Here is a 57,671-nt window from a genome sequence, read left to right as displayed (position 1 = left end):
CACCGTTTCTCTGCTTTCGCGCTTTTGAAGACGCGCTGAAGCGGACACAGGGTTCCGTTGTCAATATTACGTCGGTCAACGGCATGTCGGTTTTTGGCCATCCAGCCTATAGTGCGGCGAAGGCCGGATTGATCCACCTGACGAAACTCATCGCCGTCGAATACGGGAAATTCGGTATCCGTTCCAACGCTGTCGCGCCGGGCACCGTGCGCACCCAGGCGTGGGAGGCGCGGGCCGCTGCCAATCCCCAGGTCTTCGAGGAGGCGAAGCGCTGGTATCCGCTGCAGCGCATCGTGAAACCCGAAGACGTGGCGAATGCGGTCGCCTTTCTGGCGGGACCGCAGGCGGCGGCCATCAGCGGCGTGTGCCTGCCGGTCGATTGCGGTCTCACGGCGGGGCAGGCGCCGCTGGCCCGCACTTTTTCGCAATCCGAACACTACTGACCGAGCCCTCTCATAGGGTCAAATGCGCAATAAAGGGGAGCATCATGGCGCTCGCAAACTATCGTCTCGAAAATTCATGGCATCCACTGGCGGAATCCGCATCCGGAGGCTTCACCTTCACGCTGATCAATCTTTCCCGAGAGCCGCTGAGGGATTTCCGTATCGTTTACACGTCGCTGACGCGGACGGTAGACAAGCCGGTTTGCGGCAATGCGGTTTATCTGCGCCGTAACGCCAATTTCCATGAATTCGCGCCGCCTGCCGGTTTCGTGCTGGAACCCGGCAAATCCTGGCGTTTCACCGTCGATGGGTTGCTGAGGCCCGCCCGGCATCGCACGGATGGTGCAAAATCCGCCTATATCAGCCTTGCCGACGGCACGCATCGCGCCGTTGATGTCGGGGACCTGATGTTGGACGGGCGTCACAGCGAGCCGGCGCCGGTGCTGCTTCCAGAAGGCAAGCTTGTTCTGCCTTTTGCCATCCAGCCCTGGCCTGCCGAAATCGATGCCGAGCCCGGCGACGGCTTTCCCGTCGCGCTCTTCCCGTCGGAAGATGCCAAGGCCGATGAAGTCCTTGCGGTGGAAACCGTGCTTTCGCTGTTCCGCAGGCTATTTACCGTCGGGCACGTGCCCTTCAGCCTCGCCCCTGTGCATGAGGGAAAGGCCCTGCACTTCAAACAGCATAGCGGACTGGAGGCGGAAGGTTATCGCCTTTCCTTTTCCTCTGACTTTGTTGTCGTGGAATACTCGGCCGCTGCCGGGCTGCAGTATGGCCTGACGGTTCTGGCGCAATTGCTGCATGGCGCGCGTCTCGATCCAAGGTTCCGTTTTCCCGCGTCCGGCACAATCAGCGATGCGCCGCGTTATAGCTGGCGCGGCTGCCACCTGGATGTCTCGCGGCAATTTTATCCGACGCAGGATGTCGTGCGGCTCATCGATATTCTTGCATGGCTGCGCATGAACCGCTTCCACTGGCATCTGACGGATGATGAGGCGTGGCGTCTTGAAATCAAGGCTTATCCGTTATTGACCACGGTCGGCGCCACACGCGGCCCGGATGCGCCGCTTCTGCCGCAGCTTGGCAACGGCGCGGAACCGGTCTCCGGTTATTATACCCAGGACGATGTGCGCATGGTCGTTGCCCATGCTGCGGCGCTGAATGTCGAAATCGTGCCGGAAGTCGATATTCCCGGCCATAGTACGGCTGCCCTCGTCGCCTATCCGGAACTGACGGACGGGCAGGAAGCCCCTGACAGCTATCGCTCCGTGCAGGGATATCCTAACAACGCGCTCAATCCGGCCATCGAACTCACTTACGAATTCCTCGGCAAGGTTTTCGACGAGATGGTGGAGCTGTTCCCGTCTCGGCTCATCCACATCGGCGGCGATGAGGTTGCGGACGGATCCTGGCTCGCCTCGCCACTCGCCAAGGAGCTGATGGAAAAGGAGGGACTGGATGGTACTTTCGGTATCCAGTCCTATTTTATGAAACGCATTCAGGCCATGTTGCACGAGCGCGGCCGTCAGCTGGCCGGCTGGGACGAGGTTTCGCACGGCGGCGGCGTCGACCCCGCGGGAACATTGCTGATGGCGTGGCAGAAGCCGGAGGTCGGCCTTGAACTCGCAAGGCAGGGTTACGATGTGGTGATGACCCCGGGGCAGGCCTATTATCTCGACATGGTTCAGGACGAAGCCTGGCAGGAGCCGGGTGCCAGCTGGGCCGGCACCGTTCCGCCTTCTCACACCTACTCTTATGAGGCGATCGGTGATTTTCCAGAGGAGTTGAAGGAGAGGATGAAGGGTGTTCAGGCCTGCATCTGGTCCGAACATTTCCTCAACCGCGCCTATTTCAACCATCTGGTCTTCCCGCGGCTACCGGCCATTGCCGAGGCGGCCTGGACACCGAAGGCGCAGAAGGACTGGTTGCGTTTTGCGGCCATCGTTCCCTTTAGTCCGGTGTATTGAGGGGAAGGCGACATGCGTATTGCCGTTGGTGGAATCCATACCGAGTGCAGCACCTACTCGCCGGTGTTGATGGGACAGGAGGATTTTCGCGTCTTTCGCGGCGCGGAGTTGCTGGAGGCCGAATATTTCAACTTTCTCGCCGAAGGCGGAGCGGAGGTGCTGCCGCTTCTGCACGCCCGGGCGGTGCCGGGCGGTCCGGTGTCGCGCCCGGCCTACGACGCTTTCAAGCGGGAATTCCTCGAGCGTCTGAAAGCCTCATTGCCCTTGGACGGACTTTATCTCGCCATGCATGGCGCGATGAATGTTGAAGGCATGGACGATGCGGAGGGCGACTGGATTTCAAGCGCCCGCACCGTGGTCGGACCGGATGTCGTCATCTCCGCGAGCTACGACCTGCACGGCAATGTCAGCCAGACGATCATCGATCAACTCGACATATTTGCCGGCTATCGAACTGCGCCGCATATCGATGTGCGGGAGACGATGGTGCGCGCCTGGACGATGTTGATCAGGGCCCTGGAGACAGGGACAAGACCCGGTATCGCATGGGCGAAAATCCCCGTTCTGCTGCCCGGCGAGAAGACTTCCACGGAAGACGAGCCGGCCAGGAGCCTTTATGCTTTCCTTCCTGATCATGACGCCCGCCCTGGCATCTGGGATGCGAATTTCATGATCGGCTACGTCTGGGCGGATGAACCGAGAGCGACCGCTTGCGCCGTGGTGACGGGAACGGATAAAGCGGCCGCACAGGCAATTGCGGCCGAGATCGCGCAATCCTACTGGGACGCCCGGCAGGATTTTCATTTCGGTCCCGTGACGGAGCCACTCGCGAAAATTCTGGATATTGCGGAAACGACGACCACCCGGCCGATCATTCTGGCGGACACGGGCGATAACCCCACTGGCGGCGGGGTGGGCGATCGCGCCGATGTTCTGGCGGCGCTGCTTGCGCGTGACTGGCAGGGGGCATTGCTGGGCGGCATTACTGACAGGCCTGCGGTGGAAGCCTGTTTTGCGGCGGGCGAAGGCGCGATCCTTTCCCTGAAGATCGGCGGAAGTCTTGATCCGAGGAGCCCGTCCGTCACCGTTGAAGCCGAGGTTGTGACACTGGACGATCCCGGTGCGGCAGATCAGCGGCAGGCTGTGATCGCCATCGGCGGAATCACGGTCATTCTGGCGGCTCGTCGCCGGCCCTATCACATGATTTCGGATTTCACCCGTCTTGGCTTCAATCCGAAGGACGTGCGGCTTCTGGTGGTGAAATCCGGTTACCTGTCGCCGGAGCTCGCGCCGATCGCCAATCCCAACCTCATGGCGTTGACGGAGGGGGTAATCAATCAGGATATTGAAAATCTTCCCAATCGCCGTCGGGAGGGCGATTTTTATCCCTGGAAGCCGCACTTCGATTATGTCCCGAATCCTGCCCTTTCGGTCCGCTGGCGATGACAACGGTCCGGTAGCTTCAATCCAGCGATCCGGCTTTGCCGGATCATCTCAGGCGAACATCCATGCCGTCGGCTCTTTCCATCGTCATCAACAATCCGTCGATCCGCATCGGGGCGCTCGCCATCCTGTTCTTCGGATTTTCGAATGCGGCGACCGCGCCCTATCAGGCGGTGATCGGCATTCGCGAAATCGGGCTCAGCAACACCGTCTATTCGCTGCTGATGCTGTTTGCCGCCGTCATCAATGTCAGCGCCAGTGTGCTGATGGGCATCGTCGCTGACAGGCTGGGTGAATATCGCAAGCCAATGCTCTATATTGCGCTGTTCGGTGTCAGCGGCTACCTGCTGGTGTATCTCGCCGGTAATGCCACTGCCTTTGTGGCCTCCAAACTCGTGCTTTTGCCAATTTTCGGCGCGATGAATTCGCTGATCTTTGCGCATGTGCGCGCCGACGCCCGCAATCTTTCGACGGGCGAGATGATCGCGGTGAATTCCATCATGCGGGCGACGATCTCGCTTTCCTGGGTGCTGGTGCCGGGGCTTGTGGGGGTGTTTCTGGTGAATTCCGGAAACATGCTGACCGCGTTCTTGTTCTCGGGCATATGCGCGCTCGTCTGTTTTCTGCTGGTGGCCTTCTGCCTGCCGCGCGCCGCCACGCCCGCCTCGGCCAATACCGAAGCGCGTTTTGGTCTGCGCGCCTCGCTTGGTGAAATCGGATCGCGTCGGGTGCTACTTCGGATCGTCGCCATCGCATTGATCTGCTCGATGCTGCATTTGAACGATTCCGTGCGCTCCCTCATCATTACCGGGCAGGCCAAGGGTACGGTGGCCGATATCGGCATCGTCGCCGGTATCGTCGCCGCGCTGGAAATCGTTTTCATCCTGCTGTGGGGCTGGATAGAAAAGAAGGTGCCCCAGACGCTGACGCTTGCCGCGGGCGCACTGCTTTACGCTGTTTACCTGATCCTGCAGGGGCTCGCATCGGCGCCGTGGCATATCTATGCCCAGACCGTCATCAGCGCACTGGGGGCGGCCGCGATCATCAGCATACCCATCACCTACCTGCAGGAACTGATCGCGGACCGGCCGGGCCTCGGCAGTTCGCTGATCGCCGTCAATATTTTTCTTGGAGCGGGTTTGGGCGCCCTGATTTTTGCCCTTGGCACGCTCGTCTCCAATTATTCGGGAACGTCGATCCTCGGGGCGATCGTCGGGATTGGCGGGGTTTATATGCTCTACGCCCTTGATGGGATCGGTCGCCGCAGGTAACCGCCATCGAATGAAAGAGGCTATGATGATTCTCGAGATTTGCGTGGACGATGTGGCCGGCCTGGAAGCCGCAGTGAGAGGCGGGGCAGACCGTATCGAACTTTGCGCGGCACTGTCCGGCGGCGGGGTCACCCCGTCTGTCGGCTTTATGCACCGCGCTGCGGCTTATGGGTTGCCCGTCAGCGTGATGATCAGGCCACGTGCCGGCGATTTCGTTTTCACGCGTGATGAAGCGGATGTGATGAAACGCGATATAGATGCGGCGCGCGCCGCGGGCCTTTCCGGCGTGGTGCTCGGTGCATCGCGCGAGGACGGCTCCCTCGATCTCCCGCTGCTCGAAGAGCTGCGTCGTCATGCCAACGGTCTGGATGTAACGCTTCACCGGGCTTTCGATGTCGTTCCCGCCATGGATGAAGCCCTCGAGGCCGCCGTTGCGCTGGGCTTTTCCAGAATTCTCACTTCCGGCGGCGCACGTTCAGCGCTGGAGGGGGTGGACACTCTGGCCCGCTTGTCGGAGGTCGCTGCCGGGCGGATCACCATCATGCCGGGTGCCGGCGTGCGTCCGCAAAGCGTGCAGACGCTGCTTGACCGGCTTCTAATCACCGAAATCCACGCATCCTGTTCCGCCGTTCCTCACTATGATCCGGAAAGCCGCGTGGCGAAGCTCGGTTTCACCGGGGCGGGGCGCAAAGTCACGGATGAGGCAGCGGTGCGTGAACTAAAGGCGATCCTTACCGCTCATCATAAAGCCGATGCAGCGTCCTAGCCGTCCCGGCGGCGCCATCGAGATTGAGGTGGACCGTACCGGGTGGCGGCAGGACGAGTGCCGCCTTGATCGCTTCGGCCATGGAGGCTGGCGAAATATCTTTCTCTTCCAGCACATGGGCAAGCCCAAGCCCGGCCAGCCGCTCCGCACGGGCGCTCTGTTCGGTTTCACCGCCGGCCGCGAAAGGGATGAGGAGCGAACGGCATTTTGCCTGAAGAATATCGCAGACGGTGTTGTAGCCGGCCTGTGATACCGAAAGGCGCGCGCCGGCGAGCAAGCTCGCGAAATCCTTGCGGAAGCGGAAAACGGAGATATTTTCCGGTGCCGCAGCCAATATCGCATCGAAATCCGCCTGTGGCATATTGGGACCGGTGACGAGACACCAGCTCTTGATACCGTCCAGCAGCAGCGCGGCCTCAAGGGCGGCCCGGACAAGGGCCGCACCGACAGCGCCGCCGCCGGCGGAGACCACAATATCGAATTTCTCGACCGGTTCCGGCGGTGGAAGCGGGGCCACCAGGCCGGTATAGACAATACGCTGACGTATCTCGCTGGCGAGGGGAAAGGTATCTTCCAGCCGGGCGAAATCCGGGTCGCCGTGCACGAGCACGGCGTCGAAATGTTTCTTTACCAGCGAGACGGTTTCTTCATCCCGGCCCGGCTTGGTTTTTTCCTGCAAAATATCTCGCAGTGACGCCATGACGAGCGGGCGCGGTTCGCTATCCTCGATCTCATCGAGAAGCGGAAGCAGTTCGAATCGCACCTGCCTGCGGCCGAAGGGAAAAGCCTCGATGATGACGATATCGGGTTTGGCGCCATGATAGGCACCGATCAGCATATCGGTCCTGAGCCTCTTGAAGTCGTCATCCACCGGTTTGCCGGAACTGTCGACCAGGCCGGTAAAACTGCCATCGCTGACGGCAATCGGCGGCAATTCGACATGACGGATGCCTTCACCCGGAAAACCCGGGACAGGCGTTCCGCCCGTCACCAGAACCACGTTGAAGCCATCCGCCTGAAGGGCATTGGCGATGCGGCTGGCGCGGGCTATATGGCCGATGCCAAGAAGATGCTGGACATAAAAGAAAACACAGGGCCGCTTTTCCATCTCGGTCATGGTGTCTTTTCCCATTCGGTCTCGAAGAGCGTCTTGAGTTCGGCAATGCTGGTGCGATGATCGAAGGCGGTGCGCACACGGTTTTCGGCGGCGCTGCCAAGTCGCTGGCGCAATTGCGGATCGGTAATAGCCAAGCGCAGGGCTTCTGCGAAGGCCGCTGGATTTTCCGGCTCTGTGAGCAGGCCGTTTTCACCACTGACGAAGAACTCCGGAATGCCCGATATGTTGGTGGAGATGCAGGTCATCGCCTGGCTCGCAGCCTCGACCAGCACGTTGGGAAGACCGTCGCGGTCGCCATCGCTGGTGATGCGGCAGGCAAGGGCAAAGAGGTCCGCTTGCCGGTAATTCTCCAGCACCTGCTTCTGGTCCATGGCTCCCGTCCAGACGACCCTGTCGGAGACGCCAAGTTCGTCCGCGAGTTTTTTCAGCGCAGCCAATTCGTCCCCGCCGCCGATATGGGTAAAGCGCCAATGGATATTGCGTGGCAGCGAGGCGAGCGCGCCCAACAGAATATCGATTCCCTTTTTCTTGACCGCACGGCCGACACTCAAAATCCTGACCGGATCCTCGGCATCTGAACCGTCTCTCGCCGGCCGCGGCGTGTCGAAATGCGGGAAACGCGTGAGATCGAGGCCATGATAACTCAGATGCACGTTCTGCCTCACCCCGGAAAGGGTCTGCAGATGCCGAAAGCCGCCGGCAGTGCAGGTCACGGCCCACCGGGCGCTTTGCAGCTTGGCGGCAAGGTCACGGTCGCTGGAGGTCCAGATGTCCTTGGCGTGGGCCGAAATCGTCCAGGGCGTGCCCGTGATGAGATGGGTATAGGCCGCGACTGAGGCGGGCGTATGAATGAAATGCACATGCAGCCACCCGGCATCCTCCGGCCATTCATTGGCCAGCACGGCCGCCTGACCGAAACGGCGAAAGCGGTTGCGGCTGAGATCATGGGGCAGGTCGCTGAGAAACTGGCGAAGCGCCTTGGTGAAGCCCGGCTTTTTGCGACATACCCACAGGGCTTTCAGCACACGCAGAGGTTCCTCATGCAGATACTCCGGCAGGTAGGTGACGGGCGCGCGGATCTCATCATGAACGGGATGGCGTTTCTTATCCGTCGGCCGGCGCATGGACATGAGTTCGAGCTTCAGCCCGGCCTTTTCAAGCCCCAGCAATTCCTGGGCGATAAAAGTCTCGGACAGGCGCGGATAGCCCTTGAGGAGCACCACGATTTTTTTTGCATCAGTCACGTTGCGCGCGTCTCTTCTGAACGTTGGTTGCCGAGGCCGGGTTACGCGCTGAGCGTGATCGGCGTCTTGTCGCCCTCGGGCGGCAGCCATTCGGCAATCCTGCGTGATATGTTTTCCAACCCGTCGAGCTTCAGCAGGCACGAATTGACGGATGGCGGCGCGCGGTGCGGCAGGGCTTTGAGGGCGGCCGCCATCTTGGCGGGGTTCTCGGCATCTTCCGGCAGGAGCATGTCGAAAAGACCCAGCTCCGATGCGCGGCTGGCGCGGATAAGCTGCTCCTCCCGCGGCACCGTGCGGGGCACGACGAGTGCGGGTTTGTCGAAGGACAATATTTCGCAGACGGTGTTATAGCCGCCCATGGAGACCACGGCCTGCGCACCAGCGACGAGATCTTCCATACGATTGTCGAATTCGATGATTTCGATGTGCGGTATATCGGCCACGCTGCTCATGAAGCGCTGGCGCTGATCCGCCGGCATATAAGGGCCGAGCACGACCAGCGCCTTGTGCGTCAGCTCCGGGTCATGTCGGTAGGCGTTGATGACGTCATCGATCAATTCACTGCCGTCGCCACCGCCGCCTGTGGTGATGAGAAGATAATCGCCTTCCGGCCGATGCGCCGCGGTCTCCGCCTGTGTCTTCGATCTCTGAAGAAAGCCCACGAAATCCATCTTGTCGCGCACCGCCTGCGGAACGTCGAGCCCTGTCAGCGGATCGTGGAAATCCGGCGGGCCATAGACCCAGACATGGTCATAGAACTGGCCGATCTTGGTCATGACGTTGTTGCGCTTCCACTCCGCCTCGAGCAGCTGCGGCGCATCCATGACATCACGCAGGCCGATGACGAGCTTGGTGCCCTGTCCCTTGAGATAAGCGAGTGTTTCCTCCACCTCGCCGCGAAGGCCCATGGGCTCCTTGTCGACGATGAAGATGTCAGGCTGGAAGCTTTCGGCGGTATGGTAGATGATGGACCGGCGCATCTTCAGCGTTTCCTGAAGATCGATATGCCTGTCCATCGAGGTGTATTCGCCATTGCGTAGCTTGATGACGCTCGGAATTTTCACGAAATCGACGCGGGCGCGATAATCGAAGGCACCGGCAATGGTAGCCCCTGAAATGATGAGGACGTTGAGACCGCGATAATCCTCCACCAGGGCATGCGCAATGGTGCGACACCGCCGCAGATGGCCGAGACCGAAGGAATCGTGGCTGTACATGAGAATGCGCGCGTCGTTCAAACGGGAGCTCATGGGCCACACCTCTTTTTGCCTTTCACGATGAAGGCGGCTTCGGAAGGGCAGTTTATCAAGGTGTATTCCATTTTATCTGAAGGGGTCCGCAGCATCACGTAGTCCGTCACCGAAGAAATTAAAGGCCAGAATGACGAGAACGACAGGGATCGTCGGAATGAGAAGCCAGGGATATAGCGCAATGACGCTGACGCTGCGCGCCTCCGTGAGCAGAATTCCCCAACTTGTGATCGGGGGGCGCAGGCCGAGGCCCAGGAAGCTGAGCGCTGTTTCGCCAAGGATCATGCCCGGTATCGTCAGGGTGGCCGAGGCGATAAGATGGGACATGAAGCCCGGAATAAGATGTCGGCCAATGATACGCGGTGTGCCCGCTCCCATCAATTGCGCAGCCAAAACATAGTCTTCCTCGCGCAACGCCAGTAGCTTTGAACGCACGGCGCGCGCTAGCCCGGTCCAGTCCAGCATGCCGAGAATGATGGTGATGCCGAGATAAACGAGGATCGGACTCCAGGTCACCGGCATGATGGCCGCGAGCGCCAGCCACAGCGGAATGCTGGGAATGGATTGCAGGACCTCGATGATGCGCTGGACAATCAGGTCAAACGTGCCGCCGCGATATCCCGCCAGGCCACCGATCACAATCCCGAGAACGAAGCTCATGGCGACGCCGAGGAGGCCGATGGTCAGTGAAATGCGCGCGCCGTAGATGATACGGGACAGCACGTCACGCCCGAGGCGGTCGGTGCCGAGAAGAAACATTTCACCGCCTTCTGCCGGGCAAACGAGATGGGTTCTGCCCTCGAACATGCCCCAGAAACGATAGGTGTCACCCTTGCAGAAGAAACGCAGCGGCTGGATATCGGTCGGCACGTCCCGGTAGACACGCCTCAGATTTTCCATGTCGAGCGTCATTTCACGGCCATACACGAAGGGGCCGACAAATTTCCCGTCATTGAAGAGGTGGATGGCCTGGGGCGGGGCGTATATGTGTTCGATATTGCGTGTGTGGAGATTATAGGGGGCGAGGAACTCGCAGATCAGAATAGAAAGGTAAAGCACCACCAGAAAGGCGCCGGACCACACCGCGATCTTGTGCTGGCGGAACTGCCACCACATGAGCTTCAACTGCGAAGCTTTGCTGAAGGCCGCCATGCCAGACGTGTTGGGTTCGATCAGCGACGGGTCGAAGGGCGCGGTCGAGACATAGTGCGGCAGGGCTTCGCCGGGATTCGGAATGGATGAAGTCATTTGACGTTACCACCTCCGAAGCGGATTCTCGGATCGAGTATGGCAAGGGCGATATCCGACACCAGAACGCCGATCACCGTCAGGAACGCAAGGAACATCAGGAACGAACCCGCCAGATACATGTCCTGGCTTTGCAACGCCCGGATGAGCATGGGGCCGGTGGTCTCGAGCGACAGGACGACGGCGGTAATTTCCGCGCCCGATATGATGGCAGGCAGGATTGAGCCGATATCCGAGATGAAAAAATTCAGGGCCATGCGCAGCGGATATTTGGTCAATACCCTGAAAGGGTGCAGGCCCTTGGCGCGGGCGGTGACCACATATTGCTTCTGTAATTCATCCAGAAGGTTGGCGCGCAGGCGGCGGATCATGCCGGCCGTGCCCGCCGTTCCGATGATGAGAACGGGAATCCAGATATGCTCAAGGATCGACTTGAACTTCGCCCAGCTCATCGCCTGGTTCAGATATTCCCGGTCCATCAGATGGCCTATGGAGATGCCGAACCATATGTTGGCGAAGTACATCAGAATCAATGCCAGCATGAAGTTGGGGATGGCGATGCCGAGCAGGCCGAGGAAGGTGAGCCCGTAATCGCCCCAGCTGTATTTATGTGTGGCGGAATAAATGCCGATTGGAAAAGCCAGCAGCCAGGTAACAATGATGGTGACGAAGGAAACCAGAACCGTCAGCCACAGGCGATCTCCCACCACGTCGCTCACGGGTAGCTGATATTCGAAGGAATAACCGAAATCGCCGACAAGCATGCCGGTCGCCCAGCGGAAATAGCGGATCGGGGCGGGCTGATCGAAGCCGTAACGGACGCGCAGTTCCTCGATTTCGGCAAGATTTGCCGTTTCGCCCATGGCGCGCAGCTCAGCGACATAGCTTTCGAAATAATCGCCCGGGGGCAGTTCGATGATGGTGAAAACCAGCATCGAGATCAGGATGAGCGTCGGGATCATGACGAGGACGCGCTTCAGAATATACCGCAGCATATCAGGCGTCTCCGTCGTACCAGAAGCTATCCGGCATGTAGACGCCGAGATAGGAAGTGGGTTCATAACCGAAAAGCGCCTTTTCCGGCACGTTCCGCATGCGCTTGACATGGACGACGGGCTGCAGCGCGCCGTTGACGATGCCGATGGAAAATACCTGCTGCGTATAGACGCCAAGCATTTCCAGCCAGATTGCCTGACGTTCTTCCTCGGTGACGCTTCGACGCCATTTTTTCAGAAGATCAAGCAAATGGGCCGCTTCCGGCAGATCGGGCTCTTTGCCTTCACGGCCGCCGGATAGATAGTGAATCCCCCAGACCGGCCATTGCAACTGGTCGTCACCGGTGGGGGCAAGGCCGGAAGGCAGCATGTCGGCCGTTGGCACGCCGTTGTCCATACCCATCCACACCGACATCAGTACTTCTCCGCCCATGGCGCGCTTGCGGAAAACATCGCGCTGGGTGGGGCGGACAGAAACGGCAATGCCGATATGTCGCCAGTGATCCGTCACCAGCTCCATCACGTCTGTTTCGAGCGTGCTTTCGCCTGTCGTCTCGACAATGATATAGGCGGGTCGACCATCAGGCAGGAGCCGAAGGCCGGCATTGTCGCGCTTGTCGAGACCCGCTTCATCGAGCAGCCTGTTGGCCGTTGCGCGATCGAAAGCGCTCCAGGCGTCCGCAAATTCCTGCCGGTAAAGCGGGCTTTCCGGCAGTACGGTATCTGCGCTTTCCTTCGCGAGCCCGTAAAAACAGACCATGTTGATTTCGTGCCGGTTGATCGCGAGCGAGAGCGCGCGGCGCACACGCACATCCTGGAAAGCGCTGCGCCAGACCGGGTCGGCGCAATTGAGATTTGGCAGCAGCGCGATGCGCGAGCCCTGGGAGCGCTTGTAGAGGTTAACTTTCAGGGGGAAGCGCTTTTCAGCATCCTTCAGGAAAGTGTAATCAGCGAAATCGAGGCCGAAATATTGCAGGTCGCTATCGCCCGACGCCGTCTTGGCCGAGATGATGTCCGACGAGGTGACGTTGAGCAGGAAGCGGTCGAGATAGGGCAGTTGCAGGCCGTTTTCATCGACGCGGTGATAATAGGGGTTGCGTTCGAACACGAACTGTTCGGCCGGCGGCGCGGTGGTGTTACGCCAGGCATCGAGCGTTGGCAGATCCGGATTTTCGGGGCGCACCTGCCGCGACATCTTGATATGCAGCCCGCTCCAGTCGTCTGTCTTGTTTTTCTTGATCAGCTTGGCGAGCTTTTCCGCCGTCTGATATTTGATGTGGAACTGTTTCATATAGGCGGCAGGCAAGAACAGCCGCGCCGGCGAGGCGGCCGCCAGTTTCGCCAGAAAATCCGGATTGGGGCCGTCCCAGGTGTATCGCACGGTCAGCCGGTCAACGACCTCGATCTGGGGCGGTTTGCCATTGACCAGAAGCTCGATCGGCGGACCGCCCTTGTGGATTTCCTTATTGAGGGCAACATCTTCCCAGAAATAGCGGAAATCCTCTGACGTGAAATCACTGCCATCGGACCACTTATGGCCTTCGCGCAGCCTGAAGGTGAAGATGCGTTCTTCCTGTACGTCGTAGCTTTCCAGAATATCCGGATGAAGCTCGAATTTTTCGTCGTAACCGACAAGGCGGGCATAGCTGCTGATCGGCATCAGGCGAATGTCGCGCTGGCCGCCAATGAGCATACGTACCGAGCCGCCATGTTTCCCCGGCTCTCGGTCAAGTGCCTTCATGTCGATGACGCGCGGGTTTTTCGGCAGGCGCTCGGCGATGTCGGGCAATTCGCCCTTTTCGCGCTTTTCCTTGAAATAGGTGGGGTCGGTATAGGAGGCCCGCGCATAAGCCGGCACAAAGACGGAGGCCAAGAGAGCGAGAGCGGTGCGACGCGTGATCAAGGGCGAAGCTCCCGCATGTCGGCATTGCCGTTCGCAAGTACGAAATGGCCTTCCCCAAGATCGGCCGATACCATCTCGCCGTCCCCCTCGTCGCGGAACTGTTTGCCCCAGTCGAATTTGCCCGTCGCGCTGATCTTGCCGATGGTGCGGAAATCGAGCGGACGGTCGAGATCGGGGAAAGGCACGGCGGCCAGCAGGGATTTCGTATAGGGATGCACCGGAGCGCGCATCAGGATTTCCCGTGGCGCCAGCTCCACGATGCGGCCCTCGCACATGACCGCCACGCGATCGGCCATATAATCCACCACCGCAAGATTATGCGAGATGAAGAGGTAGGTAAGCCCGAGATCCTGCTGCAAATCTTTCAGCAGATTGAGAATTTGCGCCTGCACGGAAACATCGAGAGCGGAGACGGGTTCGTCGCAGATCAGCAGTTCCGGGCCAAGCGCGAGGGCTCTTGCAATGCCGATACGTTGTCTTTGCCCGCCCGAAAAACTGTGCGGATAACGGTTCAGCGCGCTTTCCCCAAGCCCGATGGCCCTGACGAGATTGCGCACTTTTTCGGAGCGATATTTCGCATCACCCCGACCGTGGATTTCCAGCGGCTCGCTCAGGATGTTTCCCACGGTCATGCGCGGCGATAGCGACGATATCGGGTCCTGAAAGACCATCTGTATCTTCGACCGGAGCTCTTTCAGGTCATCGTCCCGGGCGTTGAGGACATCGATATCGCCCTGCGGACGGTGGAAGGTGACGGAACCCTGATCCGGACGAACGGCGCGCATGAGGATTTTGCTGACGGTTGTCTTGCCGCTGCCGCTTTCGCCGACCAGTCCCAGACATTCTCCACGACGGATCTCAAAGCTGACGCTGTTTACCGCTTTGGTTGCGCTGGCGTCACCTTTGCGGAACCAGCTCGATTTGCGCGTCGTGAACGTCTTGCTGATATTGTCCACGGTCAAAAGCGGACCAGGGGTTTTGTTGACCGTCGCGGTCTTCTTGCCCACCAGGCTTTCATGGTCGACGTTGATTTCGCGTAGCGCCTTCAGCCGCTCGCCCGGCTTCATGTCGAAATGCGGAACGGCTGCCATCAAACCCTTGAGATAGGGATGGGCTGGCGATTTGAAGATATCATCGACCGTGCCGGCTTCCATGATCTCGCCCTGATAGATCACGGCAACCTCATCTGCAATGTTCGCCACCACGCCGAGGTCATGGGTGATGAGCAGCATGCTCATATTCAGCCTGCTCTGCAGGTCACGCAGCAGCTTGAGGATTTGCGCCTGAATGGTCACATCAAGCGCCGTCGTGGGTTCGTCGGCGATCAGAAGCGCGGGACGACAGATCAGCGCCATGGCGATCATGGCGCGCTGGCGCATGCCGCCTGAAAGCTCGAAAGGATACATGTTCACGACCTTCTTCGGGTTCGAAAACCCGACGAGATCGAGTGTCTCATACATTTTTTCCGCACGTTCCGCCGGCGAAAGGATGCTGTGGATTCTGAGCGCCTCGTCAATCTGGTTGCCGATGGTGTGCAGCGGCGAAAACGAGGTCATGGGCTCCTGAAAGATCAGCCCGATGCGGTTGCCACGGATGGCGCGGATTTCGCGGCCGTCTTTGGGCAATTGCAAAAGATCGACGGGACCGCCCGCAGTGTTTTCCGGATCGGTGAACAGCACGCGGCCATTCACACGAGCGGTCTTGGGATGGATGCCCATGATCGTCTGGCCAATGACGGATTTTCCGGAGCCGGATTCACCGACCAATGCGGTTACTTTTCCCGGAAGAATGCGGAGGCTCGCCCCCCTGACTGCATCGATCGTTCCACCCATGAGAGAAAACGAGACCTGCAGATTTTCGATACGGAGCAAATCTGCGCCTGCGCTCATGCCAAAGGGTTCCTTGCCGCCTCTTTATCGTTGCCTTGTGACAATTGCTCGGGAGGGCTTAAAGCAACGTTATCGCAGGGTTTGTTGTCTGTCTATCCTTCTGAAACATCGAATTCTTTAGCAAATTTGAAGCCGGCTTCCGAAATGCTGCGACTTGCCCCACCGCGCTTGTTTCGTAATATGCTGACGGGAGCTTTCGAACGAGGATCCATGTCCGACAAGAAATATTACGACGCCAAGCTGAACGATGCGCGTCAGTTGCAGAATAACGGCCAATATGCTGAGGCGAACGCGCTTCTCTTATCGCTGGTTGCAGCAAAGGACGGGCATCTGATGGGAGAGCAGACGGTGCTCGGCCTGCCGCGCCGGCTGCATGCCGCACGGCTGCGTCTTGCCAAGGCCGAAGGCGATATGGTCGCGAAGATCGGATATCAGTATACGCTGGTGCCACCCCCGCAGGTGCTGGAAAAATATGCGCGATTTTCCGTGGAAGAACGCCGCACAATAAACCTCAAAAGCCGGGAGGATGTGCCGAGGCTCATTCATCAGATATGGATTGGTGAGAAATCGCCGCCCATGTCGGTCGAGGCCTGGGCTGCCCATGCGCTGAAGCACGGCTACGATTATCGCCTTTGGCGGGAAGCCGATCTTGAGCGGGAAGGGGTTTTTGCGAATAGCGTCTTTAACAGGATGCTGAGCGAGGGCGACTATCCGGGTGCTGTTGACGTCGCCCGCTACATCCTGCTCGAGCGGTTCGGCGGCATCTATCTCGACTGCGACTGGTATCCGGCGCGCGACGACGTGAGTTTCGATTCATTCCTTCCCCTTGCGGGTCTCACGGTGTTTGATGAAAAAACGCCGCGGAATACCGGACAGGGAAGTATGCTTCTCGCTAATTCCTTCATTGCCGCTCCAGCTGCGCATCCGGTCTTTCGCAAGATGCTGGCCGCCTTTCCCGACATTCTCGAAGAAATGCCGCGCGCGCCGGCGTGGTGGTCCACCGGGCCGTTGATTTTCACCGTCATTGCCCGGCAGGGAAGCATCAGCCTTGCACCGGCAGCGTTTGTCGCGGCATCCGTTCCGGACCGAACGCCGTTTGATACAGTTGATGAGATCAGGCGGGATCTGGCCAAGGATGCCGGCGGGCTGCTGATCGCCTGGAAATCATGGTGAGATTGCTTCGACGAGGTCTTTAGAGGAGCACCAGCGTGCTGCGCGGTGCCGTGCGGTCACCTCGAAAAGCCGCCGGAGGAAATGCCAGACGGTGTCATCATGCACGAGATGATGGGTAAGGATGCCGATTGTGCCGCCTTCCTCGGCAGCGCGCAGGATGCGGGCCGCCGTCTCGGCAAACAGGACATCGTGGTCACGGCCGCCGCGGCTGCCATGCCAATCGATCACATCCACATGCGTATTCAGACATGGCGGCGCTGTGTCCTTCTCCGGACCGAAAACGGAGAGGGCCCGATATCCAAGCCTTGTCAGTTCCCTCACTATATGGGCGTCGATGCGGTTCCACGGGGGCACCAGCATGGGCACGACACGCGGTCCATGCAGATCGTAGAGTTTTTCCAGCCCGGACTGCAGCTCGTCGAGAACGAGGGGAAGTTCCCGGTGGAGGCCAAGCTCCTGTTTCTTTTGTCCATCGCCGGCGTAATTGGTATGCGACCAGCCGTGAACCGCCACCTGGGCAATGTCCGAGGCATCCAGATGCTGCGCGAGCCTGCGGGTCGTCGTTTCGGGAATGACCGCGAGGGTGACCGGAACCGAGAAACTTTCGCAAAGATCAAGCAGGGTATCGAGTGCCCCCGTCGGGTCCACTGCATCGTCGTCCCTGAGCCACAGATCGGCCGAAATGCCGCGACGTCCGCATTCGTCCAGTGCTGCGACGAGTTTTTCGAGACTCATGATCTTCGTGCCTTTGATTGCATCAAAATATCGTTCAGCTTGGTTGCGGCATTTTCCAGAGACCGCTCATGCATGACGAACCGGCGGGCTGCTTTTGCCAGTTCCTGTCGCCGCCTGTCGTCGTAAAGCAGGGCCTTGATCGCATCGGCATAAGCGGCACTATCATTTTCAGGTGTCAGTAATCCGGTGGCGCCAGATTTTACGACTTCGGGAACGCCCGCCACTTTTTCGGCGATGACGGGCAGGCCGGCCGCCTGTGCTTCCAGATAGGCAAGGCCGTAGGCCTCGCCGTGACCCGGCCAGACATAAATGGCAGCTTTCGAGAGAAGCGCTGCGATCTCGTCTGCGGCTTTTTGCCCGTGCCAGACGAGGCGATTTTCAGGGAAGCCGCTGAACATGGCTTGCACCGCCTCGCGTTCCGGACCGTCGCCAACGATCTCAAGTGTCCAGTCTAGGTCTTGTGGTAGCAGGGCGAGAGCGTTCGACAGGGCGCGATAGCTCTCGAGTTTGTCGCCCGCCCTCATCATGGCGACGGTGATGAGCCGTGTCCGTTTCGGCTGGGGAACAACCTTGAGAAAGGGCGCGGGGTCGATGAAAGGCGGGAGCATCGCCCATTGAAGCCCAGGAGAGGCCTGTACGAGCCCTTCGCGATCCCGTTCGGTGAAGCAGATATTGACTGCGGCTTCGTTCAACGACGACAACAACCCGTCCTGCACTGCCTGCCAGCCCATGGCGTTGCGCTTTGGTGAATAGGATGCTTCGGCGGTGACGTAGGATATATTGAAACGGCTGGTGAGTTCCGGTCCGAGCAGGTCTGGAGCCTTGTAGTACGGGTGATAACAAAACCACAGGTCCGGTGCGCCGTGCAACCGCCAGCGCTCCGCAATAGTCTCTACTTCACGTTCGGCCCGGTCGGCGAGGGACGACCGCTCGGGATCATCCGGCTGTCTAAGGAAGCTTCGCAGCTCGGACGCGACAAAAACCTCATGGCTACCCATTGCCATCGCCTGCATCAACAGGCGGGCCATCAACCGGTCGCCGGAAGGAACGGGGTGGTTGGGTGCTTTGAGCGGCGAATAAAAGGCGATCTTCATGCGGATGGTTGTGCGTTGGTCGTGCCTCTGGCGTCAACCGGAATTTGAAGGTGTGGAGCCTTGACAGCCTCGCCATTCTTGGCCAACTGAAAGACATCTTTTGCACATGCGCGGAGCGTGACACGCTTTGACTTCTCCAGACATTTCCCAAGCCCTGCTTTCCAGCATTGAGAACAAGAGCGCCAAAGCGGGCGTAATCGGCCTCGGCTATGTGGGCCTGCCCCTTGCCATGACGATCGCCAGAGCTGGTTTCAAGGTTGTCGGTTTCGACATCGACCCCGGTAAAATTACTGCGATAGATGCGGGTCAGAGCTATATCGAGGCGGTTTCGGATGCCGTGCTCGCAGGAGCCAGGCAAAATGACGGCTTTGTTGCCACATGCGACTTCTCCAGACTGGCCGAGTGTGACGTGATCGCCATCTGCGTGCCGACGCCGCTGACGAAGTATCGCGAGCCAGACCTTTCCTATGTCGAGAAGACCTGTCACGACATTGCCGCGCATCTGCGCAAGGGGCAGCTTGTGGTGCTGGAATCCACCACCTATCCCGGCACGACCGATGGGATTGTGAAAACCATTCTGGAGAGCACCGGTCTCGTCTCAGGTATCGATTTCTTCATCGGCTTTTCCCCCGAGCGGGAAGATCCCGGCAACCGGGACTTTGAGACGTCGACCATTCCGAAGGTCGTTGCGGGTGACGGCGAGGCCGCTGGGCAGCTGATGGCGGCTTTTTACGGATCGGTGGTCAAGAAAATCGTTCCGGTCTCGACCAATGCGACGGCGGAGGCCGTGAAGATTACAGAGAATGTCTTCCGCGCCGTCAATATTGCGCTCGTCAACGAACTTAAGGTCGTCTACGAGGCCATGGGTATCGATATATGGGAAGTCATCGATGCGGCAAAAACCAAGCCGTTCGGTTTCATGCCATTTTATCCCGGCCCCGGTCTTGGCGGTCACTGCATACCGATCGACCCTTTCTATCTCACTTGGAAATCTCGCGAATATGAATTGCCAACGCGGTTCATCGAGCTTGCAGGTGAAATCAACACCGGCATGCCGCGCCACGTTGTGGGGCGGGTTGCGGAAGCGCTCGACATCCATTCCGGCAAGGCGCTCAGCCGCTCGAAGGTGCTGGTCGTCGGTCTCGCCTACAAGAAAAATGTGCCCGATATTCGTGAAAGCCCTTCATTGAAGCTCATCGAGCTTGTTCAGGAGCGCGGTGGCGAAGCGGCCTATTTTGATCCGCATGTGGCCGAAATCCCGAAGACACGGGAATACAGCCACCTGATGGGCATGAAGTCCGTCTCCTGGGACAGGCAGTCCATCAGCGCTTTCGATGCTGTTCTGGTTGCGACCGACCATGACAATGTGGACTATGCCGACCTTGCCGAATGGGCTCCGCTGATCATCGACACGCGAAACGCCTTCGCGCGCCGGGGCATTTCCGCAAGACACATCATCAAGGCCTGATAACGGACGGATCATGAGCAGACTGGACAGTTTCATTCGCCGGTTGACCGCGCAGCGTGACATTCTCAATCATGTCGCCGCCAATCTTGATATGCCGCATGAGGGTGCGCTCATGGAAATCGGCCTTGGAAACGGGCGAACTTTCAATCATCTGCGGGAACTGTTTCCGGGGCGCAGGATCATTGCGTTTGACAGGGCCATGGGTGCCCATGCTTCGTCCGTTCCGGCAGACGAAGACCTGGTGATCGGCGAGATATCGCAGACCGCTCCCGCATTCGTCGGTGCGGAAGCGGCAATGGTGCATGCCGATATCGGCACGGGCTATCCGGAAAAAGATGCGATCACATTGACATGGTTGCCCGATCTCGCCGCCGGCATGCTGGCGAAAGGCGGCGTCGCTGTCAGCGGTCTGCCTCTCGATCATCCCCTGCTGAAACCGTTGCCGGTTCCGGAGAGCGTGCCGACAGACCGTTATTTTCTCTATCGCAAGATATAAAAGATCGGTCCGGCCGCAAACTTCCGGGTCCTGTCACAAATAGCGTTCGCTCTCTTCCTCCGAGAGTAGAAACACCTTCATTTGTGAGTTTCGACCGCGAATGGAGACCTGTTCGCTTCTGAGATCGGCAATATCCTGTCCCGCCTGTATGATGGCCGGTTCGGAGACCACGATTGCGGCGCCAAATTCCTTGGCTTTGGATTCAAGCCTGCTTGCCACGTTGACGGTATCGCCAATGGCCGTCAGCGTTTTGGCAGCCCCATATCCCATGACCCCGACGATGCTCGGACCTGCGTGAATGCCAACCACCACCTCAAGACGCACGGCGAATTGTTTCTCCAGCCCTTCGTTCAGGATCGCAATATCCCGCAATATGATTGCTGCCGCCTTCATGGCATTGCGACAGGCGTGCTGGCTGTCGTCGCCTAGTCCAAAAAGCGCCATGGCGCCGTCACCGATAAATTTGTCGAGATGGCCCCCCGCCTGTTCGACGGCCTGGCCGACGATGGTGAAATAGCGGTTCAGGAGAAAGACGACATCGTAGGGCAGCTTCGCTTCCGACAAAGTCGTGAAATTGCGTAGATCGCAGAAGAGAATGGCGATCTCCTCTTCTCGGCCCGGCCGGGCCGGCTGGGCGTCCGCCGGCAGGTCACTGTGCTGGGGCGGTGAAACCAGAAGGGCAACGCCGAGATCATGGGTGGGACGCAGCTGGCAGCCGAGCCGCACATCCGAATCGGCATGGATGCGTCTTAATGTGGTTTGCTCGATGTCTCCGGGCGGAGGGAGCTGCCCCTTGCTTTCCATGACTCTCACCCGGCAGGTCGAACATCGTCCTTTACCGCCGCATACGGAATAATGCGGGATGCCTGCCAGACGGCTGGCTTCCAGAATGCTGAGTCCCGCCGGCACGCGCGCCTGCGCACCATGTTCGTAGCGGATTTCGATGGCCGTCAACCGCTGTCGCCAGCTTCTTACACCGCGCATCGCGAAGACCAGCATCACCGCGCCGGCAAAAATCGCCTCTGTCGTCCCGGTGATAAACCGGATTCGTGTTTCCATCTCCCGCTGCAGCGGAAGTTCGTCTCTCTGAACGATCGTGTCGCCCAGTCCCGGAGGAAGCGCATATTTGCGGTCGACTTCCTCGAGCCAACGGCCGGCATCGCTGAAGCCCAGCAGCGCCAGAAGCGGCAGCATCACAGCTATGGTCATGAAGATGCCGGCGATTTTCGGGTACCAGTCGCGATAACGCAGCCAGAAATAGAGGCCGATACATCCGTGTATCCAGATGACGATCAGGGCGAGACTTTGCCACGCGCCTCCCACGGGATTGTTGATCCAGAGCCGGCGGACGACGGTATAATAACCGATGTCGATGCCGTAGAGCATGTGCGACACGCGGATGTTCACTGCATGGCTCAGAATGAGGAAGGGGATCGACAGGCCGAAGATGACCTGAAGCGCTTCACGAAGCGGCATGCGCAACGTTCGACGCTGGTAAAGCGAGCGCAGGACCAGGCTGACATGCACCAGGACCGATCCGTAGAAAAGCAGGCTGCTAACAGGGTTGAGCCAGATGAGGCTGAACCATTTTCGAGCCCGTTCGGCGGTGTCGATGGAAATGAGCGCAAGGGAATGATTGAAAAGATGCGAAAAGACAAAGGCAAATATAATCAGGCCGGATAAAATCCGGGCGCGTCTCAAACTGGTTTCCGAAAAGAAACGGATCATGCAAATCCCATCGTGAGGTCGTTCGGCCCAGAATCATCAGTCGGTCGATCGTCGCGTCTTTAGTGCATGACATCTCGTGGCAATATCGTGGAGCAAACGAGCGGCGATGGTCAATTATGCGTGTTTAAGTACCCGAAGCCACCAATGACTGGTGAGGCCTCTTCAGATTTCCGGTCAAATAGTCACGCGAAGTCAAAAACACCATGACGGCGGCTATCAGATTTCGATGACCTGACCGTCCATGGCTGCGAATGCGCCGCTGAACAGGGCTTTCGCCTGTTTTTCGATCATGTCCAGCTCTTCGTCGCTGCGGCTTGGGGCATGATGGATGAAACCGACATTTTTCGCATCGGCCAACTGGGCGAGGCGGATCGCCTGCTGCCAGGACGAATGGCCATAGCCGCGATAAAGGCCCATCTCGTCATCGGTAAACATGGCGTCATAAAGGAAAAGATCGGTATCCCGGATGAGATCAAGCACAGTTTCGTCGATGCCGCCGGGCTCGTGTTCGGTATCGGTGATGATGGCGAGGGACTTTCCCTCCCAGTCCAGCCGGTATCCGACGGCGTTGCCAGGATGGTTCAGCATGCCGGTTCGGATCGAGAGGCCCGGATGAACGTCTAGGGTATCACCGGGCATGAAATCCCGCGTGTCGATTTTTGCGCAGCAAATTTCCAGCGGCACGGGAAACCAGGGCGGGCTCATGAAGTCCTTGAGCATTTCCCGTGTCGTCATGGTGCCCGCGAGATGACCCGACCAAATCGAGACGTCATTGCAGCTATTATAGAATGGCTTGAAATAGGGAAAACCGACAATGTGGTCGTAGTGGCAATGGGAGAAGAAAAGATCGACGTCGGTAACCCCTTCCGCCCGAAGCGCCATGCCTGCGGGATGAAGTCCCGACCCCGCATCGAACAAAAGAACATGGTCGCCGCATCGAACCTCGATGCAGATGGTATTCCCACCGTATTTTCGGAAGTTTTCACCTGAAACAGGAAGCGTTCCCCGCGCCCCCCAGATCTTCACCCGAAAATTTCTGTTACTTTCCCGACCCGCAGTGTCGGAATTGAACGCCATGACACACCCCAATGACAACGGAATCTTGCACGCTTTCCTCCCATGAAGCCCGTTGTCTCTATAGATCTTATTTCCCGCCCTTTTTGGGCGGATGCCTTTACCCCTTATTCAGTCAGCATTTCATTTATATTGCAATAGTACGACATTTATTTTTCCAATATCGACCGCCGGGGGAGCATAGAATTGCCGCTTATGTTCTGGCGTTTGTCCTGGCTTTGCTGAGTTCAGCCGTCGTCTGGGTGAGACGTTCGGCCAGAACGCGCATGACCTTGATAGTGATATCGGGGAAATCGGACATCAGCTTGAAGAATTGTTCCTTGCCGATCCGAAGAGCTTCCACATTGGTGGAGGCGCGGACGGTGGCGGTTCTGACGCTGTCGCAGAGAATTGCGATTTCCCCGACGATGGCGTTGCCCGTCATTTCCGCCACTTTCAAAGTACCAGAGGGAGAATCGACAAGAACATCAACCTTTCCGGTCAGCAGCACATAGGCCGCGTCGCCGACGTCACCCTGCCGGAACAGCACGTCGCCGGCGTGATAGGAAACGCGGTCCGATGCGAATGCGAGCAGTTTCAACTTGGAGGGTTCCATTTCGGAAAAAAACGGCACCCTTTTCAGCATCTGAATTTCGTCTTTGAACAGCATTGCCTTACCCTGTTATTGTTCCACCTCGGTCACATTCTTGGAATTATGTCGCGACCATCTCCTTGAATGTACCGTTTTCCTCGACCAGAGTCTCGTAACTTCCGTCAGCGGTGATCAGCCCCTGATGAACAACGATGACCCTCTCGAACATGCGCGAGAGGTGCGCATTCGACAGAACCCATATGATCGAGGGGTTATTGTTGTTCTGTTTCAGGAGTGTGATGACCCGTTCAACAATTTCTTCCTGCTGTCTCGGGTCGAGGCCCGGAAGCGGGCGGTTGAAGACGTAAATGTCGGATTTCCGGATCAGCGCCCGTGCCAGATTAAGCTTCTGGCGCTGTAGCGGGCCTAGTCGTTTGCCGCCTGCACCCAGATTGAAATCCAGACCCACCGCCAGCACCCGTTCGTAAACGCCCTGCTTGCGCATGACGTCAGCAACGATGCGGGTGATGCGCCTTGAAGCATCGGTGTAGCGGTGGCTTACCTTGCCAAAGAGGATATTATCCAGAAGACTGGTGGCGCTCATGTATTTGGTCGGATCGTAGATTTCGATCACGTTTTTCAGACTGTCGGGCAGCTTCTCATGGAACATGTGCCGGACCTCGACGATGCGGTTCATGATTTCCGGCGTCAGCAGGCCGAAACGCTGGCGGGGCTCGATATAGAAGAAGCTCAGCCGCAGCATCGCGCGTTTTTCGCTTTCATTGGCCTCGTCGAAATTCCGGCCCTGAAGGCGTTGCAGCATCTGCTGATAGACCGGAATATCGTCAGGCGTCATGAAGGTGAGCTGCTGGAAGAAGGGGTGATCCCCCGGCAGATCGGCGAAGATTTCCACGATGTTCTCGGCGATCGTGTAGCCCATTTCGAACAGGGTTTTGACCAGGCCGGTCTCGCGCATCAAAGAGCGGAAATAGTCGCTTTCGATGACCGTCCTGATTGACTGGGACGAGTCCCGCATGGTGCCGAAAAGCAGGTTTTCGCCGACCGTCGCCTCGCTATTGTAGCTCTCCAGCTCGAAAGGCGCGATCAGGCCGCTCAGATTTTCCTTTTCCAGCTCGGCGCGCAGGACATGTCGCAATTCAACGATCCGGGCGGCGAGATGCAGGTCTGTCAACGGGTCGATCGACGATCGCAGGGCGAATTCCAGAATATCCTGCGACAGTTCCACACTGTCGAGAACAGCTAGAATGGCCTGTATGAGATTTTCCGGTTTGCCGTCGCCTGCCGGACTCGAAGCATAATCGATCCATTCGCTGTTGATGTCGATCAGCGGATTGCCGGCCATCTTCGCTTCACGGATTTCCCATTTGCGATGGTCCAGCGCCGCGCCCTCATAGTTTTTCTCTGCAAGCGGCGCGTGTTTGAGACCGTATAGCAGGTTGTCCTTCAGGCTGGCATGGAAGAAATAGCTGTCCGAGGACACGTAGGAGATGCGCCGTCCCGTCAGCGATTCCGGCAATTCCAGAATGTCGACGTCGTTGATGCTGATCTTGCCTGAGCTCGGCCAGAGCGTGCGGCCTATCGCATCCGCCAGTGCCTCGCCTCCGGCACCACCGACGATGGCGATAACCTCACCCGGCTCCATCTTGAGGGATGCCTGTTCCAGAAGCCGGCTGCCGCTATCGTCTTCGAGCGTCAGATTGGCGACGACGAGCGGTGCGCTGATGGCTGCGACGGCACCGGGAGAAAGTTTCTGCACCTTCTCGTCGATCATGTTCGGCGCATCGAACTGTTCGAAGACCTGCTCGTACTTTACCTGCACATCCTGCCGGGCCTGATCCCAGTCGATCAGCTCCTTCAGCGGCCCTGGCAGTTCCTTATAGGCGTTGATGACGGCGACCAGCTGCCCCACATCGAGGCTGCCCTTCAGGGTCAGATATCCGCCCAGCGCATAAAAGAAGAAGGGGGTCAGCTGGGCAAGGAAGTTGTTGATGAATTTGACCAGAAACTTCCACTGGTAGAGATCGTAGCGAATCTTGAAGATGTCGCCGAGGCGATGCGAAGCATCCGCACGCTCGTAATTGGACGTGTCATAGGCATGAATCGTGCCGATGCCGTCGACCATTTCACCGATACGTCCGGCGAGCTGGCGTGCACTCAGCTGCCGCTGACGGCCGAGTTCGATGAGGCGGCGGCGCATCTTGGGAATGATGCCGACCTGAATTGCCGCCATGAAGGCCGCGATCAGGCCGAGCCAGAAGTTCTGCACGAGAATGAAGAAGAGGGCGGAGAGCGCCTGGCCGCCGAGAAGGGCCGGCTGCACGAAGGCGTCGCCGGTAAAACCGCCGAGCGGCTCTACCTCGTCCTTCACCATGCTGGAGATTTCTGCACCCTTCACCCGTTTGAAATGGCTGGGCGGAAACCTCAGGATCTTGTCGATAAGTTCGAAGCGAATACGCCGCAGAAGCCGTTCGCCAAGCCGGCCCTTGTAGGTATTGATGTAATATTTGAAGAGCCCATTGATGATAACAAGCGCAAGGAACGTCAGGCTGAGCGCCATCAGCATCGACATGCGGTTGAGCTCAAGCCCCGGGAACAGGGTCACGGTGCCCCAATAGGGGATATCGACCGTGAGATGCATGAAGAGCTGGGTTGCATTCGCTCCTTCGAAGCCGTCTCCCTGAATGGGGCCGTTGACGATCTGCTTGGGCAGGTCGAAGGCGAGGAAATAAGGGATCATGGACAGGGCGACGATCAGCAGGATGAAAAGCTGCTGCCGCTTGGTATGCGACCAGATGTAACGCGTAAGGCTTTGTTCCATATAAAACTTCTATGACCTGTCGGGGCGGGCCCGGCGTGTTGGTTTGCGCGGTGTCTAGATGATCCGGCGGCCGGGTGGCGCAACCTCCTCCTGCAAATAGGTATGTGACTCGCTATTTATCAGCATATTCAAGCGGTTTCGAGAAAAATAGCGGCTCAAACGCGACCTGTCGCCACGCGAAGCCATTCTGTCTGCATCGCATGCGTTTTCGTCGATCCAGACGACATGGTATTTTTAGGATTCTCTAATGTTATTGTTTTTATTGTAGAACAGGCATTAAGACACTTCGGTATAATGATCCCGTAATGGTTGAGCCCGACGCTGGCGCAATGGTGGCAAGGTCTATGGCAATAGATATTTCAGAGCATACAAGCAGCAATTCTTCCCTCGATGCATTATTGCTTTCCGGCATCGCGGCGGACGGCACGATCGCCCGTCCGGTTTCCTTTGACGGGCTTGCGGGTATTTTTCATCCGGCACGCCAGGACTTGCGGCAGGAACACGCCGTTCTTTTTGTCAGCCCGTGGGGCATGGAGGAGCTTTGCAGCCGCAAGTTCCAAAGGGTTCTGGCCGAACGGCTTGCGGCTTGCGGGGTCGCCAGCCTGCGGTTTGACTATCTTGGCACCGGAGATGCACTTGATCCGGAAGATGCGAGCCGCGTGGCGGACTGGCTTTCCGATACGCGGGCGGCGCTGAACTATCTCAGGCGCCTCTCCGGATGCTCGGGCGTGGTCGTCATCGCCCAGGGCCTCGGTTGCCCGATCGCTGCGGAGGCGCTTGGCGGAGCCGCCAGCTCCATGGCGTTTCTGGCACCCGTCGTCTCAGGACGTGCCTATCTGCGCGAACTGGCGATGTGGTCTTCGATGATCGACGATGGACTTGGCCTGCGTGCCAGCCAACGCATGCCACAGGCTGGTGCAATCGCCGGCATGGCGATGCCAGCCGGTGTGGCCGATATCGTCAAGAAGATCAATCTTTCGAATCTCGATGCCGCTCCGGCTCGCCGCATTCTCGTTCTGTCGAGACCGGGCCGCGTCACGGACGGTGATTTCGCCACACACCTCACCGCAATCGGCGGTGAGGTGGAGGAGGCCGAATTTTCGGGCTATGACGATCTCGTTTCCAGTCCCACGCTGTCGAAAATATCGGAAAATGTGGTGAGCCGGCTGGTGGGCTGGGTCTCTTCTCAGACACAGGCCTCAGGCTCCGCGGCCTGCCCGGCTGATTTCGTCATCAACGCGGCGCAGCGCGGTCAGGGTTTTTTCGAACAGCCGGTGCAGTTTGGTGAGGGCGGGCGACTTTTTGGCGTTTCCTGCACACCGCACGACCGGCGTGCGGTCTCCTCGGTTCTGCTGCTCGGGGCGGCCTATGACCGGCACGCGGGCTGGGGCAGGCTTTCGGTGCAGATCGCCCGGGCGCTTGCCCGGGAGGGCGTCGCTTCCCTCCGTTTCGATGCGGCCAACATTGCCGATAGTCCGCCGGTAAAAGGCGTGCCGGATCAGGTTCTTTACGATGCCGCGCAGAATGACGATGTGTCCGCCGCGCTCGATTTCCTCGAACGGGGCAGCAATGGTCCGTTCATCGCGGCGGGCCGATGTAGCGGCGCATACCTTGCCTTTAATGGCGCGCTTGTCGATGGCAGGATTGAAGCGGTGGTTGCCGTGAACCCGGTTGTCTTCCACTGGCGGAAAGGCCGTTCGGTCGATGAGGCGTTGCACAAGCGGCCCCGCTCCTTTGGGGAATACAGTCAGCGCTTTCGTCAGGGCGCCACGTTCAAGCGTCTCATCAGCGGCGATGTGGATGTTGTCAGTGCCGGATTGAATATCGTCAAGGCGACGATGAAGAAGCTTTCGACAAAAACCGCGAGGCTGTTCCGCCGTGGCAGCGAGGAAGGACGGGCCGTATACCGCGCTTTCGATCTGCTGAAGGCAAAAGGGACTGCCGTCAATCTGCTTTACAGCGATAATGATGATGGTCTTGAGCATTTCCGCTATTATTTCGACGCCGACGGGCAGGGGCTGTCCGCCTATCGAAATGTGTCGCTGACCATCATCCCCGATGCCGACCACAACCTCTCCACGCCTGATGCGAAGAGAACCTATATGGAGACCGTGACGCGCGTGGCCCTAAAAGGAAAATCGCCGCCTGGACCCCAATGACACCACGTCACCGGAAGGAGGCGTCTGAGATCCTGCGGTCTCCGGCACAAGGCCGATCTTTCTGCTCTCGCCGGGGGCAAGGTGGAACCAGTTTTCCGAAGCGCGGTAACCTTCTGCGGCAACATGGACAGACTGCGCCAGACGGTCAGTGCCGATCTCAAGCGACCAGATATCGTTGTTTTGGCTGATGGCGACCTGGAGGTTTGCCGCGTGCAGCGCCTTTTTCCGGCCGAGCGGAAAATGGAATGCATCAGCAATGACTTGTCCGGTCGCAACGTCGCGAAGCCGGGCCACCGTGACATCATGGGACGGCGGGCCGAAACGGTACGTGTAGGTCGTATCGAAAAACGCCCCGAACAGATCAGTCGCGGCAATCGTCTGGCTCTGTCGCGATGACAGCGTGATCGACCGCTTGGCATGAACGACGGGCTGGGCGCCGTCGCGCAGGCAGGTGAGTTCGAGCATGCTCTCGAAGGTGTCGCCGGTCTCGTTGATCAGCTGAATGTCCAACCCGTTCGTGCCCTCGTCGAGCAGATTGACTTGGACGGGGCGAAACGCCCTTTTCAGCGCATGCCAGACGGATTTCGGCCTGCCGGTGGCATCGATGATACCCCAGCCTGCACCGGGAAGGAGGTCCTGCAGGGTCCAGACAAGAGCGCCCTGGCAGGATGAACCGCTGCGCCGCCATTCGGCGAAAGTCGCCTCCATGACTTCGGCCGTCGCGGCCCGGGACATGTCGAGATAAAGACCGCCGTCTTCTCGCCGCAGAACGTCCGGTTCGACATCGTAAAGCAGCTTCAGATAGTGATCGCGAACATCCTCGAAATCCCAGGAGGCGCCGCGATCGCGCGGTGCATGCGCTTTCCACCGTGGATCGTGCACGGCCACGCCGGGTAGATACCTGTCCAGCGTTTCCTGTTCGGGAACATTGGCGAAGGCCAGGCACTCGGCGGCAAAGCGCAGACCGGCGCGACGCGCATCTTCCAGCGGACGGCAATAGGCGCCGACGCCGTAATAATGGCCGACCCCGGTGTTCGGAAAAAAGGGCAATGCGCCGCCGGAGGGGGAATTGGCGACATAGGCCGCGTCAGGCCGCTTGTCGGCAAGAAGTTCCGGCAGAACCTCTTCGGTCAGCGTTCCCTTCCATATCTGTTCCGGAAGGCCGAGCATCGCGCCCTGCTGGTACATTTCACTGCCACCGCAAAAAATGGCGAGCGATGGAGAAAGCGCGGTGGCTTCAAGGAACTGCGAGATTTCCGTGACGATGTGCTGGCGCAGACTCTCGTCCCTTGCCGGATAATCGAAATTGGCGAGCATGGCGTCCTGCCAGACCATGATGCCGAGTTCGTCGCAAAGTGCGAAGAATTCCGGGGTCTCATAGGTCATGGTGCCGCCGATGCGGATCATGTTCATGCCCGCTTCCGCTGCTTTTCGAAGCCATGGCTCGTAGTCCGGCCTCATTCCCGGCAGGTGCACGATGTCCGCCGTCGTCCAGGCCGCGCCACGACAGAACACCGGTTGACCGTTCACCCTGAGGCCGAAACCTTTACCGTCGTCGCCGTGATCGATCTCGACCTGCCGGAAACCCGTGCGTGCAAGGCGATGTTGCGTGCCGTCCAGCTCAAGAACGACGTCATGCAGAGTTGGCCTGCCATGCGTGTGTGGCCACCATTGTTCCACATCAGTTATGCGCAGTTCGCCGGAAAGTGTGCCGCCTTCGTCTAGAGAAAGATCGGCGCTGTGACCGGCGCAGCCAAGCTTTGCCGACTTTATCGGGCGGTTGCCTTGCAGCGCGATGCTAACCCTTCCCGTTCCGGCCCCGTCCAGCGAAGATTGCAGCGTGCAGAGAATTCCGTTCTGCCGTATCAGGCTGATGGGTCGCCATGGGCCGGCGGCGTGTATTTCCGGGCACCATCCAGGCATATAACCCAGTGCAGTGGTGCGGATCAGCCGCAGCCCCTGCGTATTCATCATTTGCGGCCGCCAGCGAGCGCGGGGACCGGTTTTTTCAAGTCGGGGTGCCAGCGCTCTGAAGCAGATCGCGAGTTCATCCGCACCCGTCAGTTCCACAGGCACTTCCAGTCTTTCAAACATGCTTTGGCTTGCCGCGATCAGCTCACCGTTGAAGAAGATCTCCGCGATGGTGGAAAGACCGTCGAAGCGCAGGGTGGCACGCTCCCGGACATCGGAAATCATCGTCAGCCTGTACCAGGCGTCCCTGTCATTGAGGGGCGTCGGAGCGAGGCGGTCGAACTTTTCAGCGGCTTCCAAAGCCTGCGCCACGGTTCCGGGAACGGAGACATGGAGGCTTTCGAGCGAGGCGGGAATATCGGAGGGCGTTTCATAGGCATCGGCGGGCGTCAGCGCCAGCGTCCAGCCTTCGCTCAGCAATTCCTCGCTTTCACCCGGAAGATAGGTCCTCACGCGGCCTCGCTGGCATCAGACAGTTTTTTGCCAAGGCTTTGCATCAGACCATCCCATGCATCCGCGGCCGGATCGAGAACGGTGGCCAGCGCATCGAATTTGCGGCGGGTGACGGCGCGCGCAAGCTGGAACTGCACGGTCTTGGCAACCTCGGAGATTTTTAGCGCGTGGTTCTTTGCCTCAGAAAAACTATCCGCGTCCAACCATTCGAAGTGGCTTGCCGCCAGTTCGAAATTGGCACCTAGTTGGCGTAGCGTATTGAACGCGTATTTGTGGAAAAACCCGAAGGGCCGGTCTGCGACCTTTTCCACCTGTGCCGGAAACACCTTTGCAAAGGCCCGGACCGGGTTGGAGGAAGGTCGCCGGGAAAAATGAAACTTCAGGAGCCGTTCGGCGGTCTTGCGAACATGCGCCGGTGAAGGATTGCCGTCCGCGAATTTCGCAAATTCCGTATAGGGCAGGAAAGGCGGGTCGGTTTCAGCCAGATGATGCTGGAAAAGCCCGTCAAAGTCCTCGCCGGAGAGATGGAAGAAGCCGGCATTGTGAAAATAGTCGAGTTCCCGCTTTTCGAGATCGAGCCGGTTGATGGCGATCGTGGTCTTGCCGTGTTCCTTGCGGTAGCCCACCCCATGGGTATCGGGCATATGGAAACTGTCCATCTCGATCAGACAGATGCGGCCGCGTTCCAGCTGCGCCTGGATGTGGTTTTCCACCTTATCGAAGATCGCAAGCTCGGTGGCGCGAACGCCATAAAGGGCTTCGAGGTCTTCCAGCGGCACCTTGAAGAAGGTGAACTGGTCGCCTTCGAAGTCCTGCGTCAGGGTGAAACCGAACATGGCTTCCGGGGATAAGCCTTTCGAGGCCAGCACCTCGATCCATAAATCAATATAGCAATTGGTTTCCGGCCACATTCTTTCGGAAGAATGAAGCGGATGCTGCACATAGTTTTTGGGATCGAGACCGGGAAAAATCTGCTGCATGGATAATCAGCCCCAGAGTGTTTCCACGACTTTCGCAGGCCATTTCTTCACGTCGAGACCGTGATGGGCAAACAGTGCCAGCGCGATGCGTTCAAGGCCGAAACCGACGCAGGCGGTGTGGGCGACATCGCCATTATCGAGGTTCAGACCCCATTTCTGGCCGAAGGCGTCCTGATGGTAGTTAAAGCTCATGCAGGCTGTCGGGCTGGTCGTTGACGTGACCGGGATCAACAGTTCGAATTTCAGGTTCTGGTCGCGCTGGTTGTTGGCGAGCATCTTGCCCGCGCGGCCGAAGAAAGGATCGTTGGCGATATCGATGGTGACATCGAGCCCCACCGCTTTCATCATCTCAACGCCGCGATCCATCCAGGTCTGGCGGAATTCGGTGACGTTGGCCTCGGTGCCCATGCAGACATATTCGCGCATGCGGAAAAGCTGCTGGCGGGCCGGATCCTTGGAGGGCTCGTGGCGGAAGCAATAGGACTGGATGTCATAGAGACCGCCGCCGGCAGGCAGCGCGCCGCGCTTGGCGATCGTTGGATAAAGCGGGTAGCAGGCCGCTGGCGTCAGTACGATATCGGTTGCTTTCTGATCCTTGGTCCAGTCGCCGCCCTCATCCATGGTCTTCAGCAGGCTGACATGGTCCAGTTCGCAGCCGCAAAAGGAATGGACCGTGCCGGCGAGCTGCGGGAAGCTCTTCATGTAACCGCTTTTTTCGAAATAGGCGCGGTTGATGCCGGGCGGGAAACGGATCGCTTCAGCGCCATCGGCGCCACCGGTGCGGTCGATCAGCCGCTCGAAGGCGGCAATCACGTCCTCGAACTGGCCGCTGCGTCCATAAAGACCGTCCACACCCGTTTCAATCAGCAGGCCTTCTTCGAACAGTCGATCGAGGAACGATGTTTGCATGTCCATGGTCTTATCCCAAGAGGCTGGTGTCCTGCCTGTGAACCAGCAGGAGATTGGCGGAATTGCCGAGAATACGGTCGTTGGAAATCATCAGACGGGCGGAATGCGCGTCGCGCAGATGCCGGCCGAGGCTGTAGGGCGTGCCATTCTTGTAGCCCATGATGCCGCAGACCAGCATGGCGTGGTCGATGATCTCGAGAATGGTTTCCGAAGAGCAGATTTTCACATTGTTCATGGCAACCGCAAAGGCCATCGACATCAATTTTTCCGGATCGCTCTTGGTGTCCTCGTAGGCCTTGATACCGGCTATGATGTTGGATTTCACCACCTGCAGCTTGGTGGAAACCTCGGCAAGGCGGATCGCGCCGGGAGGAGCCGTTCCGGGCGACTTGCGGGCCGCAGCTCTGACAAAAGATTGGGCGCGCAGCACCGCATCCGACGCGATACCATACCAGACGGCGCTCCACAGCAGATGCGAGCTTGCAAGCATGGATTGTGCAGCGATTTCTGCGAAAGGCTTTGGGAAAATCTGCGCCGCCGGCGCTTCGCCGCGGAACAGGAAGCCGTCCGAACAGGTGCCACGCATGCCGAGCGTATCCCAGACATGGGTCTTCTCAAGCGTATACTGTTTTTTCAGGAAGACGGTCATTACCTGATCGGCGGGCGCGGCATCCTTGTGGGCGCGCGACGTAATCAGGATCGCATCGGCGTTGCTTCCATAAGAAATGACCGTGGCGTCCTTCTCCAGCCGGCAGCTATCACCTTCGACTTCGATTGCGCAGATGGAGTTACGCAGATTGCCGCCGATGCCGCCTTCGGTCGTGGCGGAACCGAGCAGAAGCTGTTCGCCGGCGACGCGGCGCATGAAGTCCGCGTGCCATGCGCTCGCCTCTCCATGTTCCACAAGGCTCGACAGTTTGATGTGGTGCATGGCGAAAATCATCGCCGTTGCCGAACAGGCCTGCCCAAGCCGGGCGCAGATATCGGCGATTTCCTGAAGGGAGGCACCTTCGCCGCCCAGCAGTGAGGGGACCTGTATGCCGAGCAGACGTTCCTGCCTCAATGCATCAACGGCTTCCTGCGGAAAGCGGCCGGTGACATCCACCTCGTCCGCATATTTGGCGGCAATTGCCGCAACACGGCCCGCGCGCGCGGACAGCGTTTCATCCTGCGGCGCGACGGTGACGTTCATCAGGCTGCCTCTTTACCATCGAGAATGAGTTTAACAGTGTCTTCAATGGCCTTGATGCTGGCGAAAGACTTGCGGTTCAGCAGATTGTCCGGGAATTCGATATCGAATGCTTCTTCGATGCCGAGCATCAATTGCACCGATGCAAAGGAAGAAAGGCCCGCCGCGTAAAGATCGGCTTCATCTGCAATCGTATCGACGGGGGTTGGAAGCTGGCCGAATTTTGCCAGTATTTCACGTATAGTCGCATTCATTCCGACGTATCTCCCATGAATTTCACATCAGGATGGTTTGTGCTTATGGTTACGTTGCAAACGATAATATTCGCCTAAACCGTTAGGTTAATTACAACTAACGGCAGCATGCGCCATTCCCGCACCTTTGCCAAGCATGGATCGCCGGTCTTGACAAAAGCCTAAGGGTGTTTTTTGCTGGGGCCATTCACCAGGGGTGTCCCGTCAAGGGGCTGAGATTCTGCTTTCATGCGCAGTGACCCGTTGAACCTGATCCAGTTCATACTGGCGTAGGGACGGTGCAAAGACCTGATGTCGGGCGGCGCATGGCGCCGCGTTTCGGCACACAGGTATTTTCCATCATTCCGGCTCGAACTGGGTCTCCACTGTTAAACTTTGGAGCCTCAAGATGAATATCGCTGCCAAGACTATACCGCTCGTCGTTACAACCGGCCCGCATGCCGCCTCCACGAAAATCCATAAGCCGGGCGTTTTGCATCCGCATATCCGCGTACCGATGCGCGAGATCGCAGTGCACCCGACGGCGGGCGAGCCGCCGGTCACGGTTTATGATTCCTCAGGTCCCTATACCGACCTCAACCATCCGGTCCTGATCGAAAAAGGTCTGCCGCGTCTGCGTCATGACTGGATCGTCGCGCGCGGTGATGTCGAGGCTTACGAGGGACGGCACGTCAAACCGGAAGATAATGGTTTCGCCACCGGCGAACGCCTGACGCCTGAATTTGGTGTACGTCATCAGCCGCTGAAAGCGACGGCGGGCAAGGCGGTGACGCAACTTGCCTATGCGCGGGCGGGCATTATCACGCCCGAAATGGAATTCATCGCCATTCGCGAAAATCTCGGGCGCGAGGCAGCGAAGGAGAAGCTCGCGCGTGACGGTGAGAGTTTCGGCGCGCATATTCCTGATTATGTCACGGCGGAATTTGTGCGTCAGGAAGTGGCGTCGGGCCGCGCCATCATTCCAGCCAATATCAACCACCCTGAACTTGAGCCGATGATCATCGGCCGCAATTTTCTCGTCAAGATCAATGCCAATATCGGCAATTCCGCCGTCACCTCCTCAATGGCGGAAGAGGTTGAGAAGATGGTCTGGGCGATCCGCTGGGGTGCGGATACGGTCATGGACCTTTCAACCGGCCGCAACATCCACAATATCCGCGAATGGATCATCCGTAATTCGCCGGTGCCGATCGGCACCGTGCCGCTTTATCAGGCGCTGGAGAAGGTGAACGGCATTGCCGAAGACCTCGATTGGGAAGTGTTCCGCGATACGCTGATCGAGCAGGCGGAGCAGGGTGTGGATTATTTCACCATCCATGCCGGCGTGCGGCTGCATTACATCCCGCTCACCGTCAACCGCGTCACCGGCATCGTCTCACGCGGCGGCTCGATCATGGCCAAGTGGTGTCTGCATCACCACAAGGAAAGTTTCCTCTATGAGCATTTCGACGAGATTTGCGACATCTGCCGTGCTTACGACGTCTCCTTCTCGCTGGGCGATGGCCTGCGTCCCGGCTCGATCGCTGACGCCAATGATGCGGCGCAGTTTGCGGAGCTGGAAACGCTGGGTGAGTTGACGCAGATCGCCTGGGCAAAGGATTGCCAGGTGATGATCGAAGGCCCCGGCCACGTGCCGATGCACAAGATCAAGGAGAATATGGACAAGCAGTTGAAGACCTGCGGCGAAGCGCCCTTCTATACGCTTGGGCCGCTGACCACGGACATTGCGCCCGGTTACGACCACATCACGTCCGGCATTGGTGCTGCAATGATCGGCTGGTTCGGGACCGCCATGCTCTGCTACGTTACGCCGAAGGAACACCTCGGTCTTCCGGATCGTAATGACGTGAAGGTGGGTGTCATTACCTACAAGATCGCTGCCCACGCCGCCGATCTCGCCAAGGGGCATCCGGCCGCGCAAGTGCGGGACGACGCGTTGTCACGTGCAAGGTTCGAGTTCCGCTGGGAGGATCAGTTCAACCTGTCGCTCGATCCCGATACGGCTCGGTCCTTCCATGACGAGACGCTGCCGAAGGAGGCGCACAAGGTTGCGCATTTCTGCTCCATGTGCGGACCGAAATTCTGCTCGATGCGGATTTCCCACGACATCCGCGCCGAGGCGCAGAAGGAGGGGCTTGAGGCCATGGCCGCGCGCTTCAAGGAAGGCGGTGAGCTTTACATGCCGCTTCCGACGCCTGCGAATGCCGAATAAAATGCACGTCCTTGTCAAGGGAACGGGGGTCGCCGGTTTGACGGCGGCCTTCGAACTGGCGCGGAGGGGCGTTGTTGTCGAGGTGTCGGAGCGCAATGCCGAGCCTTCTCGTGGAGCGTCGTTTTATGCAGGCGGCATGCTGGCGCCCTGGTGTGAGCGCGAAAATGCGGAGGAAGCGGTCCTGACGCTTGGCAAGGTGGCGCTTGACTGGTGGGACGAGGCAACTCCCGGCCTTGTGGTTCGCAATGGCACGCTGGTCGTCGCGCCAGCACGCGACAGGGTAGAGCTCACGCGTTTCGCATCGCGGACCAGCGGTTATCGCTGGGTGGATGAGGGCGAGATCGCCGCTCTGGAGCCCGATCTTGCGGGTCGCTTCCGCTCCGGGCTCTATTTCCCGGGCGAGGGGCATCTCGATCCGCGTCTCGCGCTGAAATCGCTACATGAGCGGCTTTCTATCATGGGTGTGCGGTTCCACATGGGCATCCCTGTCGATGAACGATTGTTCGACCGGGCGGTGGACTGCACCGGAGCTGCAGCAGTGGAAGAAATTTCCAACCTACGCGGCGTGCGTGGAGAGATGATCTACCTTGCTACCTCGGAGCTATCCCTCTCCCGTCCCGTCCGGCTGTTGCATCCGCGCATTCCGCTTTACATCGTCCCGCGCGAGTCTGGCCGCTTCATGGTGGGCGCCACGATGATCGAGACGGAGGATGCCGGGGCCATTTCCGTCCGTTCGATGATGGAGTTCCTGAATGCCGCCTATGCCGTGCATCCGGCTTTTGCCGAAGCTCGGATCATCGAATCCGGCACGGGTGTGCGTCCTGCTTATCCCGACAATCTCCCCAGGGTCATGCAGGACTGCCGGACCATTTTCATCAACGGCGCGCACCGGCACGGCTTTCTGCTTTCTCCGGCCATGGCGCGGCAGGCGGCTGACATCATTCGCCAAACTCTCTCAGAAGGAACAGAATCATGAAACTTCTTGTCAATGGCGACGAGCTTGATCTCGCCGCCGAGACGCTGGCCGGCCTGCTTGCCAGCCTCGAATACGAAGGCGATTGGCTGGCGACGGCGGTGAATGGCGAACTGGTGCATTCGGAAGAGCGCGCCGATTATCAACTGAAGGATTTTGACCGCGTCGAAATTCTCTCGCCGATGCAGGGAGGCTGAGCCATGCTGATGCTTTATGGCCGTGAGGTCTCGTCCCGTCTTCTCCTTGGTACGGCGCGGTACCCATCCCCCGCCGTGCTCGCGGATGCGGTCCGGGCCAGCAACACGGATATTCTGACGATTTCGCTGCGCCGGGAAATGGCGGGCGGCAGGAAAGGCGGGCAGTTTTTCGAACTGATCCGCGAACTGGATCGAAACGTCCTGCCGAATACGGCTGGCTGCCACACCGCCAAGGAAGCTGTGCTAACGGCAAAGATGGCGCGCGAGGTGTTTCGCACCAACTGGATCAAGCTGGAGGTCATCGGCCATCACGATACGCTGCAGCCCGATGTCTTTGCGCTTGTGGAAGCCGCGAAAATCCTCTGCGACGATGGTTTTGAGGTCTTTCCCTATACGACCGACGATCTGGTCGTCGCCGAGAAGCTGCTGGAGGCGGGCTGCAAGGTTTTGATGCCGTGGTGCGCACCGATTGGTAGCGCCATGGGACCGCTCAATCTGGTGGCGCTGAAATCCATGCGGGCGCGTTTCCCCGACATACCTTTGATTGTTGATGCCGGTATCGGCCGCCCGTCGCATGCAGTCACCGTAATGGAGCTTGGATACGATGCCGTTCTGCTCAACACGGCGGTGGCGGGGGCGCGGGACCCGGCCGGCATGGCCGAAGCTTTTGCTCTGGCGATAGAAGCCGGCCATCAGGCATATATTTCCGGACCGCTGGAGCCGCGGGACATGGCCGTTCCCTCGACGCCCGTGATCGGGACTGCGGTTTTTTCCTGATCGCGGCTCGTCGCCGACCTCAGGCGTGTCACGTTTTGCGTTGACAGTGCCTGATGGTGGCGGGATACCGGGAGAAAAGGGAAAAGGCATGGCGGCACTCACCAATCTTCTGACTGACATAGACGGCGTTTCGGTCGGCAGTGTTACCGATCTTTCCCTTGGCTCCGGTGTTACGGCGATTGTTTTTGAAAAGCCCGCCATTGCCTCAGGTTCTGTTCTGGGCGGTGCGCCTGGCGGGCGTGACACGGGCCTGCTCGACCCGGCGATGACGGTTGAAACCGTGGATGCCTTCGTGCTGTCGGGCGGCTCGGCCTTTGGGCTTGATGCGGCAGGCGGCGTTCAGGCCGGGCTGCGCGAGATCGGCCGCGGCCTTCAGGTCGGTTCCACCCGCGTACCCATCGTGCCGCAGGCGATCCTCATGGATCTTCTGAATGGCGGCGACAAGGACTGGGGTTTGCATTCGCCCTATCGCGACATGGGATATGCGGCTTTCAAGGCGGCGCGTGCGGCGCCTTTCGAACTCGGGACGGTCGGTGCCGGGACGGGAGCAACGACCGCGACCTTCAAAGGTGGGCTGGGGTCGGCAAGTGCTGTCAGTTCCGGCGGATATAAAGTGGCGGCTATTGTCGCCGTCAATGCGCTTGGCTCGGCAACCCTCGGCGCGAGCCGCCATTTCTGGTCGGCTCCGTTTGAGGTGGCGGATGAGTTTGGCGGAAGCAGTTTTCCGCAACGGTTTGAGCCTGAAAATACCGCCTTGCGCCTCAAGGGGGTCAATCTCACGGCAACGACCATCGGTACGGTGGTGACGGATGCCGCACTCACGAAAGCGCAGGCACATCGCCTTTCCATCATGGCGCATGACGGGTTGGCCCGCGCCGTTCTGCCCGCCCATTTGCCGAGTGACGGTGACACCATGTTCGCGGCCGCGACGGGCGAGAAGCCGCTTGAGCGCGGCGTTCATTTCGCCGAACTTTGCCATCTTGCCACCATTGTCATGGCGCGGGCCGTGGCGCGTGGCGTCTATGAGGCGACGGCCTTGCCGGTGGATGGAGCGCAAACGGCCTATCGCGATCTTCATGGACGGAGCCTTTAACCGATGAGTGAGACTCTTCCGCCACTGAAACCTGTCCTTCGCATTGATTTTCCGCCCGGAGAACGCCTCGGCCACGGCAAGATCGAATTGATGGAACTGATTGTCGAGACCGGCTCGATTTCCGCCGCCGGGCGGGCGATGGACATGTCATATCGCCGCGCGTGGCTGTTGGTGGATGCGCTGAACCGTATGTTTCGACAACCGGTTATAGAATCGCAGCGCGGCGGCAAACAGGGCGGTGGGGCGGCGCTGACCGTCTTCGGCACCGAATTGCTGGCGCGTTATCGCGACATGCAAACGCGGATGAACGAAGCCCTACATCAGGATATCGACTGGCTGGAGGCCAACCGCAATCCTGACGCTGCTCTCAATAGGGATCGATAGCCGCTGACTTTATGATTGCATGCACCGGTTTTCCGGGTTCCAGCTGCAACCTTTCGCGAGAGAGGTCTGTGATGCGCGACTGGATGATGTCACCACCGCAATCCACCTGAACCGTGACCATGGCGTCTTCGCTCACGGAAACGTTTGCGACACGGCCGTTGAGAATGTTGAGCGCGCTCAAGCCTTCAGGTTTTACAGTTGCAAGCATTACATCGCGTGCGGGTATGAGCACGCGCACCGGGCTGCCGCATATTCCGCTTTTTGCCGGAACGTGAAGCAGCATGGTTTTTAGCTTTACGGCGGCAAGCCCATGCCGCTCGTCGAAGCTTTCAATGCGCCCGGAAAGAATGCTGCCCGCCTCGCGCCTTTCGAGATGGGTGCTGAAATCGGGTCCTGCCAGCACCTCGGCGGCTTTTCCCTGCGTTTCCACCGTTCCGTCTTTCATAACAACGATGCGATCGGCCAGACGGGCGACCTCGTGGATCGAGTGGCTGACATAGACAACAGGGATTTTGGTCTCGTCCCGCAGCCGTTCGAGATAGGGAATGATCTCCGCTTTCCGCTGTTCGTCCAGCGAGGCGAGCGGCTCGTCCATCAGCAGCAATCTGGGTGAAGAAAGCAGGGCGCGGCCGATAGCCACACGTTGCTTTTCGCCGCCGGAAAGTTTGTTCGGGCGTCGGTGCAGAAGATGGCCAATGCCGAGCATGTCGATGATATTGTCCCGATCGGTGCCCGTGGTTTTATTCGCATTGAACCACCCGCCGTAGTTCAAGTTTTGGGCGACGCTGAGATGCGGGAAGAGCCGCGCTTCCTGAAAGACATAACCGAAATGGCGTTTGTGCGCCGGCAGAAACAGTCGTTTTTCGCTGTCGGTCAGCATTTTGCCATCAAGTGAAACCTGTCCATCATCCGGCCGCAGCAGGCCGGCGATGATGCGTATTATTGAAGTTTTGCCGGAGCCCGAGCGCCCGAAAAGCGCGGTCACTCCGCCTTCGGACGTGAATGACGCGTCAAGTTCGAAGGCGCCAAGACGGTGGCGGATGGAAACCGAAAGCGTCATTCCATGCTCATCCGTTTGCCGATTACGCGGGCCAGCAATTCCGAGACGAGCAGAGCGAGCATGGAAATCGCAACCGAAACGATTGTAAGCCGCAGCGCACCGGCGTCGCCGCCCGGGACCTGCGTGAAGGTGTAGATGGCGGCGGACAATGTCTGCGTTTCGCCCGGAATGTTCGAAACGAAAGTGATGGTCGCGCCAAATTCGCCCATGGCCTTTGCGAAAGCGAGAATCATGCCGGCGATGATGCCGGGCAGGGTCAGTGGCAGGGTAACGGTGAGGAACACCCAGAGCGGATTGGCCCCCAATGTTCCCGCCGCCTCTTCCAGCTTGCGATCCACCGCTTCGATGGAAAGGCGGATGGAGCGCACCATCAGCGGAAAGGCCATGACAGCGCATGCGAGAGCTGCCCCCGTCCACCGGAAGGAGAAGACGATGCCGAACCAGCTGTCGAGAAATTGTCCGATGGCGCCCCGGCGGCCGAAAAGAACCAGCAGCAGAAAACCGGTTACGACAGGCGGCAGGATAAGCGGCAGGTGGACGATGCCGTTGAGGAGAGACTTGCCCCAGAAGCGGCCGCGCGCCAACGCCAAGGCGATGAGAATGCCGAACGGCAGGCTGGCGAGCATGGCAACGGAGGACACCCACAGGCTGAGCCTGATCGCCGTCCATTCTTCAGGGCTGAGTGTCCACCAATGCAACGCCATATCCCGTAACCGTCATCTCTTGCGGCCCCTGGGCCAGGGAAAGCAGTTTATTTCAAGACCGTGAAGCCCTGTTTTTCGAAGAAGGGCGTTGCCTTTTCGGACTTCAGGAAATTCAGATAGGCTTTTGCCGCCGGCGATTTTGCCTCCGAAAGAATGGCCACGGGATAGATGATCGGCGGATGGCTGTCTCCAGGGAACGTGCCGACGATCTTCACACCGGGATCGGCAGCCGCATCGGTTTGGTAGACGATGCCATAGGGCGCCTCTCCGCGCGAGACGAGCAGCAGGGCGGCACGCACGCTTTCCGCGCCGGCGACCTTTTGTTCGACCGACGACCAGACGCCGAGTTTTTCCAGCGCGGCCTTGCCGTATTTGCCGGCGGGTACGGAATCCACCGCGCCCATGGCCAGGCGGCCGTCACCTACCAGAGCCCCAAGATCAAAGCCCTGCTTGATCTCGACCGGCTTGGCCTTGTCGGCGGGAGCGACGAGAACGATGCGGTTGCCTAGAAGATTGGAGCGGCTGTCAGCGTTGATCAGCTTCTTTTCAGCGACATGATCCATCCATGCAAGGTCGGCGGAAATAAAGATATCCGCTGGTGCGCCCTGCTCGATCTGCTTGGCGAGCGCTGAACTTGCGGCATAAGAAGCCGCCGCTTCATTACCGCTTTCCTTCGCCCACTCGGCGTTGATGCCGTCCAGTGCGTTTTTCATGCTGGCTGCGGCAAACACCGTGACTTTTTCGGCGGCATGGGCCGGAACGGCTGCAAAGGAGGCCGCCAGCCAGAAGGACGTCACTGTGGCGATGGTTTTGAAGAAGCTGCGACGCAAAAGTCTCATGGTGTGATGCCCCGGTACGAGATATTCATATGAATATATCGATAGGCCTATCGCGCATTCATTATATTTTCAAGGATATATCGAAGGATGACAAAATTCCCGGGGTTGGGGGGCTTCCAACCTCAGTTCTCTGCTTGCAACAGGAATGCATGGGATGAGCGTCTGCGCCACGGGAGTGTCTTTTCAGACCGAAGATTTGGGCTGACTGAAACGCCGTGACAGCTGTGGGGGATGGCAAGCACACAAGAAACGGCAAAGGTCGTAATCAGATATCGGGCCCAATGTTTCTGTCGGACCGTAAGTCGGATCAAAAACGCTCGCCGGCGAAATGGGCTATCTGTGCACCTGCTTCGTAATAGGCTTCCTTCAGAGCCCTGAAGGGCTGCGCTTTTGGTTCCGTTAAAGGCAAAGGCAATTCCGCTTCGGTTATCTCACCGAGAACATGCTGTGCAATGACTTTGCCGAAGGCCGTGCCCGGTGCGATGCCGCGGCCATTATAGCCTGAAAAGCCGACGACATTTTCGGCGAATTTGTGAAAGCGGGGCACGGCATTGTCGGTCATACCGATCTGGCCGTACCATTCACACTCGAACTCGGTATCCCCAAGCTGCGGAAAAAGCCGCTTCAACGACCGTTTCGCCCAGGCGCGGTGAATGGCGGCACCCGTGCCGCGCAGCGCCCCGACACTGCCGAAGACCAGCCGGCCAGCCTTGTCCATGCGGAAGGATGAGAGAATTTCCTTCGTGTCCCAGCAGCCCTCGCGGCCGGGGAGGATGCTTTTTTGCAGATTGTCGCCGAGAGGTCTGGTCGCGAAGTTGAAATAGGGCAGATAAATCTGTTCATCGCGAACGACCTGCCACGGTCCCGTGCTGTAGGCTTCGGTCGCCACCACGATCCATTTGGCAGTTACCGATCCGTTTGGCGTCTTCACGACCCATTGTCCACCGTTGCGTTCGGTGGCTACCACGGGGCTATCCGTATACAGCCGTGCGCCCGCCTTCTGCGCGGCGGCGGCGAGACCGCGAACATAGGCGAGCGGCTGAATTGTGCCTGCGCGGGTATCCAGAAGTGCGCCGGAATAGGCTGTCGTGCCCGTGCGTCTGGCCGTTTCCTCTGCATCGAGAACACGAACGGGCGCGCCCCTTTCGGCCCATTGTTCGCAGCGTTCGCGGATTTCACGGAGCCCTTTTTCACCAACTGCGCAATGCAGCGTTCCGTTTTTTTCGATCTCGCAGGGAATTGCGTGTTTTTCCACCAGGTCTCGCACGAGAAGTGGCGCATTGCCCAGAAGGCCGAGAAGCCGCTCGCCGTAAGTTTCGCCCAGCACGCCAGGCAATTCCTTCGGCATGACCCACATGCCGCCATTGACAAGGCCGACATTGCGCCCCGCGCCGCCGAAGCCGATTTTCCTGGCTTCGAGCAGGGCGACATTTATGTCCCGTTCGGCGAGGTGGAGCGCCGCAGATTGCCCGGTGAAACCGCCACCGACGATAACGACATCGGCAGCCACGGAGCCTTTTAACGCAGCGGTTGCGGGTGGCTGCGGCGCGGTCTTTTCCCAGAGGCCGTGCGAGCGGGGGTCATTATACATCGTTCCACCATGTCCGGGCGAGTTCATTTGGTTTTCGTATGAGTGACAAGCCCTTGTTTATAAGACTTTACAAGCCTCGCCGCCTGTTGAATATCGACATATCGTCAAGAGTTCATTCCATGAGGGAATATGGTTCTGCCGCCTCGCCGTTTTTTGCCGTCGCTTTCGCTACTCGCGGCATTCGAAGCCGCTTCGCGCACCGGCAGCGTTACCGCAGCTGCGCGGGAGCTCGGCCTGACCCAGGGTGCCGTCAGCCGGCAAATCCTGGCCCTCGAAGAACAGCTCGGGGCGGCGCTGTTCCTTCGCGAGCGACAGACGATCCGGTTGACAAGGGCAGGGGAGGGTTATGGCCGGGAAATACGCGAAGCCCTGCGGCGCATATCGACGGCTTCCCTCAATCTGCGCGCCAATCCGGATGGCGGCACGCTCAATCTCGGGGTGCTGCCAAGCTTCGGCACACGCTGGCTCGTGCCGCGCCTACCCGCTTTTATCGCACGCCACCCGGGTATTTCCGTCAATCTTCTGACGCGGTCTTCGCTTTTCGATTTCAAGACTGATACGGTCGATGCGGCGATTCATTTCGGCTTGCCGCACTGGCCGGGTACCGAACTTGTTTTCCTGATGCACGAAAAGATCGTTGCCGTATGCAGCCCCGCTTTCAAAACGCGACACCGATTTTCAACGCCTGATGATCTGCTTCATGTGCCGCTACTCCACATGACAACCCGACCCGATGCCTGGGAGCAATGGTTTCGCAGTCACGGCGTGGTATTCGACAATGTACACGGCATGCTTTTCGATCAGTTCACCACCATCGCCGAAGCGGCGAGCGCCGGTCTCGGTGTGTCGCTCATTCCTGCTTTCATGATCGAAGAGGAGTTGCGAAGCGGCCGACTTGTCGCGGCCGTTGCCGGCGAGGCGGAAAGCGAGGAGGCGTATTATCTCGCCTGCATGCCGGATCGCGCCGGTTACGCGCCGCTTGAAAGCTTTCGGCGCTGGATCGTTTCCGAGGCAGGAGGTGGAACCGGCGTCGAGGCCGGCGAGTTTTCCGCTTAAACCCTTGCGCGGTCTTGCAAGAACGATGCGGCTCAGCCAATAGTGCGCCGTGATGCGTGGCGCAGAGCCGTGCCTTGAAAGTTTCAATACGGGAGATGTCCGTGAAGCCCATTTTTGTTCAGCTTCAATGCGAGCCCGGCAAGACCTATGATGTCGCCGACGCCATCTATAAAACCGAACTGGTGTCCGAACTTTATTCCACCAGCGGTGAATATGATCTTCTGCTGAAAATCTATCTTCCGCAGGAAGAGGATATCGGCAAATTCATCAATCAGAACATCGTCAATATTCCGGGCATCGTTCGTTCGCTGACAACGCTGACCTTTACGGCCTTCTGATAACAATTTGAGAGTCTGCGACGGCCTCTCATTCTGCCCGTCCCGGGAGCCTGCCAGCTCAGCTCCTTGTCGGAACAAGGAAATGTGGGAGGCTTAGGCGCGTTTGCGAATTTCGCAAAAACCTGCATAGGCAGACCTATTAAAGTGGAAGGCGGTGTCTTGCAGGCAGGACTGTCAGCCAAAGGAAAAGCGCGCCGCCGGCCCACAATGTCGGGTCCGATATGGGGCGCGCTTTCGTTTTGACGGTTTTGTAAGCGGGCGATGGCTTTCGCGCATCAGGCTACCGCGGCCAGGTTCCGATTACGCACGAGGTCGCGAATCGCGATCCGCACATCGTCCGCACTGTCGAACTTCTGCTCGTCCAGATCGTGAACGTGGAACTTCACCGCAATAAACTTCAGCCGGTCGTTGTCCGGGATGACGATGCCGACGGGCTCGCCGGCGAATTCAATAACTTGCTTCTGCATAGATAAACTCCCGCTGTGGCTACTTCTCACAGCATGTTGTCGAACTGATTTTCAGGAAATTGAGACTGTTAAGTCACATTCGACAGCAGCGGGAACACGTGGATTTAAATCCAGCATTCCAGGATTCAAGACCAAGGATTGCGTTGATGCGATTGTATTTTGACATGACACACTCCCTGTATTGGTGTTGATCCGGAATCAGGAGACTCGTTCTCCAGTTCCACACTGATAATCCAGACCAGCACTAAAATCAATGCTGATTGTTATAGGTAGAATATTTTTCTTTATGATGACAGGAGAGGGGCGGAATTGTGAAATTTTTGTTTCCGCTTGGGGCCGGCTTCAAAAGGCCCGGCGCAACGGGCTTTTTTAGCTTTTTTTAATCGTGTCCGGATGGCTGCGGCGGATAAATATGATCGTTTCCGTTGAAGTCAGATATTGAAAAACGGCCGTCCCGGGTCTTTTCAGCCGCATTTCCGCCAATGGGCGCCTTGCCGTGGCCGCCGGGTATGTCGAGAACATAGGTCGGTTGGCAGAGACCGGAGATGCGTCCGCGCAAGGCAGACACGATTCGCTGCCCTTCTTCTATCGACAGGCGGAAGTGGCTGGTGCCGGGCGCCAGATCGGGGTGGTGAAGATAATAGGGCTTGATGCGGGTCTCGACGAATGCCCGCATCAGTTCGGCAAGAATCGCCGGATCGTCGTTGACACCTTTTAAAAGCACGGTCTGGCTGACCATGGCGATCCCCGCGTCAATGAGGCGTCCCGAGGCTAGTCTTGCGGCGTCGCCGAGTTCCCGCGCGTGATTCGCATGCAGGGCAACATAAGTCGTCTTGCCGCTGGATTTCAGCGCGTCGATCATCGCTTCATCGATGCGATCGGGATCGACTACGGGCACACGGGTGTGGAAGCGGACGATCTTCACATGCGATATGTCTTTCAGTCGTTGCATCAGATCGAAAAGTCGCCGTGGGGAGAGCACCAAGGGATCGCCGCCGGTGAGGATGACCTCCCAGATCGCCGGGTTCGCCTTTATATAGTCGAACGCGGCGTCCAGCTGCTGAGGGCTCATCATGCCATTACCCTGCGGCCCGACCATTTCACGGCGAAAACAGAAACGGCAATAAACAGGGCATATATGCACCGCCTTTAAAAGAACCCGGTCCGGATAACGGTGAACGATGCCATACACGGGGCTATGGGCGTCATCGCCTATCGGATCCTCCCGCTCTTCGGCAAGATGGATAAGCTCGGCCGCATCCGGCACGAACTGCCGGGCGATGGGATCGTTCGGATCGCCGAGGTCAATCAGTTCGGCAACCGCTGGCGTGATAGCCAGTGCGTAACGCTGCGTGACCGGCCGCAGGCTGTCGAGTGCGCCGGCTTCGATCAGCCCTGCTTCCAGCAGTGCCTCCGGTGTCTTGATGGTCTCAGAGCCTGTCATCGTCCGTATTCCACAACCGGGGCCCACATGACGAGATCGATGCGGGGTGCGCCTGTGGCCAGCATCACCAGCCGGTCGAAACCCAGAGCTATGCCGCTTGCCGGCGGCATGATGGCGAGCGCAGCCAGAAAATCCTCGTCCAGCGGATAGGTCTCGCCATAGACACGCTGCTTTTCCGCCATCTCCGTTTCAAAACGCCGCCTCTGCTCGGCAGCGTCGGTCAATTCACCGAAGGCATTGGCAAGTTCCACGCCGCAGGCATAAAGCTCGAAACGTTCCGCCACGCGCGCATCCCTCGGGGATCTGCGGGCGAGGGCTGCTTCGCTTGTCGGATATTCATCGAGAATTGTCGCGCGTCCGAAGCCAAGTTCCGGCTCGACCCGTTCGACGATGACACGGCTGAACATATCCGCCCAGGTATCATCCTCGGCCACCCGGATGCCGGCACTGGCGAGGCTTGCGGCAAGGTGCCGGCTGTCGGTCTCGCCGTCTCCGCTGATTGTGGCCAGAAGGTCGATTCCGGCATAGCGTTCGAAGGCCTCAGCGACACTCAGGCGTTCGGGCTCGAGAAAGGGATCAACGCTGCGCCCGCGATAGGAAAAATGTTTCGTACCCGTGGTTTCGGCCGCGAGAGCGAGAAGAGTGGCGCTGTCCTTCATCAAGCTCTCATAGGTTTCGCCTGCGCGATACCATTCCAGCATGGTGAATTCGGGGTGGTGCAGCGGGCCCCGCTCCCGGTTCCTGTAGACATGGGCGAAACAGGAGATGCGTTTTTCACCCGCGGCAAGCAGCTTCTTGCAGGCGAATTCCGGAGACGTGTGAAGATAAAGCGGCACGGCGTCGCCGCCCGGCGTCACGCCTTCAGTGGCAAATGCGTGGAGATGTGCCTCGTTGCCTGGCGAGATCTGCAGGGTGGCGGTATCGACCTCGAGAAAATCGGCGCGGGCGAAATAGCCGCGAAAGGCCGACTGGACGGCGTTGCGGCCAAGCAGGAAGGCGCGACGGTCGGCATGGACGTCGGGCGTCCACCATGGCGACATTGTTTCGTTGCTTGCGCGCATCGTTCTTCGTTTCCGTCTTCTGTCCCGCCCCGGATTGCGGATAAACAGGCTGCAAAACACCTGGTTGCGTTATTTAAAGCGGTTCCGGGGCGAAAACCGCTAGGTACTCTTCCGCGAATTGCTGTAGAAGGCTGGCAATCCGTGCGGATTTAAGGTAGTTGCGCCCCAGAAAAAAGACAAAACGTCTGCCGGGGCTGGTGCTGCCGCGCAGTCCTTTACGACGCATTTCATCGAGTTACAAGGAAGTCATATGGTCAAGGTTATCGCCTCATCCGTCCGCAAGGGCAATGTTCTCGACGTGGACGGCAAGCTTTACGTCGTTCTCACCGCGCAGAACTTTCATCCCGGCAAGGGCACGCCGGTCACGCAGGTGGACATGCGCCGCATCGTCGATGGCGTGAAGGTCTCCGAGCGCTGGCGCACCACCGAGCAGGTCGAGCGTGCTTTTGTTGAAGACCTGAACTTCCAGTTTCTCTATGAAGATGGCGAAGGCTTCCACTTCATGAACCCTGAGAATTACGATCAGGTCGTGGTGGATGCGGAGACGATGGGTGACCAGAAGGCCTATCTTCAGGAAGGCATGACCTGCGTTCTTTCCATCCACGAAGGCAATCCGTTGGCTGTCGAACTGCCGCGCCACGTCACGCTTGAGATCACGGAAACCGAGCCGGTCGTAAAAGGCCAGACGGCGTCTTCTTCTTACAAGCCCGCCATTCTTTCCAACGGGATCCGCACCATGGTGCCGCCGCATATCGATGCCGGCATTCGCGTGGTCATCGCGACGGAAGACAATTCCTACGTCGAGCGCGCCAAGAACTGATCCTGGCGATCGAGTAGACAAAAAAGCACCGGTTCCCGGTGCTTTTTTTATTCCATGCCGCGAATAACAAAAAGCCCGCGTCGAGACGCGGGCTTTTTTGTCTTTTCGGGCTGTTGATTACATGCCCTTGGCCGCCGTAACGGTCGGGCCTGCCGGCTTCTTCGGCGCGGTCGTCTGGCCAAAGGCATAACCGCCGCCCAGCGCCACGTTCAGCGACACATAGTCCTGCGCGGTCTGCTGGATCGCCGTGGCAAGGCTTGCCTGTGCGGCGGAAACCTGACGCTGCGCATCGAGAACGTCGAGCAGCGAAGAGGCACCGTCGCGGTAGCTGGCGGTCGAGAGCTGCAACGCTTCCTGGTAGGAAGCGACCGTCTTGCGCAATGCGTCGGCGGTGCGCTGGTCGCGATTGACTGCGGCAAGGGCGTTTTCAACCTCTTCGACGGCGTTGAGGACCGTCTGCTTCCATGCGAGATATTCTTCGCGCGCCTGCGAGTTGGCGAGGTCGATATTGGCGCGAATGCTGCCGCCATCGAGGATCGGAAGAACAAGGCTCGGGCCGAAGGACCAGCTGTTTGCCGTACCTCTGTTGCCGCCGCTGACGAAGTTGTAGCTCGGGGTGATGGCGCCGCCGAGTTCAATGCTTGGATAAAGCTGCGATTCGGCAACGCCGATCTTTGCCACGGCTGCCGCAAGTTCACGCTCGGCGACGCGGATATCCGGACGATTGCGAATGAGATCTGCCGGAATGCCGGTGCGTGGCACACTGCGGGCCACGGGCTGACGCGCGCCCTTCTGCAACTCGGCGATCAGCGACGAAGCTGGCAGGCCGAGCAGCGTGGCGATGCGGTGCGCCGCCTTGCGGAAGTTGGTTTCGAGGCCCGGTATGTCGGACAGGGTGGAGTTGACCAGACCTTCGGACTGGACAACGTCGAGCCGCGAAGCCGCACCGGCTTCAAGCTGAAGCTTGGTCAGATCCAGTGTTTCACGGCGGGAAGCCAGGTTATGGCGGGCGATCGCCAGACGCTCCTGATAATAGCGCACGTCGATGTAAGCCGAGGCAACCGAGGAAATCAGCGTCAGGCGCTGAACGTCGACGCTTGAATAAGCCGCATCGAGCGATGCATTGGCGCTTTCCGTGGCGCGACGGTAGCGGCCGAAGAGATCGAGCAGCCAGGAAACGCTGAGGCTGCCGGAAGAGACGTTGGTGACAGGAACGTCGCGGTAGCTGCCCTTCGTTTCGCTGGTCGTGTGGCTGCCATTGGCGGTCAGGCTGGGCAGGCCGCCTGCGCCGGCTGAGATCACGTTGGCTTCAGCCTGGTTGATACGCTCTATGGCCTGCATCACCGTCAGGTTCTGCTTCAGGCCGGTAGCAACGTAACCGTTCAGGCGGCTGTCATTGAAGGCTGTCCACCACGCAACGGTGCTGATGTCGCCGTTACTGGTTTTTCCGGCTTCCGCAAACTTTCCCGGCAATTGGATTTCCGGTGTCTTGTGGTCGGGTCCGACAACGCAGCCTGAGAGCAGCAGCATTGTCAGGGGAAGAGTAGCGCGAATAGACAGCATATAATTTTCCCAATTCTCTGGTTGGCTTACCGAGCGCGGCTTGGTGAAAAATGGGCTGCGCGGTCGATCTGCCGTAGAAACGTGCAATTGCCAAATCGGCAACATTTCTAGCAGCGTATTAACGGTTGGCACAGCCCATTTTTGTTTTGTTAACGCCTTGAAAGGCGACGAATGATGACGAAAAAGGACGGAACGAAGAAAATTCCGAGCAGTGTTGCAGAAAGCATACCACCCAACACTCCAATCCCGATTGCATTTTGGGCGGCTGAACCCGCACCGGTTGCGATTGCGAGAGGCACAACACCGAGGATGAAGGCCAGCGATGTCATGATGATCGGCCGCAGGCGCAGCTTCGCGGCCTCCAGTGTCGCTTCCATGAGACTCAGCCCGTGCTCCTGTCTCTCCTTGGCGAATTCGACGATCAGGATCGCATTCTTTGCCGCGAGGCCGATGGTCGTCAGCAGGCCCACCTTGAAGTAGACGTCGTTCGACTGGCCGAAGAAATGCGCCGCGGCCAAGGCGCCGAGGACACCCACCGGCACGGCCATGATGACCGAGAAGGGGATGGACCAGCTTTCATAAAGGGCGGCAAGGCAAAGGAACACGATCAGCACCGAGAGCGCATAGAGCATCGGTGCCTGTGAGCCGGAAAGGCGTTCCTGATAGGAGATGCCCTGCCACGCGACCGTGTAACCGCCCGGCAGGCTCGCCGTCAGCCGTTCCATCTCGTCCATGGCATCACCGGAGGCTACGCCGGCGCCGGCAGTGCCTTCGAGCGAGATGGCGCCCGTGCCGTTAAAGCGCGCCAGAGACGGAGGAGCGTTGATCCATTTCACCTCGCTGAAGGAGGAGAATGGCACCATCTCGCCGCTGGTGTTGCGGGCATACCAGAACTTGAGATCGTCCGGCTGCATGCGGTAAGGCGCGTCGCCCTGGACATAGACGGGCTTGAGTTCACCGTTGAGGGTGAAGTCATTGACGTCACGACCGGCGAAGATCGTCGACAGCATCAGATTGACAGAGGAAAGATCGACACCCATTGCCCCCATCTTCTCCTGATCGAGGATGATCTTCATCTGGGTTTCGTTGTCCTGGCTGTCGCTTCGAAGCGAGCTGATCTTCGGATTGCCGGTGGCAAGCGCAATCAGTTCCTTGGACGAAGCGGTCAGGGCATCGGTGCCGTTGCGGCCGCTATCCACGAGATACATCGAGAAGCCGCTCGATGTACCCATGCCCTGAATGGCCGGCGGCAGAAGCGGGAAGACCTGGGCATCGCGGAAACCGAAGAAGGTGCCCATGGCGCGCTGGACGATGGCACCCGCGTGCTGGTCGGGAGCCGTTCGCTCGGCGAAATCCTTGAGTTTGGTGAAGACGATGGCGTTGTTCTGGCCCGAACCACTGAAGCTGAAGCCGAGAACGCCGAAAACCGATTCGACATTGGCGGCTTCCTTTTCGCGGAAGTAGTTTTCAACCTGCTTCACCACCTCATTGGTTCGCTCGATATTCGAACCGGTCGGCGTCTGGATGATGGTCAGGAGCACGCCCTGGTCTTCCTGCGGCAGGAACGAGCTGGGGAGCTTGCTGAAGAACCAGACGCAGCCGCCGATGACGATTGCGAAGATGATCATGACGCGCAGGGGCCGCTTCAGCAGATAACCGATGGAGGACACGTAGCCGTCCGTCGTCTTGCCGAAGCCGCGGTTGAACCACGCGCCCGGCCCGCGCTGCTTCTTGTGATGGTCGATCGGCTTCAGCATGGTGGCGCAGAGCGCCGGCGTCAGCACGATGGCGACTACGGCCGAAAGCAGCATGGCCGAAACGATGGTGATCGAGAACTGGCGGTAGATGATGCCCGTCGATCCGCCGAAGAAGGCCATCGGAATGAACACGGCGGTGAGCACAAGCGCGATACCGATGATGGCTCCGGTGATCTCACCCATCGACTTCTCGGTGGCCTCGACCGGCGACAAACCCTCCTCCGACATGATTCGTTCGACGTTTTCGACAACGACGATGGCGTCGTCAACGAGCAGACCGATGGCCAGAACCATGGCGAACATGGTGAGCGTATTGATGGAATACCCGGTGAGCGCGAGAACGCCGAAGGTGCCGAGAAGCACGACCGGCACGGCGATCATCGGAATAAAGGTGGCTCTGAGGTTCTGCAGGAACACCAGAAGCACGACGAAGACGAGGATGATCGCCTCGATCAGCGTATGCACCACTTTTTCGATCGACAGTTTCACGAACGGCGTCGTGTCATAGGGATATTCGATCGCGACGCCTTCAGGCAGCGAACCTTCGACGTTGGTCAGGGCAGCTTTTACACGCGCCGCAGTGTCGAGCGCGTTGGCACCCGTGGCAAGGTTGACCGCGAAACCGGCCGAAGGGCGGCCATTGGAGCGGGAATCGCCGCCATAGGTTTCCTGGCCGATTTCAATACGGGCAACATCGCTGAGGCGGACGGTTGCGCCATCCTTTTCGACTTTCAGGATGACCGATTCGAAGTCGGCGACAGTGGTGAGCTGGCTCTGCGCCGTCACCGTCACGTTGAGCTGCTGACCCTTGACGGCGGGAACGGCACCGAGCGAACCGACCGAAACCTGGGTGTTCTGGCTTTCGATGGCGCCGGTGACGTCTGCGGTGGTCAGCTGGTATTTGTTGAGCTTGAAGGGATCCAGCCAGATACGCATCGCATATTCGGAGCCGAAGACATTGATGCTGCCCACGCCTTCCAGGCGCTTGATCTGGTCTTCGACACGCGAGGAGAAGACGTCGCCGAGATCGGCCGAATTGCGCTTGCCGTCGGTGGAGATCAGTGCACCAACCATCAGAATGCTCGATGTCGAGCGGCTGACCTGGATACCCCGCTGCTGCACGGTATCGGGCAATTGCGACTGGACAAGCTGCAGCTTGTTCTGCACCTGAACCTGCGCGATGTCAGGCAGGATGCTGTTACCGAATGTCAGCGTCACTTCGGAACTGCCGGTCGAGGACGACGAGGTCATATAGGTGAGGTCATCGAGGCCGGTCATGCCGTCCTCGATGATGGTTGTCACCGATTTTTCCACGGTCTCGGCGCTGGCGCCATTGTAGGTCGCGCTGACGCGGACCGTTGTCGGTGCAATGTCGGGATATTGCGAAATGGAGAGAGTCCAGATCGCAAGGGCGCCGCCCAGCATGATGACGATGGCGATAACCCATGCAAAAACAGGGCGCCTGATGAAGAAATGGGCCATGGCAGTCCTTGCCTTACCTTTTACGAGCTTCGACCGGAGGTCTCGCGCTCATGCTTATTTCGAAGGCGCGGCGGCAGGCTGAGCCTGCTGCGGCACAACGACGATACCCCGATCGTCAATGGTCACTTCCACCGGCGCCACGGTTGCGCCGTCCGCGATCCACTGGAAGCCGTCGACGATGAGCTTGTCGCCATCCTTGACGTTTTCCGTCACCAGCCAGGCGTTGCCCGACTGCTGGCTGGAAGGGAAGGTGCGGGTTTCCACCTTGTTTTCCGCTGTCACGAATTTTGCCGTCAGCTCGCCATTGGCGTTTCGGCTCGCCGCGCGCTGCGGGATACGGAAGCCCTTTTCCTTGCCGATGGTCAGCGTGGCGCGAACATAGGTGCCGGGAAGCAGGAGATCGTCCGGATTGTCGAAGAGGGCGCGGATGGAGAAGGTGCCTGTCGTTTCGCTCACCGCCATGTCAGACATGTCGATCTTGCCGTCATGCTTATATTCGGTGCCATCTTCCAGTGTCAGATGAATGCCGGTCTCTTTCGTGTCGCCACCAAGTTGACCGGACGATATCGCCTTTTTCAGACGCAGGAGATTGGTGCTGGATTCCATCAGGTCGATGTAAATCGGATCGATGCGACGAAGCGTTGTCAAAGCGGTCGTCTGGTTCGCGGTCACCACGTTGCCGATGCTGAAGGCCGTTGCGCTGGTAATGCCGTCGAAGGGTGCACGGACCTTCGTGAGATCGAGATTGATCTCCGCCGTTTCCAGCGCCGCCTTGGTCTGGGCCACATCGGCCTGCGCCTGCAGCAGCGTCACCTTGGCGTTTTCATATTCGATCTGGGTGGCACCGCTGTTAACCAGCCGTTCGTACCGGGCAAGGTTGGCTTCGGCGCTCGGGACACTCGCTTCCGCCTTCGCCACGTTTGCCTTGGCCTGCGCCACTTCCGCCAGATAGGTATTGTCTTCGATCTGGTAGAGAACGTCGCCCTGCTTCACCTCGCTGCCTTCCTTGAAGGGAATTTCACGGATGATGCCGGTGACCCGCGGCCGGATTTCAGCCGTCTGGAACGCGCTGGCGCGGCCGGGCAGAACAGTGGTCAACGGATATTCGCTGGTCTTCATCAAAATGACGCTGACCGGAGACGGCGGACGCGCTGCGCCCTGGGCGGCGTTCTGGCTGCTTTCGCCGCCATCGCTGCAGCCCGCCAGAATCGCGGTCACACACAGAGAAGCAAGTAGGGGTAAAATACGTCGGCTCATTGTTCTTCCCTGCGTATCGATCGCATTCAACTATAAGCGCAATGTCGCTCGGCGGATGCGCGTCCGGAGACAGATACGACAGGCGAAGGCCTTGGAAGGGACCCGATTCGCTTATTCTATCCGGACCGCATGCGCATAGAAGCGCAGGCTTTTGCGCTTCGCAAGCAACTGCGAGAAGGTGACGTAAATTGGGAATCGTCACTTAGCAAGCGGATTGCGCAATCCCGCATCGACTAAATCGACGAGTTGATCGCAACGTGTTGCCAAATTGCCGATATCTTCCCGCGCAATAAGGACGGGATGAATGACGCTGGTTAGCGCATGGAGCACGGTTTCCGCTAGAGGAGAAACATCCGTGGCGGCATAGATTCCGGCTTCGATCCCATCCTGAATGATCTCGCCGAGCAGCTTCACGATGACGGATTTGTAATAGTCTCCGCACTTCATGTCCTGCTTGGCGGTCATCAGGATCATTTCGAAGACATAGGGGTTCTTATTGAGATCCTGGTGGTGTTGCTCCATCAGGTTGCGCGCCAGATGACGCAATCTGGAAAGCGGCGCATGGCTTTTGTCGAGCGGACAGATCTGGCGTTCGAAAGCGCCGATCTGTTCGAAGCCAAGGGCGTCGACGAGCGCGTTCTTCGAGCTGAAATTCTTGAAGACATTGGCGGGAGACATACCAAGCGCCGCGGCAATATCGGCTATCGCAACGGCGTTGAAACCGCGCTCCCGGAAAAGCTCTTCCGCCTTGGCGAGAATGTCCCGCCGGGTTTCCTCGGCGGAACGGCGGGGCCGGCGTCTGACAGGACGGTCACCCTTCCTGTCGGCCTTTCTCGCCTGTTCGATCATTTTGTTCACAGTCAGACTCCGGGGAAGAACCGCTCCAGATTCCGGCGTACTCTTGCAAGCGGCGTCTCGCCGCTATCGTCGGGAACGAAGCTCTGTCCGGTGATGCGTTCGTAAGCATCAATATAGACTTTCGAGGTTTGCAAGACGAGGTCCTGCGGAATTTCTGGTACGTCGTCCTTATAGGGGTCGCAGCGTTCGGCAACCCAGGCTCTGACAAAGTCCTTGTCGAAGCTTGCCGGCCTTGTGCCGTTTCGAAAGCTTTCCTCATAGCTGTCAGCCATCCAGTAGCGGCTGCTGTCCGGTGTGTGTATCTCGTCGGCCAGAATGATCGTCCCGTTTTCATCCGTTCCGAATTCGTATTTCGTGTCAACGAGAATGAGGCCCTGTCTGGCGGCAATCTCCTGCCCGCGCTTGAACAGTGCCAGCGCATAATGGGAAAGCACGTTCCATTGCTCCTGCGTCAGGAGTTTCTTCTCTACGATCTCCGAAGGCGTCAAAGGTTCATCATGGCCGCCATCAAAGGCTTTGCTGGTGGGTGTGATCACCGGTTCGGGCAGGACCTGGTTGTCCTTCATCCCATCCGGCAGACTCATACCGTACATCTGCCGTTCGCCCTTCTTATAAAGGGTGAGGATCGAGGTGCCTGTCGTGCCGGCCAGATAACCGCGAACGACCACTTCGACCGGCAGTATTTCGAGCCGCTTGCCGATGACGACATTGGGGTCGGGATATTCGAGCACATGATTGGGGCAGATGTCCTTCGTCAGCTCGAACCAGTAGCGGGCCGTCTGTGTCAGAACCTGCCCCTTATAAGGTATGCAGGTGAGAATACGATCAAAGGCGCTGAGACGATCGGTGGATATGATGATGCGATTGCCGTCGGGCAGGTCGTAATTTTCCCGCACCTTGCCACGGTAGTAATTCGGCAGCTCGGGAATGACGGCTTCATCGAGAATGCGCACGGGCTCTCCAATTCTTGTCTTTACAGGACGCCAAACGCCCTGATCGGTCTAAATTCCTGCTCGATCCTATTACATGTTTCCCGAAACAGGACCAGACGCCATGTTATCGGCCGACAAAGGCCGGTATTTTAGCCGGTTCTGGAAACTATCATTCTAAAA

47 protein-coding genes, 1 pseudogene and 1 riboswitch (1 of these 49 running past the window's edge) are annotated in these 57,671 nt (G+C 58.7%); of the genes and pseudogenes, 18 read left to right on the top strand and 30 right to left on the bottom strand.

Annotated features, from left to right (window positions below; genetic code table 11):
* The 5 genes from FHW77_RS19050 to FHW77_RS19030 all read left to right on the top strand — a co-directional run.
* Positions 1-443 carry the 3' portion of an SDR family oxidoreductase gene (locus tag FHW77_RS19050; protein ID WP_004443718.1) on the top strand. Its footprint begins 340 nt before the window's first position, so only the last 443 of its 783 coding nucleotides appear in the window; the start codon falls outside the window, past its left edge; it ends in the stop codon at positions 441-443.
* A 44-nt stretch (positions 444-487) separates the two neighbouring features.
* On the top strand, positions 488-2,407 hold the full coding sequence (locus FHW77_RS19045; protein WP_004443717.1) for a beta-N-acetylhexosaminidase: 1,920 nt from the start codon (positions 488-490) through the stop codon (positions 2,405-2,407).
* A 12-nt stretch (positions 2,408-2,419) separates the two neighbouring features.
* Complete coding sequence (locus FHW77_RS19040) at positions 2,420-3,853, top strand: M81 family metallopeptidase (RefSeq protein WP_004443714.1); 1,434 nt, start codon at positions 2,420-2,422, stop codon at positions 3,851-3,853.
* Positions 3,854-3,915: 62 nt separating this feature from the next.
* A complete protein-coding gene (locus FHW77_RS19035) occupies positions 3,916-5,121 on the top strand; it encodes an MFS transporter (protein ID WP_004443711.1) in 1,206 nt (401 codons plus the stop codon).
* Positions 5,122-5,146: 25 nt separating this feature from the next.
* On the top strand, positions 5,147-5,887 hold the full coding sequence (locus tag FHW77_RS19030; protein ID WP_004443708.1) for a copper homeostasis protein CutC: 741 nt from the start codon (positions 5,147-5,149) through the stop codon (positions 5,885-5,887).
* On the opposite strand, the gene FHW77_RS19025 is transcribed toward FHW77_RS19030, so the two are convergent.
* The 7 genes from FHW77_RS19025 to FHW77_RS18995 all read right to left on the bottom strand — a co-directional run bounded on the left by FHW77_RS19025 (position 5,853) and on the right by FHW77_RS18995 (position 15,533).
* A complete protein-coding gene (locus tag FHW77_RS19025) occupies positions 5,853-7,004 on the bottom strand; it encodes a glycosyltransferase family protein (RefSeq protein WP_004443706.1) in 1,152 nt (383 codons plus the stop codon). The genes FHW77_RS19030 and FHW77_RS19025 overlap by 35 nt on opposite strands.
* Positions 7,001-8,248: a glycosyltransferase family 4 protein gene (locus tag FHW77_RS19020; protein ID WP_004443705.1), complete on the bottom strand. Its 1,248-nt coding sequence runs from the start codon at positions 8,246-8,248 to the stop codon at positions 7,001-7,003. Before FHW77_RS19020 ends, FHW77_RS19025 begins: the two co-directional genes overlap by 4 nt.
* Before the next feature lie 41 nt (positions 8,249-8,289).
* Positions 8,290-9,498 carry a glycosyltransferase family protein gene (locus FHW77_RS19015; protein ID WP_004443703.1) on the bottom strand — a complete coding sequence of 403 codons (1,209 nt, stop codon included), beginning with the start codon at positions 9,496-9,498 and terminating at the stop codon, positions 8,290-8,292.
* Positions 9,499-9,570: 72 nt separating this feature from the next.
* Positions 9,571-10,746 (bottom strand): ABC transporter permease, encoded by a 1,176-nt coding sequence (locus FHW77_RS19010; RefSeq protein ID WP_004443701.1) that lies wholly within the window; start codon positions 10,744-10,746, stop codon positions 9,571-9,573.
* Positions 10,743-11,741, bottom strand: coding sequence for an ABC transporter permease (locus tag FHW77_RS19005; protein ID WP_004443698.1), 999 nt, complete (start codon positions 11,739-11,741; stop codon positions 10,743-10,745). Before FHW77_RS19005 ends, FHW77_RS19010 begins: the two co-directional genes overlap by 4 nt.
* Position 11,742: 1 nt before the next feature.
* Positions 11,743-13,644, bottom strand: a complete 1,902-nt coding sequence (locus FHW77_RS19000) for an ABC transporter substrate-binding protein (RefSeq protein WP_004443696.1) — start codon at positions 13,642-13,644, stop codon at positions 11,743-11,745.
* Positions 13,641-15,533, bottom strand: coding sequence for an ABC transporter ATP-binding protein (locus FHW77_RS18995; protein WP_004443693.1), 1,893 nt, complete (start codon positions 15,531-15,533; stop codon positions 13,641-13,643). The genes FHW77_RS19000 and FHW77_RS18995 overlap by 4 nt, the downstream gene beginning before the upstream one ends.
* Positions 15,534-15,743: 210 nt before the next feature.
* On the opposite strand from FHW77_RS18995, the gene FHW77_RS18990 reads away from it, so the two are divergent.
* A complete protein-coding gene (locus tag FHW77_RS18990) occupies positions 15,744-16,706 on the top strand; it encodes a glycosyltransferase family 32 protein (RefSeq protein ID WP_004443690.1) in 963 nt (320 codons plus the stop codon).
* On the opposite strand, the gene FHW77_RS18985 is transcribed toward FHW77_RS18990, so the two are convergent.
* Both FHW77_RS18985 and FHW77_RS18980 read right to left on the bottom strand, forming a co-directional pair.
* Positions 16,698-17,441: a polysaccharide deacetylase family protein gene (locus FHW77_RS18985; RefSeq protein WP_004443687.1), complete on the bottom strand. Its 744-nt coding sequence runs from the start codon at positions 17,439-17,441 to the stop codon at positions 16,698-16,700. The two genes, FHW77_RS18990 and FHW77_RS18985, sit on opposite strands and share 9 nt — an antisense overlap.
* Positions 17,438-18,535: a glycosyltransferase family 4 protein gene (locus FHW77_RS18980; RefSeq protein ID WP_111813927.1), complete on the bottom strand. Its 1,098-nt coding sequence runs from the start codon at positions 18,533-18,535 to the stop codon at positions 17,438-17,440. Before FHW77_RS18980 ends, FHW77_RS18985 begins: the two co-directional genes overlap by 4 nt.
* A 127-nt stretch (positions 18,536-18,662) precedes the next feature.
* Between FHW77_RS18980 and FHW77_RS18975 the strand changes: the two genes are divergently transcribed.
* Positions 18,663-20,003, top strand: coding sequence for a nucleotide sugar dehydrogenase (locus tag FHW77_RS18975; protein ID WP_004443682.1), 1,341 nt, complete (start codon positions 18,663-18,665; stop codon positions 20,001-20,003).
* 13 nt (positions 20,004-20,016) lie between these two features.
* Positions 20,017-20,499 carry a class I SAM-dependent methyltransferase gene (locus FHW77_RS18970; protein ID WP_004443681.1) on the top strand — a complete coding sequence of 161 codons (483 nt, stop codon included), beginning with the start codon at positions 20,017-20,019 and terminating at the stop codon, positions 20,497-20,499.
* 33 nt (positions 20,500-20,532) lie between these two features.
* Here the strand turns inward: FHW77_RS18970 and FHW77_RS18965 are convergent, their stop codons facing one another.
* The 4 genes from FHW77_RS18965 to FHW77_RS18950 all read right to left on the bottom strand — a co-directional run bounded on the left by FHW77_RS18965 (position 20,533) and on the right by FHW77_RS18950 (position 26,711).
* Positions 20,533-22,227 carry an adenylate/guanylate cyclase domain-containing protein gene (locus tag FHW77_RS18965; protein ID WP_004443680.1) on the bottom strand — a complete coding sequence of 565 codons (1,695 nt, stop codon included), beginning with the start codon at positions 22,225-22,227 and terminating at the stop codon, positions 20,533-20,535.
* 216 nt (positions 22,228-22,443) lie between these two features.
* Positions 22,444-23,304 carry an MBL fold metallo-hydrolase gene (locus tag FHW77_RS18960; RefSeq protein WP_004443679.1) on the bottom strand — a complete coding sequence of 287 codons (861 nt, stop codon included), beginning with the start codon at positions 23,302-23,304 and terminating at the stop codon, positions 22,444-22,446.
* Between the two features lie 190 nt (positions 23,305-23,494).
* On the bottom strand, positions 23,495-23,950 hold the full coding sequence (locus tag FHW77_RS18955) for a cyclic nucleotide-binding domain-containing protein (RefSeq protein ID WP_004443676.1): 456 nt from the start codon (positions 23,948-23,950) through the stop codon (positions 23,495-23,497).
* A 43-nt stretch (positions 23,951-23,993) separates the two neighbouring features.
* Entirely contained in the window at positions 23,994-26,711 is a 2,718-nt protein-coding gene (locus FHW77_RS18950; RefSeq protein ID WP_004443674.1) for an ABC transporter ATP-binding protein, read from the bottom strand.
* Between the two features lie 344 nt (positions 26,712-27,055).
* Between FHW77_RS18950 and FHW77_RS18945 the strand changes: the two genes are divergently transcribed.
* A complete protein-coding gene (locus tag FHW77_RS18945; protein WP_004443671.1) occupies positions 27,056-28,870 on the top strand; it encodes an alpha/beta hydrolase family protein in 1,815 nt (604 codons plus the stop codon).
* Here FHW77_RS18945 and FHW77_RS18940 read toward each other — a convergent pair.
* Genes FHW77_RS18940 through FHW77_RS18920 form a run of 5 tightly spaced genes read right to left on the bottom strand, consistent with a single transcriptional unit; the run spans position 28,838 to position 34,626 of the window.
* Positions 28,838-31,294: a glycoside hydrolase family 2 protein gene (locus tag FHW77_RS18940; RefSeq protein WP_182590670.1), complete on the bottom strand. Its 2,457-nt coding sequence runs from the start codon at positions 31,292-31,294 to the stop codon at positions 28,838-28,840. The genes FHW77_RS18945 and FHW77_RS18940 overlap by 33 nt on opposite strands.
* On the bottom strand, positions 31,291-32,274 hold the full coding sequence (locus FHW77_RS18935; protein ID WP_004443665.1) for a DUF1839 family protein: 984 nt from the start codon (positions 32,272-32,274) through the stop codon (positions 31,291-31,293). The genes FHW77_RS18940 and FHW77_RS18935 overlap by 4 nt, the downstream gene beginning before the upstream one ends.
* Before the next feature lie 6 nt (positions 32,275-32,280).
* Positions 32,281-33,189 carry an amino acid--[acyl-carrier-protein] ligase gene (locus FHW77_RS18930; RefSeq protein WP_004443662.1) on the bottom strand — a complete coding sequence of 303 codons (909 nt, stop codon included), beginning with the start codon at positions 33,187-33,189 and terminating at the stop codon, positions 32,281-32,283.
* Positions 33,190-33,193: 4 nt separating this feature from the next.
* Complete coding sequence (locus FHW77_RS18925; protein ID WP_004443659.1) at positions 33,194-34,375, bottom strand: acyl-CoA dehydrogenase family protein; 1,182 nt, start codon at positions 34,373-34,375, stop codon at positions 33,194-33,196.
* Positions 34,375-34,626, bottom strand: coding sequence for an acyl carrier protein (locus FHW77_RS18920; RefSeq protein WP_003504852.1), 252 nt, complete (start codon positions 34,624-34,626; stop codon positions 34,375-34,377). Before FHW77_RS18920 ends, FHW77_RS18925 begins: the two co-directional genes overlap by 1 nt.
* 182 nt (positions 34,627-34,808) lie before the next feature.
* Positions 34,809-34,920: riboswitch (TPP riboswitch) on the top strand.
* 94 nt (positions 34,921-35,014) lie between these two features.
* Between FHW77_RS18920 and thiC the strand changes: the two genes are divergently transcribed.
* From thiC to FHW77_RS18890, 6 genes and pseudogenes are all read left to right on the top strand, one after another.
* Positions 35,015-36,838 (top strand): phosphomethylpyrimidine synthase ThiC, encoded by a 1,824-nt coding sequence (thiC, locus tag FHW77_RS18915; RefSeq protein ID WP_004443642.1) that lies wholly within the window; start codon positions 35,015-35,017, stop codon positions 36,836-36,838.
* Position 36,839: 1 nt separating this feature from the next.
* Positions 36,840-37,842, top strand: a pseudogene (gene thiO, locus FHW77_RS18910) (glycine oxidase ThiO).
* On the top strand, positions 37,811-38,008 hold the full coding sequence (gene thiS, locus FHW77_RS18905; protein ID WP_004443639.1) for a sulfur carrier protein ThiS: 198 nt from the start codon (positions 37,811-37,813) through the stop codon (positions 38,006-38,008). The pseudogene thiO and the gene thiS overlap by 32 nt, the downstream one beginning before the upstream one ends.
* 3 nt (positions 38,009-38,011) lie before the next feature.
* The gene (locus FHW77_RS18900; RefSeq protein ID WP_004443635.1) at positions 38,012-38,785 is read left to right on the top strand and encodes a thiazole synthase; all 774 of its coding nucleotides are present in this window, start codon (positions 38,012-38,014) and stop codon (positions 38,783-38,785) included.
* 88 nt (positions 38,786-38,873) lie between these two features.
* A complete protein-coding gene (locus tag FHW77_RS18895; RefSeq protein ID WP_044459696.1) occupies positions 38,874-39,878 on the top strand; it encodes a P1 family peptidase in 1,005 nt (334 codons plus the stop codon).
* 3 nt (positions 39,879-39,881) lie between these two features.
* Entirely contained in the window at positions 39,882-40,262 is a 381-nt protein-coding gene (locus FHW77_RS18890) for a winged helix-turn-helix domain-containing protein (protein WP_044459697.1), read from the top strand.
* On the opposite strand, the gene modC is transcribed toward FHW77_RS18890, so the two are convergent.
* The 4 genes from modC to FHW77_RS18870 form a co-directional block, all read right to left on the bottom strand.
* Positions 40,246-41,322, bottom strand: a complete 1,077-nt coding sequence (modC, locus tag FHW77_RS18885) for a molybdenum ABC transporter ATP-binding protein (RefSeq protein WP_044459698.1) — start codon at positions 41,320-41,322, stop codon at positions 40,246-40,248. The genes FHW77_RS18890 and modC overlap by 17 nt on opposite strands.
* The gene (modB, locus tag FHW77_RS18880; protein WP_004443624.1) at positions 41,319-42,026 is read right to left on the bottom strand and encodes a molybdate ABC transporter permease subunit; all 708 of its coding nucleotides are present in this window, start codon (positions 42,024-42,026) and stop codon (positions 41,319-41,321) included. The genes modC and modB overlap by 4 nt, the downstream gene beginning before the upstream one ends.
* 47 nt (positions 42,027-42,073) lie before the next feature.
* Positions 42,074-42,865 carry a molybdate ABC transporter substrate-binding protein gene (gene modA, locus FHW77_RS18875; RefSeq protein ID WP_004443622.1) on the bottom strand — a complete coding sequence of 264 codons (792 nt, stop codon included), beginning with the start codon at positions 42,863-42,865 and terminating at the stop codon, positions 42,074-42,076.
* A 307-nt stretch (positions 42,866-43,172) separates the two neighbouring features.
* Positions 43,173-44,456 (bottom strand): NAD(P)/FAD-dependent oxidoreductase, encoded by a 1,284-nt coding sequence (locus tag FHW77_RS18870; protein ID WP_004443619.1) that lies wholly within the window; start codon positions 44,454-44,456, stop codon positions 43,173-43,175.
* Between the two features lie 129 nt (positions 44,457-44,585).
* Here FHW77_RS18870 and FHW77_RS18865 point away from each other — a divergent pair, with 129 nt between their 5' ends.
* Positions 44,586-45,512: a LysR family transcriptional regulator gene (locus tag FHW77_RS18865; protein WP_004443617.1), complete on the top strand. Its 927-nt coding sequence runs from the start codon at positions 44,586-44,588 to the stop codon at positions 45,510-45,512.
* A 101-nt stretch (positions 45,513-45,613) separates the two neighbouring features.
* Positions 45,614-45,850: an Lrp/AsnC ligand binding domain-containing protein gene (locus tag FHW77_RS18860; RefSeq protein ID WP_003521320.1), complete on the top strand. Its 237-nt coding sequence runs from the start codon at positions 45,614-45,616 to the stop codon at positions 45,848-45,850.
* Between the two features lie 275 nt (positions 45,851-46,125).
* Here FHW77_RS18860 and FHW77_RS18855 read toward each other — a convergent pair whose 3' ends face one another.
* The 3 genes from FHW77_RS18855 to epmA form a co-directional block, all read right to left on the bottom strand.
* Positions 46,126-46,317, bottom strand: coding sequence for a hypothetical protein (locus tag FHW77_RS18855; protein WP_003492264.1), 192 nt, complete (start codon positions 46,315-46,317; stop codon positions 46,126-46,128).
* A 379-nt stretch (positions 46,318-46,696) separates the two neighbouring features.
* Positions 46,697-47,761 (bottom strand): lysine-2,3-aminomutase-like protein, encoded by a 1,065-nt coding sequence (locus tag FHW77_RS18850; RefSeq protein WP_044459699.1) that lies wholly within the window; start codon positions 47,759-47,761, stop codon positions 46,697-46,699.
* A complete protein-coding gene (gene epmA / locus FHW77_RS18845; protein ID WP_004443610.1) occupies positions 47,758-48,822 on the bottom strand; it encodes an EF-P lysine aminoacylase EpmA in 1,065 nt (354 codons plus the stop codon). Before epmA ends, FHW77_RS18850 begins: the two co-directional genes overlap by 4 nt.
* Before the next feature lie 250 nt (positions 48,823-49,072).
* Here epmA and efp point away from each other — a divergent pair, with 250 nt between their 5' ends.
* The gene (efp, locus tag FHW77_RS18840) at positions 49,073-49,642 is read left to right on the top strand and encodes an elongation factor P (protein WP_004443607.1); all 570 of its coding nucleotides are present in this window, start codon (positions 49,073-49,075) and stop codon (positions 49,640-49,642) included.
* Between the two features lie 117 nt (positions 49,643-49,759).
* Here efp and FHW77_RS18835 read toward each other — a convergent pair whose 3' ends face one another.
* The 5 genes from FHW77_RS18835 to FHW77_RS18815 form a co-directional block, all read right to left on the bottom strand.
* The gene (locus FHW77_RS18835) at positions 49,760-51,205 is read right to left on the bottom strand and encodes an efflux transporter outer membrane subunit (RefSeq protein ID WP_022556884.1); all 1,446 of its coding nucleotides are present in this window, start codon (positions 51,203-51,205) and stop codon (positions 49,760-49,762) included.
* Between the two features lie 149 nt (positions 51,206-51,354).
* Positions 51,355-54,444 carry an efflux RND transporter permease subunit gene (locus tag FHW77_RS18830; RefSeq protein ID WP_004443603.1) on the bottom strand — a complete coding sequence of 1,030 codons (3,090 nt, stop codon included), beginning with the start codon at positions 54,442-54,444 and terminating at the stop codon, positions 51,355-51,357.
* 54 nt (positions 54,445-54,498) lie between these two features.
* Entirely contained in the window at positions 54,499-55,701 is a 1,203-nt protein-coding gene (locus FHW77_RS18825) for an efflux RND transporter periplasmic adaptor subunit (protein ID WP_006699119.1), read from the bottom strand.
* A gap of 198 nt (positions 55,702-55,899) precedes the next feature.
* Positions 55,900-56,559 (bottom strand): TetR/AcrR family transcriptional regulator, encoded by a 660-nt coding sequence (locus FHW77_RS18820; protein ID WP_004443597.1) that lies wholly within the window; start codon positions 56,557-56,559, stop codon positions 55,900-55,902.
* 2 nt (positions 56,560-56,561) lie between these two features.
* On the bottom strand, positions 56,562-57,512 hold the full coding sequence (locus tag FHW77_RS18815) for a phosphoribosylaminoimidazolesuccinocarboxamide synthase (RefSeq protein WP_004443593.1): 951 nt from the start codon (positions 57,510-57,512) through the stop codon (positions 56,562-56,564).
* Positions 57,513-57,671: the final 159 nt, after the last annotated feature.

The organism is Agrobacterium sp. RC10-4-1, assembly GCF_014138475.1.
Lineage (GTDB): Bacteria > Pseudomonadota > Alphaproteobacteria > Rhizobiales > Rhizobiaceae > Agrobacterium > Agrobacterium pusense.
This window is presented reverse-complemented; position numbering and strand designations above follow the sequence as displayed.

Excerpts from the sequence above, each read along its gene's own strand:
- FHW77_RS19045 (WP_004443717.1), top strand. The coding sequence starts at position 488 with ATGGCGCTCGCAAACTATCGTCTCGAAAATTCATGGCATCCACTGGCG.
- FHW77_RS19040 (WP_004443714.1), top strand. The coding sequence starts at position 2,420 with ATGCGTATTGCCGTTGGTGGAATCCATACCGAGTGCAGCACCTACTCG.
- FHW77_RS19035 (WP_004443711.1), top strand. The coding sequence starts at position 3,916 with ATGCCGTCGGCTCTTTCCATCGTCATCAACAATCCGTCGATCCGCATC.
- FHW77_RS19030 (WP_004443708.1), top strand. The coding sequence starts at position 5,147 with ATGATTCTCGAGATTTGCGTGGACGATGTGGCCGGCCTGGAAGCCGCA.
- FHW77_RS19025 (WP_004443706.1), bottom strand. The coding sequence starts at position 7,004 with ATGACCGAGATGGAAAAGCGGCCCTGTGTTTTCTTTTATGTCCAGCAT.
- FHW77_RS19015 (WP_004443703.1), bottom strand. The coding sequence starts at position 9,498 with ATGAGCTCCCGTTTGAACGACGCGCGCATTCTCATGTACAGCCACGAT.
- FHW77_RS19010 (WP_004443701.1), bottom strand. The coding sequence starts at position 10,746 with ATGACTTCATCCATTCCGAATCCCGGCGAAGCCCTGCCGCACTATGTC.
- FHW77_RS19005 (WP_004443698.1), bottom strand. The coding sequence starts at position 11,741 with ATGCTGCGGTATATTCTGAAGCGCGTCCTCGTCATGATCCCGACGCTC.
- FHW77_RS18995 (WP_004443693.1), bottom strand. The coding sequence starts at position 15,533 with ATGAGCGCAGGCGCAGATTTGCTCCGTATCGAAAATCTGCAGGTCTCG.
- FHW77_RS18990 (WP_004443690.1), top strand. The coding sequence starts at position 15,744 with ATGTCCGACAAGAAATATTACGACGCCAAGCTGAACGATGCGCGTCAG.
- FHW77_RS18985 (WP_004443687.1), bottom strand. The coding sequence starts at position 17,441 with ATGAGTCTCGAAAAACTCGTCGCAGCACTGGACGAATGCGGACGTCGC.
- FHW77_RS18980 (WP_111813927.1), bottom strand. The coding sequence starts at position 18,535 with ATGAAGATCGCCTTTTATTCGCCGCTCAAAGCACCCAACCACCCCGTT.
- FHW77_RS18970 (WP_004443681.1), top strand. The coding sequence starts at position 20,017 with ATGAGCAGACTGGACAGTTTCATTCGCCGGTTGACCGCGCAGCGTGAC.
- FHW77_RS18965 (WP_004443680.1), bottom strand. The coding sequence starts at position 22,227 with ATGATCCGTTTCTTTTCGGAAACCAGTTTGAGACGCGCCCGGATTTTA.
- FHW77_RS18960 (WP_004443679.1), bottom strand. The coding sequence starts at position 23,304 with ATGGCGTTCAATTCCGACACTGCGGGTCGGGAAAGTAACAGAAATTTT.
- FHW77_RS18955 (WP_004443676.1), bottom strand. The coding sequence starts at position 23,950 with ATGCTGTTCAAAGACGAAATTCAGATGCTGAAAAGGGTGCCGTTTTTT.
- FHW77_RS18950 (WP_004443674.1), bottom strand. The coding sequence starts at position 26,711 with ATGGAACAAAGCCTTACGCGTTACATCTGGTCGCATACCAAGCGGCAG.
- FHW77_RS18945 (WP_004443671.1), top strand. The coding sequence starts at position 27,056 with ATGGCAATAGATATTTCAGAGCATACAAGCAGCAATTCTTCCCTCGAT.
- FHW77_RS18935 (WP_004443665.1), bottom strand. The coding sequence starts at position 32,274 with ATGCAGCAGATTTTTCCCGGTCTCGATCCCAAAAACTATGTGCAGCAT.
- FHW77_RS18930 (WP_004443662.1), bottom strand. The coding sequence starts at position 33,189 with ATGGACATGCAAACATCGTTCCTCGATCGACTGTTCGAAGAAGGCCTG.
- FHW77_RS18925 (WP_004443659.1), bottom strand. The coding sequence starts at position 34,375 with ATGAACGTCACCGTCGCGCCGCAGGATGAAACGCTGTCCGCGCGCGCG.
- FHW77_RS18920 (WP_003504852.1), bottom strand. The coding sequence starts at position 34,626 with ATGAATGCGACTATACGTGAAATACTGGCAAAATTCGGCCAGCTTCCA.
- thiC (WP_004443642.1), top strand. The coding sequence starts at position 35,015 with ATGAATATCGCTGCCAAGACTATACCGCTCGTCGTTACAACCGGCCCG.
- thiS (WP_004443639.1), top strand. The coding sequence starts at position 37,811 with ATGAAACTTCTTGTCAATGGCGACGAGCTTGATCTCGCCGCCGAGACG.
- FHW77_RS18900 (WP_004443635.1), top strand. The coding sequence starts at position 38,012 with ATGCTGATGCTTTATGGCCGTGAGGTCTCGTCCCGTCTTCTCCTTGGT.
- FHW77_RS18895 (WP_044459696.1), top strand. The coding sequence starts at position 38,874 with ATGGCGGCACTCACCAATCTTCTGACTGACATAGACGGCGTTTCGGTC.
- FHW77_RS18890 (WP_044459697.1), top strand. The coding sequence starts at position 39,882 with ATGAGTGAGACTCTTCCGCCACTGAAACCTGTCCTTCGCATTGATTTT.
- modC (WP_044459698.1), bottom strand. The coding sequence starts at position 41,322 with ATGACGCTTTCGGTTTCCATCCGCCACCGTCTTGGCGCCTTCGAACTT.
- modB (WP_004443624.1), bottom strand. The coding sequence starts at position 42,026 with ATGGCGTTGCATTGGTGGACACTCAGCCCTGAAGAATGGACGGCGATC.
- modA (WP_004443622.1), bottom strand. The coding sequence starts at position 42,865 with ATGAGACTTTTGCGTCGCAGCTTCTTCAAAACCATCGCCACAGTGACG.
- FHW77_RS18870 (WP_004443619.1), bottom strand. The coding sequence starts at position 44,456 with ATGTATAATGACCCCCGCTCGCACGGCCTCTGGGAAAAGACCGCGCCG.
- FHW77_RS18865 (WP_004443617.1), top strand. The coding sequence starts at position 44,586 with ATGGTTCTGCCGCCTCGCCGTTTTTTGCCGTCGCTTTCGCTACTCGCG.
- FHW77_RS18855 (WP_003492264.1), bottom strand. The coding sequence starts at position 46,317 with ATGCAGAAGCAAGTTATTGAATTCGCCGGCGAGCCCGTCGGCATCGTC.
- FHW77_RS18850 (WP_044459699.1), bottom strand. The coding sequence starts at position 47,761 with ATGACAGGCTCTGAGACCATCAAGACACCGGAGGCACTGCTGGAAGCA.
- epmA (WP_004443610.1), bottom strand. The coding sequence starts at position 48,822 with ATGCGCGCAAGCAACGAAACAATGTCGCCATGGTGGACGCCCGACGTC.
- efp (WP_004443607.1), top strand. The coding sequence starts at position 49,073 with ATGGTCAAGGTTATCGCCTCATCCGTCCGCAAGGGCAATGTTCTCGAC.
- FHW77_RS18835 (WP_022556884.1), bottom strand. The coding sequence starts at position 51,205 with ATGCTGTCTATTCGCGCTACTCTTCCCCTGACAATGCTGCTGCTCTCA.
- FHW77_RS18830 (WP_004443603.1), bottom strand. The coding sequence starts at position 54,444 with ATGGCCCATTTCTTCATCAGGCGCCCTGTTTTTGCATGGGTTATCGCC.
- FHW77_RS18825 (WP_006699119.1), bottom strand. The coding sequence starts at position 55,701 with ATGAGCCGACGTATTTTACCCCTACTTGCTTCTCTGTGTGTGACCGCG.